The sequence below is a fragment of the Filomicrobium sp. genome, from assembly GCF_025698805.1.
Lineage (GTDB): Bacteria > Pseudomonadota > Alphaproteobacteria > Rhizobiales > Hyphomicrobiaceae > Filomicrobium > Filomicrobium insigne.
In genome coordinates this window covers 115,343-173,013 of record NZ_JAILWT010000006.1, presented here as the reverse complement: position 1 = coordinate 173,013, position 57,671 = coordinate 115,343, and the positions used below count along the sequence as shown (strand labels likewise).

54 protein-coding genes (2 of these 54 running past the window's edge) are annotated in these 57,671 nt (G+C 56.2%); 21 read left to right on the top strand and 33 right to left on the bottom strand.

The window, feature by feature from the left end; genetic code table 11:
- The 5 genes from K5845_RS15940 to K5845_RS15920 form a co-directional block, all read right to left on the bottom strand.
- Nucleotides 1-147, bottom strand: partial view of an STAS domain-containing protein gene (locus tag K5845_RS15940; RefSeq protein WP_046478413.1) — the start only. Its footprint begins 198 nt before the window's first position; the window shows 147 of its 345 coding nt (coding positions 1-147); its start codon is at nucleotides 145-147; its stop codon lies off the left edge, out of view.
- 751 nt (nucleotides 148-898) lie between these two features.
- Nucleotides 899-2,506 (bottom strand): GMC family oxidoreductase, encoded by a 1,608-nt coding sequence (locus K5845_RS15935; RefSeq protein ID WP_046478412.1) that lies wholly within the window; start codon nucleotides 2,504-2,506, stop codon nucleotides 899-901.
- Between the two features lie 83 nt (nucleotides 2,507-2,589).
- Nucleotides 2,590-3,873: a TRAP transporter large permease gene (locus K5845_RS15930; protein WP_287959462.1), complete on the bottom strand. Its 1,284-nt coding sequence runs from the start codon at nucleotides 3,871-3,873 to the stop codon at nucleotides 2,590-2,592.
- Nucleotides 3,874-3,886: 13 nt separating this feature from the next.
- On the bottom strand, nucleotides 3,887-4,417 hold the full coding sequence (locus tag K5845_RS15925) for a TRAP transporter small permease (protein WP_046478410.1): 531 nt from the start codon (nucleotides 4,415-4,417) through the stop codon (nucleotides 3,887-3,889).
- A gap of 89 nt (nucleotides 4,418-4,506) precedes the next feature.
- A complete protein-coding gene (locus K5845_RS15920; RefSeq protein WP_046478409.1) occupies nucleotides 4,507-5,727 on the bottom strand; it encodes a TRAP transporter substrate-binding protein in 1,221 nt (406 codons plus the stop codon).
- A 420-nt stretch (nucleotides 5,728-6,147) separates the two neighbouring features.
- Between K5845_RS15920 and K5845_RS15915 the strand changes: the two genes are divergently transcribed.
- Nucleotides 6,148-6,903 carry an IclR family transcriptional regulator gene (locus K5845_RS15915; RefSeq protein ID WP_160298722.1) on the top strand — a complete coding sequence of 252 codons (756 nt, stop codon included), beginning with the start codon at nucleotides 6,148-6,150 and terminating at the stop codon, nucleotides 6,901-6,903.
- A gap of 21 nt (nucleotides 6,904-6,924) precedes the next feature.
- On the opposite strand, the gene K5845_RS15910 is transcribed toward K5845_RS15915, so the two are convergent.
- A complete protein-coding gene (locus tag K5845_RS15910; protein WP_090230040.1) occupies nucleotides 6,925-7,650 on the bottom strand; it encodes a sulfite exporter TauE/SafE family protein in 726 nt (241 codons plus the stop codon).
- 379 nt (nucleotides 7,651-8,029) lie between these two features.
- Between K5845_RS15910 and K5845_RS15905 the strand changes: the two genes are divergently transcribed.
- From K5845_RS15905 to K5845_RS15895, 3 genes are all read left to right on the top strand, one after another.
- Nucleotides 8,030-10,363 (top strand): TonB-dependent siderophore receptor, encoded by a 2,334-nt coding sequence (locus K5845_RS15905; RefSeq protein ID WP_287959461.1) that lies wholly within the window; start codon nucleotides 8,030-8,032, stop codon nucleotides 10,361-10,363.
- A 26-nt stretch (nucleotides 10,364-10,389) separates the two neighbouring features.
- Nucleotides 10,390-11,709, top strand: coding sequence for a PepSY-associated TM helix domain-containing protein (locus tag K5845_RS15900; RefSeq protein ID WP_287959460.1), 1,320 nt, complete (start codon nucleotides 10,390-10,392; stop codon nucleotides 11,707-11,709).
- 247 nt (nucleotides 11,710-11,956) lie between these two features.
- Nucleotides 11,957-12,289 carry a c-type cytochrome gene (locus K5845_RS15895; protein ID WP_139165372.1) on the top strand — a complete coding sequence of 111 codons (333 nt, stop codon included), beginning with the start codon at nucleotides 11,957-11,959 and terminating at the stop codon, nucleotides 12,287-12,289.
- A gap of 133 nt (nucleotides 12,290-12,422) precedes the next feature.
- Here K5845_RS15895 and K5845_RS15890 read toward each other — a convergent pair whose 3' ends face one another.
- A complete protein-coding gene (locus tag K5845_RS15890) occupies nucleotides 12,423-13,727 on the bottom strand; it encodes an FCSD flavin-binding domain-containing protein (RefSeq protein WP_046478404.1) in 1,305 nt (434 codons plus the stop codon).
- Between the two features lie 724 nt (nucleotides 13,728-14,451).
- On the opposite strand from K5845_RS15890, the gene K5845_RS15885 reads away from it, so the two are divergent.
- Nucleotides 14,452-15,123: a GntR family transcriptional regulator gene (locus K5845_RS15885; RefSeq protein WP_090230030.1), complete on the top strand. Its 672-nt coding sequence runs from the start codon at nucleotides 14,452-14,454 to the stop codon at nucleotides 15,121-15,123.
- 44 nt (nucleotides 15,124-15,167) lie between these two features.
- On the opposite strand, the gene K5845_RS15880 is transcribed toward K5845_RS15885, so the two are convergent.
- Nucleotides 15,168-15,977, bottom strand: coding sequence for an IclR family transcriptional regulator (locus K5845_RS15880; RefSeq protein WP_082101165.1), 810 nt, complete (start codon nucleotides 15,975-15,977; stop codon nucleotides 15,168-15,170).
- Between the two features lie 485 nt (nucleotides 15,978-16,462).
- Between K5845_RS15880 and K5845_RS15875 the strand changes: the two genes are divergently transcribed.
- From K5845_RS15875 to K5845_RS15835, 9 genes are all read left to right on the top strand, one after another.
- Nucleotides 16,463-17,467: a tripartite tricarboxylate transporter substrate binding protein gene (locus K5845_RS15875; protein WP_046478403.1), complete on the top strand. Its 1,005-nt coding sequence runs from the start codon at nucleotides 16,463-16,465 to the stop codon at nucleotides 17,465-17,467.
- Nucleotides 17,468-17,680: 213 nt separating this feature from the next.
- Nucleotides 17,681-18,220: a tripartite tricarboxylate transporter TctB family protein gene (locus K5845_RS15870; protein ID WP_046478402.1), complete on the top strand. Its 540-nt coding sequence runs from the start codon at nucleotides 17,681-17,683 to the stop codon at nucleotides 18,218-18,220.
- 11 nt (nucleotides 18,221-18,231) lie between these two features.
- A complete protein-coding gene (locus tag K5845_RS15865) occupies nucleotides 18,232-19,755 on the top strand; it encodes a tripartite tricarboxylate transporter permease (protein WP_046478401.1) in 1,524 nt (507 codons plus the stop codon).
- Between the two features lie 154 nt (nucleotides 19,756-19,909).
- Nucleotides 19,910-21,361, top strand: coding sequence for an acylating sulfoacetaldehyde dehydrogenase (gene sauS / locus K5845_RS15860; RefSeq protein ID WP_287959459.1), 1,452 nt, complete (start codon nucleotides 19,910-19,912; stop codon nucleotides 21,359-21,361).
- A gap of 22 nt (nucleotides 21,362-21,383) precedes the next feature.
- Entirely contained in the window at nucleotides 21,384-22,511 is a 1,128-nt protein-coding gene (locus tag K5845_RS15855; protein WP_046478400.1) for a succinate--CoA ligase subunit beta, read from the top strand.
- A gap of 12 nt (nucleotides 22,512-22,523) precedes the next feature.
- Nucleotides 22,524-23,399: a succinate--CoA ligase subunit alpha gene (sucD, locus tag K5845_RS15850; protein WP_046478399.1), complete on the top strand. Its 876-nt coding sequence runs from the start codon at nucleotides 22,524-22,526 to the stop codon at nucleotides 23,397-23,399.
- A 73-nt stretch (nucleotides 23,400-23,472) separates the two neighbouring features.
- Entirely contained in the window at nucleotides 23,473-25,260 is a 1,788-nt protein-coding gene (xsc, locus tag K5845_RS15845; protein WP_046478398.1) for a sulfoacetaldehyde acetyltransferase, read from the top strand.
- Nucleotides 25,261-25,308: 48 nt separating this feature from the next.
- Nucleotides 25,309-26,307 carry a phosphate acyltransferase gene (locus tag K5845_RS15840; RefSeq protein ID WP_287959458.1) on the top strand — a complete coding sequence of 333 codons (999 nt, stop codon included), beginning with the start codon at nucleotides 25,309-25,311 and terminating at the stop codon, nucleotides 26,305-26,307.
- 242 nt (nucleotides 26,308-26,549) lie between these two features.
- Nucleotides 26,550-27,059: a cytochrome P460 family protein gene (locus tag K5845_RS15835; protein ID WP_287959457.1), complete on the top strand. Its 510-nt coding sequence runs from the start codon at nucleotides 26,550-26,552 to the stop codon at nucleotides 27,057-27,059.
- Between the two features lie 31 nt (nucleotides 27,060-27,090).
- On the opposite strand, the gene K5845_RS15830 is transcribed toward K5845_RS15835, so the two are convergent.
- From K5845_RS15830 to K5845_RS15775, 12 genes are all read right to left on the bottom strand, one after another.
- Nucleotides 27,091-28,059, bottom strand: coding sequence for a YncE family protein (locus K5845_RS15830; RefSeq protein ID WP_287959456.1), 969 nt, complete (start codon nucleotides 28,057-28,059; stop codon nucleotides 27,091-27,093).
- A 2-nt stretch (nucleotides 28,060-28,061) separates the two neighbouring features.
- Nucleotides 28,062-28,601, bottom strand: coding sequence for an SRPBCC family protein (locus K5845_RS15825; RefSeq protein ID WP_348270689.1), 540 nt, complete (start codon nucleotides 28,599-28,601; stop codon nucleotides 28,062-28,064).
- Between the two features lie 16 nt (nucleotides 28,602-28,617).
- Complete coding sequence (locus K5845_RS15820; protein WP_287959488.1) at nucleotides 28,618-29,601, bottom strand: vWA domain-containing protein; 984 nt, start codon at nucleotides 29,599-29,601, stop codon at nucleotides 28,618-28,620.
- A gap of 5 nt (nucleotides 29,602-29,606) precedes the next feature.
- Nucleotides 29,607-30,239, bottom strand: a complete 633-nt coding sequence (locus K5845_RS15815) for a hypothetical protein (protein ID WP_287959455.1) — start codon at nucleotides 30,237-30,239, stop codon at nucleotides 29,607-29,609.
- A gap of 66 nt (nucleotides 30,240-30,305) precedes the next feature.
- On the bottom strand, nucleotides 30,306-31,313 hold the full coding sequence (locus K5845_RS15810) for a vWA domain-containing protein (protein WP_287959454.1): 1,008 nt from the start codon (nucleotides 31,311-31,313) through the stop codon (nucleotides 30,306-30,308).
- On the bottom strand, nucleotides 31,310-32,236 hold the full coding sequence (locus tag K5845_RS15805) for a nonribosomal peptide synthetase MxaA (protein WP_287959453.1): 927 nt from the start codon (nucleotides 32,234-32,236) through the stop codon (nucleotides 31,310-31,312). The genes K5845_RS15810 and K5845_RS15805 overlap by 4 nt, the downstream gene beginning before the upstream one ends.
- Nucleotides 32,233-33,120 carry a DUF58 domain-containing protein gene (locus K5845_RS15800; RefSeq protein ID WP_287959452.1) on the bottom strand — a complete coding sequence of 296 codons (888 nt, stop codon included), beginning with the start codon at nucleotides 33,118-33,120 and terminating at the stop codon, nucleotides 32,233-32,235. Before K5845_RS15800 ends, K5845_RS15805 begins: the two co-directional genes overlap by 4 nt.
- Nucleotides 33,117-34,193, bottom strand: a complete 1,077-nt coding sequence (locus tag K5845_RS15795) for an AAA family ATPase (RefSeq protein ID WP_082101168.1) — start codon at nucleotides 34,191-34,193, stop codon at nucleotides 33,117-33,119. Before K5845_RS15795 ends, K5845_RS15800 begins: the two co-directional genes overlap by 4 nt.
- A gap of 196 nt (nucleotides 34,194-34,389) precedes the next feature.
- Nucleotides 34,390-34,674 carry a methanol dehydrogenase [cytochrome c] subunit gene (locus K5845_RS15790; protein WP_046480360.1) on the bottom strand — a complete coding sequence of 95 codons (285 nt, stop codon included), beginning with the start codon at nucleotides 34,672-34,674 and terminating at the stop codon, nucleotides 34,390-34,392.
- 118 nt (nucleotides 34,675-34,792) lie between these two features.
- Complete coding sequence (gene moxG / locus K5845_RS15785) at nucleotides 34,793-35,389, bottom strand: cytochrome c(L), periplasmic (protein WP_046478395.1); 597 nt, start codon at nucleotides 35,387-35,389, stop codon at nucleotides 34,793-34,795.
- Between the two features lie 108 nt (nucleotides 35,390-35,497).
- Nucleotides 35,498-36,388, bottom strand: coding sequence for a methanol oxidation system protein MoxJ (moxJ, locus tag K5845_RS15780; protein WP_090230005.1), 891 nt, complete (start codon nucleotides 36,386-36,388; stop codon nucleotides 35,498-35,500).
- 222 nt (nucleotides 36,389-36,610) lie between these two features.
- Nucleotides 36,611-38,491 carry a methanol/ethanol family PQQ-dependent dehydrogenase gene (locus K5845_RS15775; RefSeq protein WP_046478393.1) on the bottom strand — a complete coding sequence of 627 codons (1,881 nt, stop codon included), beginning with the start codon at nucleotides 38,489-38,491 and terminating at the stop codon, nucleotides 36,611-36,613.
- Between the two features lie 433 nt (nucleotides 38,492-38,924).
- Here K5845_RS15775 and K5845_RS15770 point away from each other — a divergent pair, with 433 nt between their 5' ends.
- From K5845_RS15770 to K5845_RS15760, 3 genes are read left to right on the top strand one after another with little or no spacing between them, the layout of a single operon-like run.
- Complete coding sequence (locus K5845_RS15770) at nucleotides 38,925-39,476, top strand: flagellar basal body L-ring protein FlgH (RefSeq protein ID WP_052743995.1); 552 nt, start codon at nucleotides 38,925-38,927, stop codon at nucleotides 39,474-39,476.
- Nucleotides 39,473-40,987 (top strand): histidine kinase, encoded by a 1,515-nt coding sequence (locus K5845_RS15765; protein ID WP_287959451.1) that lies wholly within the window; start codon nucleotides 39,473-39,475, stop codon nucleotides 40,985-40,987. The genes K5845_RS15770 and K5845_RS15765 overlap by 4 nt, the downstream gene beginning before the upstream one ends.
- Nucleotides 40,984-41,634 (top strand): response regulator transcription factor, encoded by a 651-nt coding sequence (locus K5845_RS15760; RefSeq protein ID WP_046478391.1) that lies wholly within the window; start codon nucleotides 40,984-40,986, stop codon nucleotides 41,632-41,634. Before K5845_RS15765 ends, K5845_RS15760 begins: the two co-directional genes overlap by 4 nt.
- 75 nt (nucleotides 41,635-41,709) lie before the next feature.
- Here K5845_RS15760 and pqqA read toward each other — a convergent pair whose 3' ends face one another.
- Nucleotides 41,710-41,799, bottom strand: coding sequence for a pyrroloquinoline quinone precursor peptide PqqA (gene pqqA, locus K5845_RS15755; protein WP_046476472.1), 90 nt, complete (start codon nucleotides 41,797-41,799; stop codon nucleotides 41,710-41,712).
- 83 nt (nucleotides 41,800-41,882) lie between these two features.
- Between pqqA and K5845_RS15750 the strand changes: the two genes are divergently transcribed.
- Nucleotides 41,883-42,266 (top strand): hypothetical protein, encoded by a 384-nt coding sequence (locus K5845_RS15750; protein WP_287959450.1) that lies wholly within the window; start codon nucleotides 41,883-41,885, stop codon nucleotides 42,264-42,266.
- Nucleotides 42,267-42,293: 27 nt separating this feature from the next.
- Here the strand turns inward: K5845_RS15750 and K5845_RS15745 are convergent, their stop codons facing one another.
- The 3 genes from K5845_RS15745 to K5845_RS15735 form a co-directional block, all read right to left on the bottom strand.
- A complete protein-coding gene (locus K5845_RS15745) occupies nucleotides 42,294-42,923 on the bottom strand; it encodes a hypothetical protein (protein ID WP_046478390.1) in 630 nt (209 codons plus the stop codon).
- 102 nt (nucleotides 42,924-43,025) lie between these two features.
- Nucleotides 43,026-43,700 carry a 5-formyltetrahydrofolate cyclo-ligase gene (locus K5845_RS15740; RefSeq protein WP_287959449.1) on the bottom strand — a complete coding sequence of 225 codons (675 nt, stop codon included), beginning with the start codon at nucleotides 43,698-43,700 and terminating at the stop codon, nucleotides 43,026-43,028.
- Nucleotides 43,701-43,748: 48 nt separating this feature from the next.
- Nucleotides 43,749-44,072: a TehB family protein gene (locus K5845_RS15735; RefSeq protein ID WP_244512468.1), complete on the bottom strand. Its 324-nt coding sequence runs from the start codon at nucleotides 44,070-44,072 to the stop codon at nucleotides 43,749-43,751.
- 89 nt (nucleotides 44,073-44,161) lie between these two features.
- On the opposite strand from K5845_RS15735, the gene K5845_RS15730 reads away from it, so the two are divergent.
- The gene (locus K5845_RS15730; RefSeq protein ID WP_046478388.1) at nucleotides 44,162-44,632 is read left to right on the top strand and encodes an RrF2 family transcriptional regulator; all 471 of its coding nucleotides are present in this window, start codon (nucleotides 44,162-44,164) and stop codon (nucleotides 44,630-44,632) included.
- Nucleotides 44,633-44,647: 15 nt separating this feature from the next.
- Nucleotides 44,648-44,998, top strand: a complete 351-nt coding sequence (locus K5845_RS15725; protein WP_287959448.1) for a DUF488 domain-containing protein — start codon at nucleotides 44,648-44,650, stop codon at nucleotides 44,996-44,998.
- Here the strand turns inward: K5845_RS15725 and K5845_RS15720 are convergent.
- The gene (locus K5845_RS15720; RefSeq protein WP_160298723.1) at nucleotides 44,995-45,846 is read right to left on the bottom strand and encodes a pentapeptide repeat-containing protein; all 852 of its coding nucleotides are present in this window, start codon (nucleotides 45,844-45,846) and stop codon (nucleotides 44,995-44,997) included. The genes K5845_RS15725 and K5845_RS15720 overlap by 4 nt on opposite strands.
- Nucleotides 45,847-46,058: 212 nt before the next feature.
- Here K5845_RS15720 and K5845_RS15715 point away from each other — a divergent pair, with 212 nt between their 5' ends.
- Nucleotides 46,059-46,883 (top strand): IclR family transcriptional regulator, encoded by an 825-nt coding sequence (locus tag K5845_RS15715; protein ID WP_287959447.1) that lies wholly within the window; start codon nucleotides 46,059-46,061, stop codon nucleotides 46,881-46,883.
- 8 nt (nucleotides 46,884-46,891) lie between these two features.
- Here K5845_RS15715 and K5845_RS15710 read toward each other — a convergent pair whose 3' ends face one another.
- From K5845_RS15710 to K5845_RS15675, 8 genes are all read right to left on the bottom strand, one after another.
- A complete protein-coding gene (locus tag K5845_RS15710) occupies nucleotides 46,892-48,388 on the bottom strand; it encodes a sugar ABC transporter ATP-binding protein (RefSeq protein ID WP_046478385.1) in 1,497 nt (498 codons plus the stop codon).
- The gene (locus K5845_RS15705; RefSeq protein WP_287959446.1) at nucleotides 48,385-49,413 is read right to left on the bottom strand and encodes an ABC transporter permease; all 1,029 of its coding nucleotides are present in this window, start codon (nucleotides 49,411-49,413) and stop codon (nucleotides 48,385-48,387) included. Before K5845_RS15705 ends, K5845_RS15710 begins: the two co-directional genes overlap by 4 nt.
- 101 nt (nucleotides 49,414-49,514) lie before the next feature.
- Entirely contained in the window at nucleotides 49,515-50,540 is a 1,026-nt protein-coding gene (locus K5845_RS15700) for a sugar ABC transporter substrate-binding protein (RefSeq protein WP_287959445.1), read from the bottom strand.
- Nucleotides 50,541-50,594: 54 nt separating this feature from the next.
- Entirely contained in the window at nucleotides 50,595-51,587 is a 993-nt protein-coding gene (locus tag K5845_RS15695) for an ABC transporter permease (RefSeq protein WP_287959444.1), read from the bottom strand.
- A 197-nt stretch (nucleotides 51,588-51,784) separates the two neighbouring features.
- Nucleotides 51,785-53,863 carry an SGNH/GDSL hydrolase family protein gene (locus tag K5845_RS15690; RefSeq protein ID WP_287959443.1) on the bottom strand — a complete coding sequence of 693 codons (2,079 nt, stop codon included), beginning with the start codon at nucleotides 53,861-53,863 and terminating at the stop codon, nucleotides 51,785-51,787.
- 29 nt (nucleotides 53,864-53,892) lie between these two features.
- On the bottom strand, nucleotides 53,893-55,677 hold the full coding sequence (locus K5845_RS15685) for a carbamoyltransferase family protein (RefSeq protein WP_287959442.1): 1,785 nt from the start codon (nucleotides 55,675-55,677) through the stop codon (nucleotides 53,893-53,895).
- A gap of 46 nt (nucleotides 55,678-55,723) precedes the next feature.
- Nucleotides 55,724-56,620 carry a DMT family transporter gene (locus K5845_RS15680; protein WP_287959441.1) on the bottom strand — a complete coding sequence of 299 codons (897 nt, stop codon included), beginning with the start codon at nucleotides 56,618-56,620 and terminating at the stop codon, nucleotides 55,724-55,726.
- A 72-nt stretch (nucleotides 56,621-56,692) separates the two neighbouring features.
- Nucleotides 56,693-57,671, bottom strand: the 3' portion of a protein-coding gene (locus K5845_RS15675) for a nucleotidyl transferase family protein (RefSeq protein WP_287959440.1). 263 nt of this gene lie beyond the right edge of the window; 979 of the gene's 1,242 nt are visible here — the last part of the coding sequence; its start codon lies off the right edge, out of view; the stop codon is at nucleotides 56,693-56,695.

The following is a 57,671-nucleotide window of genomic DNA, read 5'->3' as shown; positions in this document are numbered from 1 at the left end:
GACATCGACACTTGTCAATTCGCTGAGGTCGACTTCCACTGTGTCAAACTTCTCAAGCGCCTGAACGAGTTTCGCACAAGTGTCTTTGGCGTCCTGTAAGCCAAGACCACCAGCAAGCGCGATTTTGGCGCGCCGTTTCCGAGCCATATCCTGCCCCCCCATTTATCACCGGCCACAAATTCTGAACCGATATCCGGACGCCCCCACGCCCGCTAATACACAAAGCTTCAAACCAAAAACTTTGTGCGCAACGCCCCACATCAAAAGCTGTCTAAAATTACATCCATGGTGACGTCATTACTCAGTAGTAATGCCGAAAAAATATTAAATCATTTATTACTCGGCGACCGATTTTGAAAAAAATGTTGCCACACCTAAATCAAACAAAGGATTGAAAATCGCACTAAAAAAAATGCACAGATTCATCTGCAACAAAAATTCAACAAGTCGAGTTTGAGAGTTCCAACGAGAAAAATGCGGAAGTCTTCAATTAAAAAATCAACCCACAGAAATGGAAAATAATTTCGCCGTGTGTTTGGCGAAACCATAGGTTCGATTGATCGCATCAATTGATGGAGAGGATGCACAAACGTCGATTAAAGAGGAAGTCGGCGCTGGATCGTCGAAACGGAAAACTCTCACACGCAAGAAGAATAATAAAGCGCGGCTATCAACACCGACGGATGTGGCTTCTCAGAACTTTAGCGCGTCCACTTCAACACCCGCACGCCCTGTTAGGGCGCGTCACGGGCTGCACATTAAAATCAAGATGCCCAAGCCTATTAATTCGCATAGGCGAGATGACGGTCTTAGGGTCGGCCCAAAAGGCAAACACATAAACGGCCGCGCAGCTTTCGCCGCACGACCGTCATGCATCCCCGAACACTCAAAGGAAAACCTAGGCCGCGGCATCCTCGGCAATCATGTCGCTTGCCTTTTCACCGATCATGATCGCAGGAGCGTTGGTATTGCCGGACACGATCCGCGGCATGATCGAGCAATCTGCGATCCTGAGACCGCGTACGCCACGCACCCGCAGCCGCGGATCAACAACCGCACGATCATCAGGCCCCATGCGGCAGGTTCCCGTGGGGTGATAAATCGTCGTTGCAGTATTGCGCGCCCATTCAAGGATGTCCTCGTCGCTCGCCACATCCGGCCCCGGACGGAACCTCGATGCAATCTTTCCGGCGAGCGGTTGCTCCTCTGCAATCCGCATCGCAATACGGATGCCGTCGACAATCGTCCGCTGATCCGTACCTGTGGCAAGGTAGTTCGGATAGATCTTCGGATATTGCAGCGGATCTGGACCGCCGATCCGAATCTCGCCCTTGCTCTCGGGGCGCAGTTGGCAAACCGATGCCGTAAATGCTGAAAACGGATGCACGCCTTCGCCGGGACTATCTGCAGACCACGGCTGAATGTGAAACTGGATATCAGGCGTTGCAACAGCGTCGTTTGTCCGCATGAACCCGGTCGCAAGGCTTGCCGCCATCGTCATCGGACCAGCCCGGAACATGATGTACTTGAGCCCAATCCGCGCCTGGTTGAACAGACTACGCACCTCATCATTCAAGGTCGGTTCGTTGCACTTGTAAACCAATCGTGCCTGCAAGTGATCTTGCAGATTCTTGCCCACTTCAGGCTGATCGACCACTGGTGAGATGCCATGCTCCGCAAGTTCCTTTCCTGGCCCGATTCCGGAGTACATAAGAATCTGCGGAGAACCGATCGCACCTGCGCTAAGGATCACCTCTCGCTTGGCGCGCACCAAGCATTCAGAACCATGATGAGAAAGCACGACCCCAGCTGCACGTCCCTCTTCGATCAGAAGGCGCTTTGTCTGCGCGTGCGTAAAGATCTGCAGGTTCTTACGGTGCTTGATCGGATGCAGATAGCCGACAGCCGTACTGCAGCGACGTCCCTTCCGAGCTGTTAGCTGAAAATAGCCAACACCCTCTTGCGAAGCTCCGTTGTAGTCAGGATTGAACGGATATCCCGCGTTCTGCGCAGCAGCCACCCATGCATCACAGATAGGACGGCTCAACCGCATATTCGAGACAGCAAGCGGACCACCGACACCGTGGAAATCGTCCTCACCACGTTCTTGATCCTCTGCGCGCTTGAAGTAGGGCAACACGTCATCCCAACCCCAACCGACGTTCCCCATCTGACGCCAGCCGTCGTAGTCTTCTTTCTGGCCACGCACATAGAGCAAGCCATTCAGTGAGCTTGAACCGCCGAGCACTTTTCCGCGCGGCCACTCCAGCCGACGGCCGTTCAGTCCCTTGTCCGGCTCGGTCTGGTAGCACCAATCGACACTCGGGTTATGCATTGTCTTGAAATAGCCGACCGGCACGTGGATCCAGGGGTTCCAATCGCGACCGCCCGCTTCGAGGATCGCAACGCTTACCGATGGATTGCTGCTGAGCCGATTGGCGATAACGCAGCCCGCCGACCCAGCGCCGACGATCACATAATCGAATTCACCCCAAGACTTAGGCATGCTCTCTCCCTGCCCCGGCTCTCGCCGGGGTTCGGACCATATTCAATTGATACTTCGTCAGTGCCGTCTCGCTGCGCCCGCCCTTACATGAATTGCGTAAGCCACAGCGAGAGCACAGGAAATGCCGCTACGAGCGCCCAGACAAGAACCAGGGCGACGAAGTAGGGCACCACGAACCGGACAAGTTGCAGGTACGGCAGAGACGTCACGCTAGACGCCACATAGAGATTGAGTCCGTACGGTGGCGTAATGAAACCGATAGACGCGCCGACGAGGAAGATCACCGCGAAATGCACGGGATCCACGCCGACGTGCGCGGCAAGCGGCGCGAGCACTGGTGCCAGAATGACGGTAACCGGAAGGCTCTCTAGGATCGTACCGGTAATCAACACGATGGCCATGCAGACTGCCAGCGTCACTGCGTAACCACCACCGAAACTCATGACGAAATCACGGATCGCCTGCTCTGCGCCCATAAGCGAGAACATCTGCTGCATCACGATTGAAATCGCGATTAAGGGAGCGAGCAGACCGGTAATCTGGCCTGAACTCATCAGGATCGAGGGCACCTGACGTAGCTTGATTTCGCGCGTTACGAACGTACCGGCCACGAAGCAGTATCCCACCGTCATCGCAGCAGCTTCCGTTGGCGAGAAAATGCCGGAGTAAATTCCGAACAGAACGATGAAGATCGCCAAGAAGCCAAGATAGGCTTTAGCGCCCGCTATGAGCGTTTTCTTCAGCGAAAAGGCAAATGTCATTCCCCATCCGTTTCGCCACGCCATGTAGAGCGCAACCATCTGCATCGCGATGACCATCAGGATGCCCGGCAACAGGCCCGCGATAAACAACGTGCCGATGGGCAGGTTCATAATGAACCCGTAAACGATGAAGATAACACTCGGTGGAATGATGATGCCGACCACGCCTCCTGCCGCGATCGTCGCGGCTGCAAAACGCTTGTCGTAGTTCTCATCAACCAGCTGCGGATACATGATCTTGCCGATCGTCGCGGTCGTCGCAGCGTTGGAGCCGGAGATAGCAGCAAAGAGGCCGCAAGCGCCAAGCGTAGAAATAGCCATACCGCCTGACAGCCAGCTTAGTGCTGCGCGCGAAAAATCCGTTAGCCGACGGGCGATACCCGCAGCACTGATCATGTCACCCGTCAGGATAAACAGCGGCAAAGCCAACAAGCCGAAGAAGTTGATGCCTTCGAACAGTGTCGTCGGGATATTTGAAAGTGTGAAACCAATGGCATTGCTTGCCATCACGATCCACAGCCCAAGCACCAGAAAGACCGGAACGCCGATCAGGAACAGTACAGTTCCCCCGATCGAGGCAAGGATTACAAGTGTTGTCGTATCCATCGTTTCCCCGCCCTTAGTTGCTGCCAATGGAGGCGGTAAACGTGAACGGCTCACTACGCCGAAAACGTCCGATATCCTCGATGATATTTTGGAGTGATCTCAGAACGAGCATCCCCCAACCCACCGGAATGGCGAGATAGAACCACCACTGCATCACATCGTCGGTGCCCGGAACGATCGCGTAGTTGTCGCGAAGCAGCTGAACAAGATCGATCGAATAGTAGATCACCATCGTGCCAAAGCCGATCCAGAGAATGTGATCGAGCAACGTGCATAGAAATTGAAGCACGTAAGGCATTGAAGCCCGCAGCTCGGTAAAAGCGAGATGGCTGCGCCGCCGAACGTTATAAGCCGCCCCGATCCACGTGATCCAAACGAACAGATAAACGGGAATCGTTGTCGACCATGGCGCCTGCTGATTGAAGGCAAAGCGCTGAATAACTTCGACGAAAATGATCGAAGTCATGGTGCCGTAGGCGAGAATGATGAGATATCGCTCAAGATTGGCGTCAAGCCACTTGAACGGCTTCACAATCACGGACATGGCGTCTTATTCCGCTGGGTTAGGTAGGATAAAGTCGGCACAGCACAACAGTGGCTACCAATGTGCTGTGCCATTGCGACTTTGAGGGCTTATGCCTTCCACCAGCGCTGCGGAGGCACGTTCACCGGGCTCGTATCCTCTGGGATTTCGCGAGCGATGTCGTAGATCGTCTTGTAGACGTCCTGTCCGCCGGACCAGCCGTTCAACCGTTCACGCCATTGCTCCCAAGGCTCCGGCTTGAACTCAGGCGAGCACATCTGCTCGGTCCTCTTCAGCTCTTCCTTCGAAAGCACGGCGACCTTGACGCCGTACTCATTGAACAACGTTCCCGGACGCGGCGGGTTCGTTGCACCCACGATGTCGACCAGGGCCGCTTCGTGACAGCCTTGGACGTGCACCTGCGCGGTGTAAGACGATTCCATGATGGCATCCTGCAGATGCGGCTCGAGCTTGTTGAAGACGGGAGCGCTCATGGCCGTGTGCTCCGTCCCGCAGAAGAAGCGGAGATCAACCGCCTGCCCGAGAACTGGCGTCATGTTGGCATAGGCCGCAGCACCCATCCAAGTTTCCGCGCCGTCGATCAGCCCCTGGCGCAAACCATCGAGCGTTTCTTCCCAAGCGATCGGAACGGGATTGAGGTTCAAAAGCTGCATCGCGATACGGCCAAGCTGTGTGCCGGTAACGCGGTTCTTCGTGCCAGCGAGATCTTCAATCTTGGTAACGACCGGCTTATCAGCCCACTTCTTGCCGAGCATCAGACCACGAAGTTCGCAGTGCGTAAAAAGGAACTTGATCTTGTGGCGAGCTTCTAGCGGCTCACGAAAGACCTTGTTGCTCTTCGGGCTGTAAAAGAAGTGATACTGCGAAGCCCGTGTAGGGAACATGTAGGCAAAGTCGAGAACGTTGTAGTACGGCGCGTTGCCTGCGGAGTTCTGAGTCGACGCCGAAAAGATCTGTACAATGTCCTGCTGCGTCTTCTGCACGCAATCGAGCTGACCGCAGATCTGGTTAGAACCCAGGAACTCGACACGAATTTCACCGTCGGTGCGATCCTCGAGATCCTTTGCAAAAAATAACTGCCCCGATTTTTGAATATTCAGGTTGTTCTCGTTAAAGCCCGACGCACCGAATTTCAGCGTGTGCTTCGCCGGTTTCCGCTTCTTAGCAGTTTCTTCCGCTGCCCGCGCCAAGCTGCTGGCAGTGACGACACCCGACATCCCTGCCAGAGCAAAGAGCGTTGAGGTCCATCCGTATTGGAACGCTATGCGGCCGAGGTCCCGTCGGCTCAATCCCTTTGCCTTAAGCTCCATGTGCGTTCTCCCAAAATACCGTTTTTTATGTTCCGGCAGGTGGACTCAGCCACAGCCGTAGACATCATCTTCACCAGAACCAATTATCGTCATTTGAGACGATACATATCATTTGAGCTGCTTTATAGTGTCGACGCAATACAAATTCCGTGCTGCATCGCAGCATCCCACATTCAAATTCGCGGAAAATGGAACGGCCTACGACTAAGGGCGCAGGAATTAAACGGACTAGGAAACAAGTGATGTAGACATCCAGACCTTGATGTAGGCAGAGAAAAGCAAATCAATGGACGTGCGCTCCTAGGCGCGAGCATCAAAAAAAACTTTGAAAGAAAATCAGCGGAAATGCCCCTAGCAAAAGCAAAACTTGGACCCTCGCGCACACGGCCAAAGGCTGAGGAACGGGAAACGAGCTCGGTAATGCTGCGCGCCATGAGCGTCATATCGGCTGTCGCAGAAAACGAAGGAACTCTCTCGGTCGCAGAGATCGCAGCCAAGATCGGCTTACCCAAGCCAACTGTACACCGCATGTGCCAGCAGCTCGAAGCAGCGGGCTATTTGCTGAGAGATATCGACAGCCGGCACTACGGTGTGGGCCATCGCCTTTGGCACCTCGGCCTTGAAGTCGTAAACGCCGGCATGAAACCGGAACGCCGCGCCATCCTTCAGAAGCTCGTCAACGAGATCGGCGAAACCTGCAATCTCTCCATGCGCATCCACGATCAATCCATCTACATTGACCGTGTCGAATCACGCTGGCCGCTTCGCATGCATCTAGAGCCAGGTTCGATGGTGCCGCTCCATTGCACAGCCAGCGGCAAACTTTTCCTCTCCGATATGAACCGGGCCCGACGGCAGAAATTGCTCTCGGTTACACAGCTGCCCACGCACACACCGCGCACCATAACGGACCTGGACGCGATGGAGCGAGAGATCGAATTGATCCGCAAACGCGGCTACAGCATCGACGACGAGGAGTTTCTTGAAGGGCTCGTCGCGCTGGCTGTCCCGGTGCGCAACAAGCAGGGACGCGTTGTCGCCGGCATAGCGTGTCACGGCCCGACAGCGCGGCTGACGCTCGACCAAATCCTCTCATTCCTCCCGTCGTTGAGAAACGCCGCTGCAGATTTGGAAGACACGCTGCCCACCGACGACGCGGACAAGGATGACGTCTAGCTGACGGGTCAGCTACACCTGTCACATCGACAGATATATCCCATAGAGTCCCGCGAGCAGCAGAATACCCAGCGCCACGCGCCGATAGGTGAGTTCGTTGGAAGACCGGAACATGCGACTGCCGAGCCAGGTGGCAAGCAAAAAGCCGGGCATCAACGCCACGGCCGTGAAGAGAACATCTCGCGTAATCAACCCGCGCAAACTCATCAGGGCTATAAGAGCCACAAGCGTAAGCGCAAAGTATCCAGTGAAGTTCGCACGATTGACCCGAGCTGGCGCGTCACTCGACAGAAGATAGACCATGACCGGAGGATTTCCGAGGCTCGTCACCGCCATCAAAAATCCAGAGAGCCCCCCCACGGCAACACTCAGCATCGTGGGACGGCGCCCTTCATAGCGCCAACCACTCATTAAGAGCAGCGCCGACAACGAGACCAGAAGCGCAACGCCAAACTGGATACTAGCTCGGTCGAGACTAACGAGAAACCATCCTCCCAACGGCATGAGCGCCGCGGCTGCTAATCCCATCGGCGAGATCATGCGCCACTGAATGTCGTTGCGTACTGACGGCAACAACTGTGCTGTCGCGACAATCTCAATGAGGATGATGATGCCAACTGTTTGGACCGGTCCAAACAGATGGACAAAGAACGGCGCCATAAACATGCCGGAACCGACGCCAGCAAACCCACGCAATAAACCTGCCGCCACAGCAATCCCAACGGCAGCGATCAACTCTTGTGTCATCTTCCCCTCGCAGCAAGGCAGCGGACATTGCACCTCCCGCGCCGCAGCAGCAAGCGGATAAAAACTCAGTCACCGTTAGGAGGGGTAATTGTCCGCCCACAGAGTATCCGCCGACAGCTGAGCGAGCGGAATTTTCAAAGGCACGAAGCATCGATTGAAAAATACCATGTGCCCGTTTGACAACATGATCACGGAGAACTCAATAACAAAAAAATTAGAAGCTTTGCATTGCTGATTCTATACTTATTGAGTTAAGAATCACGCCCACCAATGCGAACTCTGCGCGCGGCCCAGGAACTCTGCCTCCGCCAATCACGTGCGCAGTAGAAGTCGTACGCGATTTTCAGAGTTTTGAAAACCAGGGCGGTTAGCACAAGCAATGGCGAGAATTTTAGAGGCGACATCAATAGCAGGCGCAATGGTCGTAGTCGTTCTGGCCCAACAAGCACCGGTCCTGGCCCAACAAGCCGATCCCCCTTTATCGACGACTGAACAAAATAGCGATGAGCAGCCAATTTCGCCAGCAATGACGTTGCCCGAAGTGGAGGTCATCACCTCGCCGGAACCGACGCCTAAACAGACAAAGAAGACAGCACAGAAATCAACGGCCCCGGCGCAAGCGCCCCCACAGCCCGTCGCGGCAACGGCACCAAGCGGCCCCGCGGAAGGAACAGTTCAGCCCCAAACGGCAACGAGTCCGGTCCAAGGCTACGTCGCGGCCCAAAGCGCCACTGGCACCAAAACGGACACACCCCTCCGCGAAGTCCCGCAATCGATTTCAGTTGTCGGCGCCGAGCAGATCCGCGACCAAGGCGCACAATCCGTACAGGATGCATTGCGCTACGTCCCCGGCGTCGTTGCTGACGCTTACGGTTTCGACAGCCGCACAGACAGCGCGTTAATTCGTGGAACGGAGGCCGCCGAATACCTCGATGGCCTACGCCGGACGTTTAGCTATTACACCTTCAACTACCGCATCGATCCCTATTTCATGGAGCGCATCGAGGTACTGCGTGGCCCTGCCTCGGTGCTCTACGGTCAAGCTCCGGTTGGCGGTATCATAAACGGCGTCACCAAGCGCCCGCAGAACGAGCAAGGCGGCGAGATCACAGCGGAGTACGGCACGTTCGACTTCAAGCAAGTGAAGTTCGATATGACGGGGCCCGTGACCTCGGACGGCAAATGGTCCTACCGCCTGACCGGTCTTGCGCGTGATGCCGATACGCAGGTGAACTACGTCGAGGATGATCGTTACGCCATTGCGCCGTCGATCACGTATCGTCCGACGAACGACACCAGCATCACCTTACTTGGCCATTTCCAGAAGGACGAGACAGGTTCCAGCTCACAGTTCTTCCCCTTCGTGGGCACTCTCTACCCAAATGTCAACGGTCGCACGATCCCGCGCGAAAACTTCGCGGGCGAGCCTGGGGACCATTACAAGACGGATGTCGCTTCAGGCACATTGCTCTTCGAACACAAATTCAACTCAGTGTTCAAGCTCAGTCATGCGTCACGCTATGCGGACATACATAACGACTATGACAGCACTTACGCTGCGTGGTGGAATGGCTATCAGGACCCGAACCAAGAAACGCTGCAACGCCTGAAATGGAAGTCGGTCACCGACACGCAGATCTTCAACCAAGACACCAATCTTGAAGCCAAGTTCTCGACCGGCACTCTTTCGCACAAGGTGCTGGGCGGCATTGATTTCGCGAATTTCCATGCCAGCCAAGGCACAGCCTCCGCAAACGATAATGGCAAATTCAACGTCTATAACCCCGTCTATGGTCAGGGACAGTGGGACTGGACGGACTGCAATAACGCCAATCAGACAAGCTCCTCCCCTCCAAACCTGGAAATATGCTCCTTCGCTGACCAACGGGTCACTCAGACGGGGCTATACCTGCAAGACCAAATACGGTTAGGGAACTGGATCGCGGTCCTGGGCCTTCGCAAGGATTGGGTTGAAAACAAAGCGGAGGGCAGCGCGGCTCAGAAGGACGACGCAGTAACCTACCGCGCTGGCCTTATGTATGAGTTCGCCTCGGGCTTCACACCCTACTTCAGCTACGGGGAATCCTTCGTTCCCGAAGTCGGCACGGACAGCAGCGGTAATACCTTCGATCCACGGGAGGGCCGCATGTACGAACTCGGCTTCAAGTATCAGCCGCCCGGCACAAACTTCGTCATCAACAGCGCCATCTACGACATCGCCGAAAACAATCGCATCGTGTACCACGATCCAGGTTTTTACGGCCAACAGATCGGCGAGGTGGCAATCAAGGGCTTCGAGATCGAGCTAGCCGGAAAAGTCACCGAAAACCTGAAGATCGTTGGCGGCTATTCCTATACGCAGGCCCAATACAACGATGGCACCGAGATTGACGGCAATCAGATCGAATCCATCCCCAAGCATCTGGCATCCTTGTGGGGCATTTGGGAGTTCGATCAACCCTACCTCAAAGGCTGGTCGGTCGGCGCTGGCGTCCGGTACATCGGCAAGTCCTGGGATGATCACGCCACGATAGAGGTCCCTGACGTTGCGCTGTTCGACGCGATGATCGCCTACGAAGAAGACCACTGGCGCTGGTCCATCAATGCCAAGAACCTCGAGGATAAGGAATACGTTTCGACGTGCCTTAATCGCGGTGATTGCTGGTACGGCAACGCGCGCACCATCACCACCGGACTAACCTACAAGTTCTGATCACTAAGGTTTTTTAAAAGAAAAATATGCGCAACGCATTCGTCATCATTCACCGGTGGGCAGGGCTCTTTATCGCGGTGTTCCTGTTGATCGCAGGGCTCACCGGCGCGCTGATTTCATGGGACCATGAGCTTGACGAGGCGCTCAACCCGCATCTCTTCCACGCCAAGAGCACCGGTGGCCCATCAATTGATCCGCTAGCCCTCGCCAAAAAAATCGAAGAAGCCGATCCGAGGGTAAGAGCCACCTTCTTCCCCCTTGCGATCGAGGAAGGTCACAACTTCGAGGCCTTTGTGCAGCCGCGCGTCGATCCCAAAACGGGTGAGCTTTATTCAGTAGACTACAACCAGGTATTCCTGGATCCCGTGACCGGCGAGGTCGCGGGCAAACGCTTCTGGGGCGCAATCTCGCTCGACTCAGAGAACATCCTGCCGTTCCTCTACAAGCTGCATTACTCGATGCACATCCCGGATATGTGGAACATCGAGATCGGCATGTGGTTCATGGGGCTGGTCGGCATCGTCTGGCTGTTTGATTGTTTCGTCGGCTTCCATCTCACGCTGCCACGTCGGCGTCGCGGCAGTGCCGCCGCAGCCGTAGCGACCGGAGCCAAGCATGCCGAAAGTCCTCAGGCCGGTACTAGCCAATCTTGGTGGCAACGCTGGAAACCAGCGTGGAAAATCAAGCGGGGAGCCAGCACCTACCGGCTCAACCTCGACCTGCACCGCGCCTTCGGGCTGTGGTTGTGGCTGATGCTATTCATCCTCGCCTTCACGTCGATCTCAATGAATCTCAACGATGAAGTCGTACGGCCGATCCTCAGCACCGTTTCGACACTCACGCCCGATGCCTTCGACGACGTGGCGGGAACTCCGTTGAACAAGCCGATCGAGCCTAAGCTGAACTTCGCCGAAGCCATCAAAGCAGCTGGGCGCGAAATGCAACGCCAAGGCTGGAACGAGCCCCCCGGCAGCGTGTTCTACGGCACCCAGCACGGGCTTTACGCGGTGAGCTTTTACCGCCCAGAAGACGACCACAACACGATGGCGATGAAGATGCTGTTTGTCGACGCCTCAGACGGATCCTTCAAGGGCGGCCGCATCCCGTGGGAGGGTACAGCCGCCGACATCTTCATGCAGCTGCAGTTCCCATTACACTCGGGCCGCATCGCCGGGATTCCGGGGCGTGTGTTCCTGTCGTTCATGGGGCTAGTTGTGGCGCTGCTGTCCATCACCGGCATCGTCATCTGGTTCAAGAAGCGCGCCGCCCGCCAGAGCGCCACGGCCTCAAGGACACGCGACCGCGGCTACGGATCATCGGCGCCCAACAACATCCCTGCGGAGTAAAGGCGGCAAAAGGCGTGGCGCAGCGAATCTACCGGTTGACGCATCCCGTCAAAGAGCGCCGCGCAATCGCATAATTCAGCGGCAATAGCCCCCTTCTGACACAGCAAGATCTCCGACACGCTTCCGCTGCGGCGCCTGTCCTGAAATGCTCAAAATTATATTCGCATATTACTATGTGTCGCGTATGTTTGGGCAACAAGATGATCAGCCAATCCGATCGCGACGGGAATGGGAGAAGACGAGATCAATGCGCTTACTTTGCCTTGCCACGACCATGGCCGTCCTAGGTGTGACAGCTACAGAATATGCAGCCCGAGCTCAAACAGCCACAAATCCGGAATTGATGGCTTACGGAGAATACCTGGCTGGAGAATGCACGACCTGCCATCAGACAAAGAGCAGTTCGGATGGAATCCCGGCCATAACGGGCCTCGATACCGATCACTTTGTTTCAGCACTCGAAGCCTACAAAAGCGGATCACGCACCAACACCACAATGATCTCAGTCGCGCGCTCGCTCGACGCAGAACAGATAAGGGCCCTCGCGGTTTATTTTGGCTCGCTCAATCCGAACAAATAACTACGACCAGAACCACCTGTACACCACACGTCAAAAAGGCCGAACGCTTATCCGAAGCGTTCGGCCTTTTTCATGAATTTGGTCTCATGAAAAGCTGCCGATCTCCTAATCCGGAAGATCCGCAACTCCGGCTTCAAGCCGGTTTCGCAAAGATGTCCGACACAATGCCCGAGTACCATCCGAAGCTTTCGGTGAAGGTTTCCTCGCGCAAGCCTACCGGCTCTCCCGGCTTCGAGACAAAGCTGTCCTTCGCAACGAGCGCCGGCTTACCCTCCTTCTCACCCGGAGTGTAGTTGGCTCCGACCTTGATGCCGTCCTTCGGCGCAATAGCCGACCAACATGTGTTGCGGAAACGCGGCGGGAACTTCTTCTTCTCGGCAAGTTCTGCCAGAATGTCAGCCGCAACGACTTTGGCCTGGCTGTTTGCAGAAAACGCCGACTTGGGCATCTCTGTCGCCACGGAAGCATCACCCAGCACGTAGACGTTTTCCACCTTCGTGGAAGACATGTTCTCCGGATTGGTGGGGCACCAATCTCCTTCGGCACACCCTGCGCGATGCGCGATCAAGCCCGCGCGTTGCGCTGGCACAATGTTGGCGACATCGGCCTTCTCCTTGCGCCCACTGGCAGTCTCGATCTCACCCGTTTTGGGATCGACACGCGTCAAAGCATAAGAATCAATCTCGTCAGTGAGATTCACTTCGATGATATCCGCGTAGTGAGCCTTGAACCCTTCCATGAAGGCTCCCTGTTTGGAAAACTTCGTTTTCGGATCAAACAGGATGAGCTTTGATTTCGGCTTCGCCGTCTTCAGGTAGTGCGCGATCATGCACATACGCTCGTAAGGCCCAGGCGGGCAGCGATAAGGGTTAGGTGGAGCCGCAAGAACAACGAGGCCCCCGTCATCCATGGCTTCAAGTTTCGCCTTGAGAAGCTTTGTCTGCGCACCGGCTTGCCACGCATGCGGCATGAGCTCGGCAGCTTCCTTCGAATAGCCCGGAACGGAATCGTATTTGAGCTCGATGCCAGGTGACAGCACCAAACGATCGTAGGGCAATTGCGTGCCGCCCTTCAGCTTCACAACCTTCGCAGCTGTATCCACGTCCTCGGCCCAGTCGTGAACGACTTTGACGCCAAGATCTGAGATGTTCTTATAGTCATGGGTAATGTCGTCAAAAGAAACGAGACCACCGAGATACAAGTTCGAGAAGAAGCAAGTCGTGAACGCCGGATTAGCCTCGACCAACGTCACATCGAGATTCGGAGCGGCAGCTTTGATCTTGTTAGCCACCGTTGCGCCACCGGCGCCACCGCCGACGACAACAACCTTGGCACTCCCCTGAGCAATGGCTGCCCGGCCGAATGTTAAGGTTCCAACCGCAGCAACACCTGCCGCACCAGCCATATAGCCAAGCTGCCTGCGCGTGATCTTTTTCATCCTAAGCCCTACTCCCTTTCTGCGTGCTTCCACACGACAGATTTTCCAATCGGCTGAAGCTGCCAAGCCCCCGCAAAGCTTGTTGACCTCACCCCCTAAAGTCCTCCCGCAACCCCATACTCCCGACTACGCTTGTTTGACTGACATGCGCGCGAAGCCCATGTTTCCAACCCGCGATGAACTAACGTTCACCACATCATCCAGCGATTTTGAGAAAGGTAACGATATCCCCCCTGATTCAGTTATATCTGATCAGTTCCACCCAGCCATCATGTTCAACCCCGCCGGCATTTATTGTCGACGACATCTAGAATGTGGGAGCAGGGACGTATCGTCCATGTATGGCCACGCCTCGTGAAACATCACGCAACGATGGCGTTTTGTAGGCTTACCGACTATTTCCAAAAGGATGATCAAAAACGTCTGATCTACGAACGACTTAGATAAATCCGAAGGGATGGAAAGATAAAGTTGCACATCATCCCAATCCAGACGCACTCTTCGATCGAAGGCCTATAAACACAAACTTGAGGCGAAACCCAGCACGCACACAAGCCCATCCTTGCCCATCGGAGACTCGGGCACGTATGATAAGCGTGCGTAAGCACAGCGATCGCTGGCGATTTGGTACAAAGCCCACAGATCTGGCTCAATCAAATCGCGCCGTCTGAATAGCTACGCACCGAGTAAGACAATCAATACCTGCGCAATCACGGATTCACTGATGAATGAAACGTTGGCACTTGACGTCTCAGAGGAAACGCGAGCCCAGCAGGCATATCGTGTGATCGAAGAAATGATCGTCACCCTGAGGCTACCTCCCGGGTGCCGCATTTCGGAAAACTCGATCAGCAACAAGCTCGGCCTGGGCCGCACGCCAGTTCGCGAGGCGATGCAGCGGCTTGCCCGTGAGGGCAGCCTCACAATCATGCCGCGCGCTGGCGCGATCGTCTCCGAAATCGATATCACGGACCAGTTCAAGCTGATCGAGGTACGTCGCGAGTTGGAGCGCGTGATCGCAGCACGGGCTGCACGGTTGGCTGGTCAGGCGGAAAAAACACAATTCATCAGCCTTGCCGAACGGTTTGATCATGCGTCCCACGAAAACGACGAGATGATCTTCATCGCCGCAGACCGTGAGTTCAATCACCTGGTCGTCGCAACGGCGGACAATAAGTACGCGGCCGCCGCAATGGCGCCAATTCAGGCACAAACACGCCGGTTCTGGTTCCTCAACTTCAACAAGTTCGGAGACTTGAAAAAAGTGAGCGCGATGCATGCCGATATAGCGCGCGCCATCGCCGCCAACGACGCGGATGGGGCCCGCGCCGCATCCGATGCCCTGATCGACTATGTCGAAGAGTACACAATGAAGACCCTGCAGGCCCTGATCTGACGCCGCAGGCGTGATCGCTCGAGTAGCAGCTGCGCCGAAAAAACTTACCGGGTCCAGACTGCCGCAAGCTTTTTGGCGGCGCGCTGGAGAGTTGGCACATATTTCACAGCAGTCTTCGCCGTGAGACGCGATTCAGGGCCGTGCAATGCAAGTGCCGCCAGCGCGGTGCCGTGTTCATCCAAGATTGGCACGGCGACGCCGACGATGCCGATGTTCTGCTCCTTGTCATTCAACGCATAACCCAACTCGCGCACGCTGGCCAAATGCTGCTCCAGTTTGGCGTAATTAGTGATTGTGTTGGGCGTGAACGACTCTAGCTTTCGGGATTGAAGAAGCGTTTTGCGAACTCCGGGCTCAAGGTAGGCAAGCATGACCTTACCGCCTGATGTGCTATGCGCTCGCACGCGCGATCCCGCAACAAGATGCACGCGAAGTGACCACTCGCATTCAATGCGTTCCAGATAGACAAAATCCCAGCCATCGAGCGCGCCGACGTTGCAGGTCTCGCCGGTTTCGTCAACGAGGGCGGACAAAATTGCCCGGACCGGCGCCGTCTGATTACGTGAGCGCAACGTAGCGAATGCCAAATGAGACAAACGCGGACCCACAGTATAACGATCTCGCGAAGCATCACGAACAATGAGCCGGTTATCCGTCAATTGCTGGAGCAGCCTGTGAATCGTCTGGCGTGGCATGCCAAGACGCAACGTTAACTCTGGCAAGCTGACCGGCTGCGGATGGTCCACGATTGCCTCAATAACAAGCATAGATTTTTCAAGCGCGGACAGCCGATCTGAACTGTCACCCTCACCCGCCGACTTAGAGGCTAGAGATTTTTCGTTTTGTTTTTTCATTCTCCAGTGCGTCTCCACGTCCGCAAGGTAACAATCTGCGCGTCTGCGCTAAAGCCAGCTGAAAGAAAGTCAGAACTTCCGCAACGAACTGTAGTGAGATGTCCGTATGCCGATAACCGACGCTCGGGCGCAGAGCAATCCGACATTTCAAATTCCAGAATTAGTCACGCATATTGCTCGAGCCTGTTTTCAAAGGGTCGAATCACACTTTTCAATTGCCGCAGTGCAGCATTTGTTTTTGCTCTGCCGCATTACCTTTGTTTTTTCTTGGCATACTCGATAGAGCGTTGACACGAGCCCCTACGATACGCAAAGCTGGACGCAGTGTCTCACATTTTTGAGACGCTGACGAGGCTCGGCAGGCGCACACGACAAGGAAAAATTCAATCGCATCACGGCCCGAGCCGTTCTTAACAACGATGAATTTAACGGAACAACGAGCCAGGCTACAATGGTTCGAATTCCACGGAGAGGAGACACTCAAGATGCTAAGACGATCCTTGCGCGAGGCGGCCTGCGCCTCGACCCTTGCGCTATTGGTACTCGGCGGCGTAGCGACGCAAGCCGCGGCCGATGAAAAATACCCGTCCCGGCCGATTGATATGATTGTTACCTTCGGTCCCGGCGGCGGCGCGGACTTGATGGGTCGTAAATTTGCGCAGCTCGCAGAACCCATTCTCGGCGTTCCTCTGCCTGTCGCCAACGTATCCGGCGCTTCCGGCAACGCTGGCCTCACCCGCCTGCTCACGGACTCGAGTGATGGATACAGCGCAGCGACACTTATCGCACTTTCGGTCTCTGCATGGGCAGCCGGAATCGGGAATCACAACCCGGATGAGTTTGCCTATGTCGGCATGATGCAGAGCTCGCCCTCGATGTTGTTCGTCCGTAAGGACAGCCCGTTCAAATCCTACAAGGACCTCGCTGAATTCGCGAAAGCCAACCCAGGCAAGTTGCGGTGCGCAACGTCGGGTTACGGCACGATGGACGACATCACGCTAAAGTACCTAGCCACCAAGGGCGTGAAGATCGTGAACGTACCGTTTGGTAAGCCCGCCGAGCGCTATGCTTCTGCCGTCGGCGGTCATACGGACATGATCTACGAAGAACCCGGCGACGTCGCGCAGTTCCTCAAATCCGGCGACCTGCGTCCGCTCATTGTGTTTGACGAAAAGAGCCACGAGTCGTTCCCCGATATCGAAACGTCGAAAGAAAACGGCCTCGAAATCAACGACCTTCCAAATTTTAGAACCATCGCTGTTTCGTCCAAGACTCCCGCTGATCGCGTTGCAGTGCTGAACGAAGCTGCAAACAAAATCCTCGCTTCGCCAGAATGGAAAGAATTCTGCGAAGGAACTTACACCTGCACCAAGCCTCTTTCTCCTGAAGAGACCAAGGAAACCGTTGCGAAGTTCTACCAAACGGTAAAATCCTATCTGGAGCGCTTCCCCACGACCGCCGAAGAAAAGAGCGCGTCGAAGAAAAAGTGATGATGATTGGACTACCCGGCGTCGCGTTATCGCGACGCCGGCTTTCGTTTTTAAGACCTCGCACGGCAAAATATGCCTGCACCGTCTGCTGACTACGATGCGCCCGACTAACCAGCGCTGATCACTTTGGCACTGGACTGGTTACGGTATAGCCGCGCACTTCCTGCTGAGACGCGCCGCCCACCCGACGACGCACACCGAGATCGATAAAAGATGACATCTTCAAAACGCCTGATCCGTACAGCGTTCCCTCTGTCGATGCTGCTGGCCTGCGCATTCTTGTGGACGCACATCGCCTCAAACCCCGCCATGCTTAACGTTCCTAATGCCGTCGGCCCTGGCGGGTGGCCCAAAGCCATGTTGGCCGGCTTGGCATTTTTCTCCCTGCTTGCGTTCCTTGTCGAATTAAACAACTGGCGCATCAGTGCGCGCGACGGGAACGACACAACACAAAACGGCGAAAAGGCAAATAACGGCTCAGCCGTTATGGCCATCGCCGGAGTCGGGGTGATCCTGATTTACGGCTTTGCAATCCCTTACCTGGGCTTCGCACTGGCCACATTCCTCTTTATCGTGACCTGGTGCCTCATGGGCCAGATCCGGTCGCCCATAACCATCAGCCTTGTCAGCATCATCGGTACAATCGTCCTTCTCTACATGTTCGTTGCCCTGGCCAAGATGCCTCTCAACCGCGGCGTCGAACCCTTTAATCAATGGACGATTTCGCTCTATCGCGTGCTGCGCATCTACTGAGAGGCTAACCAATGGATCTCCTTTCTCTTTTCTTGACCGGTCTGCATGGAGCCCTCCAGCCCCATAACTTCCTGATCCTCATAACGGGCTTGATGATGGGCACCATCGCAGGCGCGTTACCAGGCATCTCTTTCGTCAACGCCATGGCGATGGCTCTGCCTTTTACCTATGTGATGGAACCGGTCACGGCGATGTGCTTCCTCGGGGGCATCTACGCAGGCGGCGTATTCGGCGGATCGATCTCTTCGATCCTCATCAACATTCCCGGTACACCCGCATCACTCCCCGCGTGCTGGGACGGCTATCCTATGACGGTCAAAGGCCTTTCGACGCGTGCGTTACGCATCGCGATTACGGCCTCTGCTACTGGTGGCCTCCTGTCGGCAATCTTGCTCGCCGTCGGATCCCCGCCCTTCGCTGCCTTTGCATTACGGTTCGACCAACCGGAATTTTTTGCGGCAACCATCCTCGGTCTCGCCAGCGTCGTGGCAATTGCAAAGGACATGCCGGTCCTCAGCGCCCTTTCTATGTTCATCGGGCTGGTGATCGGTTGCGTCGGCATTGATCCTCATCATGGCCTTAGCCGCTTCACCTTTGGAATCCCGCAAATTGAAAGCGGGATCAACTTCACGGTCGTGATGATCGGTCTTTTCGCCATTGGCGAGGTCGTCGACCTGTTGGCAAAAAACGTAAACCTGAAGAGCTCGTTCGCACCCAAACCAGGCAAACAGATCACCTGGCGTGAACTCTGGCAGTACAAGGGATCAATGCTGCGTGGCTCAGGTCTGGGTTGCATGGTCGGCATGATCCCAGGCGCAGGCGCCACCGTCGGCGCGGTTCTTGCCTACGGTGTGGAACGTCAGGCCTCGGGTCGCGGCGCCGAGTTCGGTACGGGCGTCGAACAGGCGCTTGCTGCTCCAGAGGCCGCTAAAAACGCCACGACCGGCGCAGCCATGATCCCACTACTGACGCTCGGCATCCCAGGCAGCGCAGCAACCGCGATTATGTTGGCTGCGATGCTCATCCACGGCATTAATCCGGGGCCGTTGCTGTTCCGCATGGATCCATCATTGGTCTATACGATCTTCGTTAGCATGATCATCGCCAACTTCCTGATGATCATAGCTGCCGTCGTCGTCGCCCGCGGCTTCTCTACGTTGATGAAGGTTCCCCCCGCCATCCTCGGGGCCTTTATCATCGTATTGTCCGTCGTCGGGGCCTACGGCGTCCGCAACAATATTTTCGACGTCTACGTATGCCTGATTTTCGGCGTCCTAGGCTTCATCATGAAGCGCGCAAACTTCCCGACGGCTCCGCTCGTTCTGGGCGTAATTCTCGGCCCGTTGGCAGAGCGCTACTTCCTGACGTCGCTTGCAAACTACGAAGATAATTTCTGGATCTTCGTCGAGCGCCCGATCAGCGGAACTATCCTCGCGTTGGCCGCCGCGTTCGTGCTCTGGTCGTTGTATCCGGCCATCTCATCCCGTTTCAAACGTACGAGCGAGATAAACGCTCAAACTACGCAATCGAATTAACCGGCAACATGCCGGCAAACACGGCCGTCGAAGGCGAATTTCGCCTTCGACGCACCTTGACTCGCGACATTCGTCATGACACAAAAACAAGACGCAATGTCCCATTTTTTGAACGCGGCAACTTCGCCGAATTCACTTCGCGCTGGAGACAACGATGACATCTGAAGCATCGACACTAGAAGTATCGGGAGACAAAACCGCTCAGACCAACCTTTCTCCAAAGGAGATTGTTGCGGAGCTTGTGCGCCGAGCGCGCGCCGCGATGGAGGCTTACGAGAACCACGATCCGGAACGCGTAGACGACGCTGTCCGCGCCCTAGCGTGGTCGATCTATAAGCCCGAAAACGCGAAGTTTCTGGCTGAGATGGCCGTGGAAGATACGGGCTTGGGCAACGTACCCTCCAAGATCATCAAGAACACGCGCAAAACATTCGGGACATTGCGCGACCTGCTTCGGGCCAAAACGGTCGGCGTGATCGAAGAAAATCCAGAACGCGGCATGGTGAAGTATGGCAAGCCAGTCGGCGTCGTTGCCGCTGTTTGCCCCTCGACCAATCCAGCTGCCACGCCCGTCAACAAAGCCATGATGGCGATCAAGGGCGGCAACGCCGTGATCATTGCTCCCTCACCTTCGGGACAGATCACGACAGCCAAGACCGTCGAATTCATGCGCGCCGAGCTGAAGAAGTCCGGCCATCCAGAAGATCTGGTTCAACTCCTCCCTGCCCCCGTCTCGAAGGAGACGACGCAGGAACTCATGAACCAGGTAGACTTGGCAGTCGTCACGGGCTCTCAGAATAACGTCAAGCGGGCCATGCAGTCGGGCACGGTTGCGATCGGCGTCGGCGCCGGCAACGTTCCGGTCATCATCGACTCCACCGCAGACCTCGACGATGCCGCTGAGAAAATCTGCGCATCCAAGATCTTCGACAACTCCACATCATGCTCATCGGAAAACTCGGTCATCATCCTTGATGACATCTACGAGGATGCGATCGCCGCGTTGACCCGGGCCGGGGGCTGGCGCTGCACGAGAAAAGAACGCGACAAGGTTTCTGAAAAGCTATGGATCGATGGCAAGCTCAACCGCCACGTCATCGCGAGGGACCCTGACGTCACCGCGAAGGCCCTTGGCCTGGCTCCAGAGGCTGAACAGTCAAAGTTCTTCATGGTCGAAGAAGACCATATCGACGGCAAGCATACCTTTGCAGATGAGAAGCTTTCGCTGGTCCTCACGGTCTATCGCGCCAAGGACTTTGCCGATGCGAAGCGCATCGTGCACGACGTATTGGAAGTGACCGGCAAGGGCCACTCTGCCGGTATCCATACGAAAAATCTCGACCACGCACGCGAACTGGCGGCGGATACCGATGTCGTGCGCATTCTCGTCAATCAGGCACACACATTTGGAAATGGTGGCGGCTTCAACAACGCCCTGCCGTTCACGCTGTCGATGGGTGGCGGCACCTGGGCCGGCAACACCATCACCGAGAACCTCAACTACCGCCATTTCATCAACATCACCCACCTGGTGACGACCATTCCAGAGGACAAGCCGTCAGAGGAGGAGCTGTTCGGCCCCTACTGGCAGCGCTACGGCAAATAAATAAGAAAGAAGGCCGCAAACAATGAACTTCGAAGAACACGCAGCAAAACCGCTGCTGGCTAACCACGGCATCGCCGTGCCTGCCAGCCGTCTTGCAAAAACTCCAGACGAAGCTGCTGCAGCGGCTTCCGAAATTGGTCCGTGCGTCGTCAAGGCCCAGGTTCCGACAGGCAAGCGCGGTAAGGCTGGCGGCATTAAGCTTGCAGCAAACGCCGACGAGGCCAGAACTCATGCCTCGAACATTATCGGCATGACCATCGGCGGGTGGCCCGTCGAAAAGGTCATGATCGAAGCTCAGACGCCAATCGCGCGAGAACTCTATGCTGCGATCGTGAACGACTCCGCCTCCAAAGGCCCCATGCTGCTCTTCTCTCCAATGGGCGGCATGGACGTGGAAGAAGCCGCAGAGGCTGATCCCAACGCGATGCGGCACGTGGTCATTCCGATCGCCGAGGGATTGAGCGAAGCCGCGGCGCGGCAGGCCGTTTCGGGGCTGGACCTGAATGCCGTCGAGGACGACCTGGTCTCAACACTGTTAAAGCTCTATGAGGCCTATCGCGCACTTGACGCAGAGCTTCTCGAAATCAATCCACTGGTGATCACGAAAGATAATCGCGTCATTGCGCTCGATTGTAAGCTCACGGTGGATGACAGTGCTGCGCCGCGCCAACAAGAAATCATCGGTCTGGCCGCCCCTGAGAAATACACCACGCTTGAGGCTGCAGCCGCAGCCGAGGGCCTGAAATACATCGAGCTCGGTGGCTCGGTCGGTGTGCTCGCGAACGGCGCAGGCCTGACGATGACGACGATGGATGCCATTGCGCACTATGGTGGCTCGCCCGCAAACTTCCTTGAGATCGGCGGCGAAGCTTACACGAAGGCAAAAACGGCGCTTTCGATCCTTCTCGAAAACAAGAATATGAAAAGCCTGCTCGTCAATTTCTGCGGCGCATTCGCCCGCACTGACGTCATGGCAGAAGGCGTTGTTTCCGCGTGGTTGGAACTTAAGCCTGACGTTCCGATCTTCTTCACAATTCACGGTACCGGAGAAGATGAAGCCGTAGCACTGGTGAAGGACCGGCTTGGCATCGAACCTTTCGATCTTATGGACGATGCCGTCAAAGCTGCTGTCGCAGCGGCTGCGAACTGACGAGGTGCTGAAATGATCCCACGTAAATCTCATACAATCCTGGTGCAGGGTATTACCGGTAAGCAGGGAACCTTCTGGACCAAGGCGATGCAGGACTACGGCTCTAACGTGGTCGGTGGCGTTAACCCGAAGAAGGCCGGCACCGAGCACCTCGGTGTTCCCGTCTATGCGACAGCCCGCGACGCGGCAAAGGAACGCCCCTTCGACATCTCCGTAATGTTCATTCCGCCAATGCTTGCCAAATCGGCAGCGATCGACGCGTGCGAAGCTGGAACAAAACTGCTTGTCTGCCTCACTGAGCACATCCCTGCGCACGACGTCATGGAAATGCACGTCGCCGCAAAAGCCAATGGAACTCAGATAGTTGGACCGAATACTGCGGGCCTCGTCACGCCAGGCGAATGCTTCGTAGGTATAATGCCCGCATTCAACGAACGTGTCTTCCAACCGGGACGCGTTGGTGTTATTTCGCGCTCCGGTAGCCTCGGAACGCTCGTCAGCTTGAACCTAACGCAGGCCGGCATGGGGCAGTCCGTTTTCTACGGCGTCGGGGGCGACCCGATGATCGGAACGAACTCTGCTCAGGCTCTGCGTATTCTCGATGCGGACGAGAAAACCGATGCAATCGTCTTATGCGGCGAAATTGGTGGCTCCGCTGAAGAAGAAGCTGCCGAATATGCAAGCACAATGAAGAAGCCCGTCGTTGCATTCATCGCGGGTCGCCAATCACCACCAGGAAAGAAGATGGGCCACGCCGGTGCCATCGTTGCCGGGGGCAAGGGTGATTATCCATCCAAACGCGCCGCTTTGGAAAAGGCCGGCGTGGCGGTCGCAGACACGCCAAGCGCGCTCCCCGCGCTCTTGTCGCGTCACTTCGCAGCGGCCTAACACATACAAACGTTTGTCACATCAACCGGGCAATCCGGTGCAACTCGTCAACTGTAGGACAAGGACCATCACCGTGAAAATGACCACCGAAGAAGCCTTCGTGAAAGTGCTGCAGATGCACGGCATCCAGCACGCGTTTGGCATCATCGGTTCCGCGATGATGCCGGTTTCCGATCTATTCCCTCGGGCCGGCATTACGTTTTGGGACTGCGCACACGAAAGCAACGCCGGCATCATGGCTGACGGTTACACCCGCGCAACGGGCAAGATGGCCATGGCCATCGCCCAGAACGGTCCGGGCGTAACGGGATTTGTCACGGCGATTAAGACGGCATACTGGAACCACACACCGATGCTGCTGGTCACGCCGCAGGCGGCCAACAAAACCATCGGCCAAGGTGGCTTCCAGGAAGTCGAACAGATGGCTCTGTTCCGTGACATGGTTTGCTATCAGGAAGAAGTCCGCGATGCCTCTCGCGTTGCGGAAGTTCTGAACCGCGTCATCAGCAAGGCTTGGCGTGGTTCGGCACCGGCACAGATCAACGTGCCGCGTGATTTCTGGACCCAGGTCGTCGACATCGAACTGCCGCAGATCGTGAAGATTGAACGCACGGGCGGTGCAGACAATTCAATCGCCGAAGCAGCAAAGCTTCTCTCCGAAGCGAAGTTCCCCGTCATTCTCTCCGGCGCAGGTGTTGTCCTGGCCGGCGCGATCGACGCATGCAAGACGCTTGCGGAACGCCTCGACGCTCCAGTCTGCAGCAACTACCAGCACAACGACAGCTTCCCCGGTTCGCATCCACTGGCTTGCGGTCCGCTCGGCTACAACGGCTCGAAGGCCGCGATGGAGCTGATCGCAAAAGCGGACGTCGTTCTGGCCCTCGGCACGCGCCTCAATCCTTTCTCCACGCTGCCGGGCTACGGCATCGACTACTGGCCAAAGTCGGCCAAGATCATTCAGGTCGATATCAATGCCGATCGCATTGGCCTGACCAAGAAGGTCACGGTGGGCATCTGCGGCGACGCCAAGAAAGTTGCCGAGCAGATCCTCGAGAAGATGGATGCGTCCGCCGGTAACGCTGGCCGCGAAGAGCGCAAGGCGCTCATCCACCAGACCAAGTCGGCATGGCTGCAGACGTTGTCGAGCATGGACCATGAAGACGATGATCCCGGCACGCACTGGAACGAAGAAGCTCGCAAGCGCGAACCCGAGCACATGTCACCACGCATGGCTTGGCGTGCCATTCAGTCTGCGCTTCCTGCGGATGCGATCGTGTCGTCGGACATCGGCAACAACTGCGCAATCGGCAACGCGTACCCGACGTTTGAAGAGCCGAGAAAGTATCTCGCACCGGGCCTGTTCGGTCCTTGCGGTTACGGCTTCCCGGCGATCCTCGGCGCGAAGATCGGCTGCCCGGATGTTCCTGTGATCGGCTTTGCTGGCGATGGAGCATTTGGCATCTCGATGAACGAGATGACAGCCTGCAGTCGCGAAGATTGGCCAGCCATCACCATGGTAATCTTCCGCAACTACCAATGGGGTGCTGAGAAGCGCAACACCACGCTCTGGTTCGACAACAACTTCGTCGGAACCGAGCTCAGCCGTGAGTGCAGCTATGCACGCATCGCCGATGCTTGCGGGCTCAAGGGTGTTACGGTGAAGACGATGGAAGAACTCTCAGCGGCGCTTAAGGAAGCCGTGCGCGAGCAGATGGAAAATAAGGTGACCACGTTCATCGAAATTCTGCTCAACCAGGAACTTGGCGAACCATTCCGTCGCGATGCGATGAAGAAGCCTGTGAAGGTCGCTGGCATCGAGCCGGGCGACATGCAGTCTGAACAAGTTCTCGCGTCTCTATAAAACACGTCACTAGAAAAGGCTGCGCCGCGACGCACGAGAGGGAAGCAAATGACAACTTCGGAATCGAAGGCCCCCGATCGCGGCCAGCACCATTTTCTTGACATCACACCAAGATGCCCGCGCGAACTCCTCGCGCGGGCTCAACAGATGGGCAAGGCCCGCACAGCCGTGATTTGTGCCGATGCCGCATTGCCGATGATGTCCTTAGAAGGCGCCGTGCGCGCCGGGATATGCGAGCCGATCCTCATCGGCAATCGCGCGCGCATCGAAGCAGAAGCCGCCAAACTTTCCTGGGACATCACCCCATACGAAATCATTGAGGCCGACAGCGAGCAGGACGCTGCGCTTGCCGGCATGCAGCTCGTTCGCGACGGGCGCGCAGATATCGTGATGAAGGGCCAGATTCACACCGACGTTATGATGAAAGCGGTGCTGAATAAGCAGACGGGTATTCGCCGCGACAGCCGCCTCGTACACGTCTTCCACATGACGCCACCACACAGCGACCACCCGATCATTCTGTCGGACGGCGCTGTCAACGTCGCGCCAGATCTTGAGACACGCAAATTGGCTCTTCGAGCCGTCGTCGATGTTGCACATGCGGTCGGCATCGCGAAACCAAAGGTCGCTCTGCTTTCAGCAACCGAAGAACCAATTCCATCGGTGCCTTCAGCACAAGAAGCCCGTGAGCTTAGAGACTGGGCGCGCGAAAACATTTCGGACGCGGCTTTCAGTGGTCCGCTCGCGCTCGACCTCATTTTGTCCAAGACTGCGGCCCAAGCGAAGAACCTCCAAAACGACGAAGTCGCAGGTGCTGCCGACGCAATCGTCGTTCCCGATCTCGTCTCCGGCAACGTACTCTTTAAAGCGCTGGTCTATTTCCGTTCGGCTTGTGCCGCTGGCGTGGTCCTAGGCGGTCTGGTTCCGATCGTTCTGACGAGCCGCGCAGATCCACCGGAAGCGCGCTTGGCCTCTTTAGCCTTGGCATCACTTCTCGCCCCCCCGCGCGCTAAGCCTCAAAAAGAACAGGCGACAGCGGCGGTCTAGAAAACTCACATTTCGTAACAGGATCGACGTTGCACCAGTGTGTTGCACGGGCGGAGCGAACGCACACCTGCATGCATGACCAGTTAAAAGATGTATATTTGATATTGCTTTAACCTTGCCCCCGAAATAACATGCATCATCAATGCATGTTTGCCGGCCAAGCAACTTGGCTACACAGGTCCTGCGGAGGGTCCGCCCGAATGCCGGCAAGACCAGTCGCGGGCGCGATAAGGGAGGAAAGCATGTCGAAGAAATTACTTGGCATGGCGATCGCGGCAATAATCACGACAACCGCAGCCAGCGCGAACGAACAGCGCATTGCGTTCCCCAAAGACTATGCCAGCGATTTCAAAAACTACCTGAGTCTCGACCGCGTACAGAACCCGGATCAGATCATACGACTATTCGCGAACGACCGAGCGCTCAGTGCAGCAAAGGAAGATGGGGTGCTTCCCTCAGGCTCAATTCTGGTTGGTGAAATCTACGCCGCTAAGAAGGACGCGCAGGGCAACATAATCACGAGCTCACTAGGACGCCGTATCAAGGACAAATTGTTAGCTGTAGCAGTCATGGAAAAAAGGACGGGATGGGGTTCAGCCTTCCCTGAAGAGTTGAAAAACGGAGACTGGGACTTCGCCATATTCTCCCCCGATGGCAAGCGCCTAAACAAGGATCTCAACAGCTGTCGGGGATGTCATGCCCCCTTAAAAGATACGCAGCACATCTTCTCATTAGAGCACCTCACAAAATAGGCTAGGCGCGTTTTGGAGCAGCACATCACCGCTAGGGATTGAAGCGAATTAAAGCCAATCCTCGCGGGCCTTTGCCTGTTTTAATCCGTGCAATCTCGCGCGCAGCATCGAGATCGATGACGGAGACATCATCCGAAAACCAATTCGCGATGAACGCTTTGCGTCCATCGTCCGCGACGGCAACACCCTCCGGATAATCTCCGATGCGCACGACGTGTTGCAGTTCAAATCCATCGCGCGCAAAAATCGAAGCCGTGCCTGACTGCTGATTGGCAACCACAATGCGCGCGCCATTTGGAGGCAAACCAATACCGTAAGGAAGTTTGCCGGTCTCCAGATCGCGCAACTTGGCCGGAACGTCCGTGTCGATCACGCTAAGGGTGGAGGCCTGCACGTTCGCAACGTAGGCCTGAGTTTCATCTGAACTAAGCGCAATGGCAAAGGGCGCGCGGCCCACATCAACTGTAGCAGAGACTTGAAGCGTCGACAGATCGATGACGCTCACACTATCGCTCTCACGATTAGCAACGTACGCGAACTGAGCACCCGCAACGATTCCCGCTGGCGACTGCCCCACCGGAATGCGCACAATCTCAGTTCCGGATACCGCATCAATCACGTGAACACAGTGCAAATTCCAATCGCTGATAAGCAGACGATCATCGGCATCCACAACGATGCCGAAAGGCGTCCCCTTCACCTCAAACGTCTTCTCAACAGTGAGGCGATCGGCATCAAGAACCGTCACCTCACTCCGTTCCGGATGCGTGATGAAGATCCGGCGCATCTTGGCTGACGCCGCAATAGCTGCGGGCGCCGTTGCCACGGATATCGTGTCTGTAACCGCCATCGCCTCAACATCGATAACGCTGATTGAGGAACCGGCCTGGTTGACCACAAAGAGCCGTTCAGAAGACGAAGCGACCGAAGGAAAAGACACCAGTAGGCTAACCACAAAAAGAAGGCCCGTTCGCCACCACGTCACAACGCTGCAGCGCATGATCATTTGCCTGCGGCGACTTTAGCTTTCAAACCCTCGAGCCCCTCGCGGAAAAACGTCTCCATGGCTTTCACGGCAGCTTGATCATTCAGGTTCTCGGGAGGAAAATTACTCGTGTCCGCCCGATAAAATCGTCCGAGCCAAACGACTTCGCTACCGCCGCCATCGCCTGGCTTTACCGACAAGGTCGCCGAGTAAAAGCTTACCGGCAACGCTTCGATATTTTCCTTGGAAAGACGATATCCGTAGGACATCTCTTCGGCATTGTACTCATCCAGTCCATCGACAATGACGCCACCGGACTTAAGGGTCAGAGTACGCTCGGCACCCGGTTTATTGCCCCCAGTGGCCTCTGCTGTTTCGACGCCAGGATGCCAATTAGCTAATCCTCCGAAATCGCTGACGACAGCCCAGACGTCCGCGGGCGAACTCTTCAAAACAATCTTTTCTTCGACCTTCTGCGGGGTGGGACCGTGAGCCGATGCGGCCAACGGCCCTAAACACGTCAGGGCACCCAGCAACAGCAAGGACCATCGCATCATTGATCTTCTCTCCGATTTAAATTGGAACACGGGGCATCACATCGCGCTGACGCCATCGGCGCACGCGATCGAGAGCAGGGAGCAACGCGCTGATCAGCAGAAGCAGAATTAAAGCGGCACTCGCAGGGTAGGGACGAATATCCGCAGCGGCTTTGACAGGCCGTGAGCGGCTGACAGCCTGAAGTGACGAGACCAAGTCACGGGTCTCGGCGAGATTGGCATATCCAAGCCCGGTCTGTTCCGCGAGCGTTTCAAGGTAGGCTTCCCGCACCGACGAGAGATGTTCATCACCAGCCGTAGTCGCACCACCCCACGGAGCATTGCGAGGATGATATCCCGGCCGGGAAGAAGCGTCCTTAGGTGGAAGACCAACACGGTTTTCATGAGGAACGTCTTCGCGGCCCCATGTGCCAATCTCCCGACCATCAAAATCAAACTTCGGGATTGGCGATTTCTCGCGCCCGCCAACGCCTACGATCAATCCGCTAACGGTGCCAGGCTCACCATCGAATACCGGGCCTCCAGAGGCGGGCAGCGGCGGGGCCTCTTGCCCATCTGTAAAGAACGCAAGATTGGCATCGACACTGCTGGCAATCTCAACTGCTTTGTAAAGACCACGAGACACGTGACTGTCAGCCGCCCACGCCATCCGCCAATCCAGTTGTCGCACGGAGCCATCGAGCGCCGCGTAGTTCGCACACACCTCGGCAGGTTCAAACAGCAGGAAAGACGAGCGTTCCGTAAAAACCCCCAGCCCTAAACGCGAGCCGCAAGGCAGACTCGTCAACAAGCGCCGGACGGCGGCCTGCGACGCTTCAAGACGGCTTCCGGCGCGCCCGTCTACGTTCATATCGCGCGTATTCATACTGCCGGTGATGTCGAACACAGCCACAACATCGAGAACCGGTCTAACAAGCTCAACACGCGGAACAAAAAGCGCCGCAAGCGCTAGTAGCCAAGCCGCACCTGTCAGCCAGAACCGGATATCCCGAAGCGCCATCTTGATCACGGTAGGCCTCTTGGAATTCCGGGAAGGTCCGTCCAAACGCGCTTGGATTCACCTTCGGCGTCCTCGTCTTCACTGAAATCCGGCTGCGGAAAATCACGCACGAGCCGCATAGCAACATCCAGATTGTATTTGTAATCCCAATTCTCTGGCCGAACGCCGAGAGCCTTCCGGTAGTCATCCTTGGCGAGCCGCACGAGAGGGATCGCATGATCAAGGTCCCGCTTTTCAATCGCATGAAAGGCGAGACGAATGCGGGCATTCGCCAGATTGTAGAGTGCATCTGCTTGAGCGGCTGGCTTCATATGCGGTACGGCTTCATCAAGAAGACTTTGCGCTTCATCCAGCCGATCCCGGAATAGGAGAAAATGGAGGCGCGCCATCACAACCTCCGAAGACGCGTAAACGGGATCGACAGCGACATCCTCTCCCGCCACCAAAGCTCTCACCGTTGCATTGCTAGCGCGCTTTTCGAGGTAGCGTCCCCCCGCATACGTGAATGCAATGCTACTGGCAGCCAGCACCGCTATGATGATGATGCCTCTGGACGATAGAAATCGCGGCCGCTCATCGGAAAGACGCTCTGTACGCCCAGCACTCGCAGAGTCACTTAGCGTTGTTGCGCGCATCATGCAGTTCCTCGGAATTGACCAATCACCAAGATCACAGGGCGCAACCACCGACGCGTCTTAAGCATCTCAAACATTCGCCCCCTTCCAAGTTCGCGCGATACCCACTTCGCAAAGCTTGGCCAAAAGCAAAATCGCGAGGCACACCGCAGCGATCGCGTAAGTCCAATGCGCGAGGTCCGTTTGAGGAACACGCTCGACATAACGGATAGGTTCGCGCTCGAGCTTATCGATCTCCGCAATGGCATCAGCGACGGATTGCGGGTTATCCGCCTCAAAGGCTCGGTAGGGTGCGCCAAGCGTCAGGAAGAATTTGTGCAGGTGCCGCTCGGGCAGTGCTTGCGGAGTATCCTCTTCTCCCTGCCGAGGTTCTTCGTAGATCCCTCGACTGCCTTCCGTGCGCAGATAGAGCCAATAAAGATTGATCCGTCGTTTACTGAAGCCCTGCCGCAAAAGTTCCTGAACTTTACGGTCGATAACCGCAGCGCCATCGGACACAAGCACGATGGCACGCGAAGCTGCAGCCGGATCAGCCTCATGTGTTGCCAATGACAAAGCCAAACCCCGGCCGACATCTGTGAACGCAAGCCCAGGACGATCGATTGCACGAATGGCGGCGAGGACGGCTTCCTTGTGATCCGTAATCGGAAGCACAAGGAACGGCGCCGTGGAAAACGCCGCGACCCCGAACCGGTCATGCGCACGCTTCTGAATAAAATCTTCGAGCAGAACCCGCGCCGCCGTGGACTTCGACATTTCGTCCCCAGTCGGCTGACGGCCAGCAAACGTCTGATCCATGCTACTTGACCGATCGATCAAGAGAACAATATGCGCTCCAGTCCCAACGCGTTCGATACTCGTCCCGCGAACATGGAGCCCCGCCAATCCCAAAACCAAACCGAGAAGGCTCAAACTTAGGAGCGCACGAAGCCCCCAGTCGACCGCGGTTGAAAGCCAATCTGGATCCATAAAATCAAGCGACGCATAATCGTGAGTACGCTGGCTGAGCCAAACCAGAGGCACCAATGCCAATGGCAGCGCCAACAGAAACAGAGGGTGAGCAAAGGTCAGGTTCATGCCACCGCCCTCTCGCACTCGCTCATAGACGTGGCAAAGGTCGCTAGATCCGAGAGTGGTAGCTCAGCGCGACTCCCCAACATATCGTCCGCGAAAAACGCCCGCCGGGACGTCTGAAAAAAACGCTCGATATCAGGTCGCAAAGACTCAAATTCCGGACGCGCAACCAAAAAACTATCGAGGTCCTCCGCCAGCACGCGTCGTTGCGAGGCTTCATCAAACGCGCGGTGCAAAGCAAGAAGTGCGAGCCTATAGTTGGCCGACTGCGCCGCCTTTGCTGCTTCTCGACGCACGGTACGCATCGCCTGAGTGAAGGGCCTGCGACGACGACGGTGAAATGGCCACAGGGCCAGATGATGGGCAAGCAACAACAGGGCAACGACTGCGGTCACCCCGGCAATCGCCATACTGGTGCGTTCAAGAGTCGTGGAACTTAAAGAGACCGGAGCATCAGCACGCAACAACTTGGCCGGACCACCCTCTCCGTTTTTCTCCGGCATGATTTCACGGAGAGGCGATGAAATAAACGACCAGGACGGAACAACTGCCTGCGTGCTCTCCCTCTCGGGTCGAAGGACCCGAAACCTGATCGCGGGAATTTCCAGCTTACGCGGCTCGAGCGGTGCATAGAATGTTTGGTATGCGAGCCGTATCCGATAATGCTTCCGCACGCCTCGAACATACTCATCAACGTCAACCGACTTCAATTCTAGCCAGTAATTGAGCGGCCCTGGTCGCGGAATGCTCGCAGGATCAATCTTGGCGTCGTCGGCCACTGCCACGTCGGCATCTCGCGTGAGCACATCCCCGATGAAATAGCCAACGGAACGTGGCTCGACAACATGAACGGTAGGCGTGTCAGCGTGCGCCACACCGTTCCCCAAAACTAAAAACAAGGCCCCTGCAAGAACACGAAGGATCATATGCCACCCCCTGCGAAGTAGGTGGCCAAGCGATCCCAATCGATCACATCTGTGATCTCAAAAGGCTCTCGGCCATGACGGCTTGCGATTGCACGCAAACGCCCACGACGGTCTGCATCCACGCGACACCAACGCGTCTTAAGCGACGGGCGCATCGCAACAAGTCGCCGACGCCCTGTCTCAACATCCCGAAGCGCCAAAAGTCCCCAATTCGGCAATCCTTCAACTTCAGCGGAGTCGCGCAAAAGAATTGGAACCACGTCGTGAGGGCTAAGCGCAGCGAAAACATCCCCCATTTCTTGAGAGGACATCTGGAAATCTGAAATCAGGATGACCAGCTTGCGACGGCCCGCAATCAATTCAGATGCCCGGATCAATCCCTCAACGCCCCGGCGGTTAGGTGTAAGCCCGCGCAGTTCTGCCGCGAACTCAACCTCGCCCGCCCGCGCGCGCGTGGCGCGTTGAAAGAGTTCGCCGTGCACGTCGCTGTCACAAGCAATAATTCCGAACGCATCACCAATGCGACGGGCAGAGGCTGCAAGAACCGATACGAGATCCGCAGCAAGAGAAATCTTGCTCGTATGCCCGACGACACCCATCGAGCCCGTAACATCTACCAACGCATACGCGGTAATCGCGCTGTTCTGCTCAAAGCGGCGAACTCGCAACGCCTCCAGCGGATCGCGGGCACTCGCACGCAAATCGATGCGACGCGGATCTGGGTTATCCAACAACGACACGTGGTCTTTGAATAGTCCGCCTGTCCCACCTTGGCGTGATCGGTGAGCGCCGGCACGCACAGCGCTACTCCGCCAAGCCAAGCGGAAAGGTATATCAACGGCAGGAGGCATCGCTCCGACTGAATTCCCGCGATCGTTGATCATGCGCCATCCGAAGGGGCCGCAACTGTTTCAAAAAGGGCGTCACAGAGCTCTCTGACAAGGGCATCCCGGCGCAACTCGTAGACTGGATCGAGGAAGATCCGATGCGCCATCGTCTCCACAAAGACATCGCGAAGATCCTCCGGAACAACCATCGAGCGTCCAGCAAGCCACGCCGCAACACGTGCAGCGCGCAGCAGATAACTGACACCGCGAGGGCTCGCGCCCCCTTGAACAAAGCGCGCCATGTCGACACCGGGTATCGAAATTCCCGCTGTCTGCGGATAACGAACGGCTTGCCAAAGATCGAGCACATAGCGCTCCAGGGCTGCACTCGTATGCACGCTATGTTGGATGGCCTTCGCAACAGCACCAAGTTGTACGTGATCCAGAATTGCCTCTGGAACCGTTGCAACCAACGCGTCCGCATCATGATATTTGGAATCAAACGCGAGCTGCCTGCGTGTCTCTAAATCCTGCGGCGCTTCGATACCAATCTCCATAAGAAACCGGTCCCGTGCGGCTGCAGGCAACTCGAATGTTTCCTCGCGTTCAATACGGTTGCGATCGGCAAAAACCTGAAGATGCGGCAATGGGTATTCGCGATTGAATGCGGTGACGCTGCGCTCTGCCATCAAGCGGAGTAGAAGCGAGTGCACCTGCGGACGGGCGCGATTGATCTCATTGAAAAAGAAGACCGCAAGATCTGATCCGTGACGCAGCACGGGACCAGGTTCAACTCTCGGGCGCCCGTCTTCAGCAAGGTAGGTGTGATAGACAAAGTCCGCGGGCATAAGATCGATAGTGCCTTCGATGCGTTCGTACGCACCCCCCATTCCTCGGGCCGCCGCGCGTAGAAGCGTCGTCTTTCCGACGCCGACATCGCCTTCAAGCAGAACGTGACCACGTGCAAACACCGCGATGGTCATCAAATGCAATGCGCGCTTTTGCCCAGCAATCACCTGGCCAAGTTCGCGCTCAAAGGACCGAGCACGCTCGCGCCAGTGCGCCAAGTCCACTGTTGCAAACTCCGAAGGAGATGGCGCTGCCGGCCGGCCTATGCGTTCAACTGACATTCCTGCTCCTGGAGTAACACGCGGCCACTCCGGTCACAGCTCATCATATCCTCCACGAGAACCCTAGGAGAGCACTGAAGAGCCGGTCACCGGCGCAAAAGGAGGGGCGCGACTTGGCCGCGCCCCATTTCACCTCGGGAGGAAGCAGAGCGGTTTTGCAAGCGTAGCACTGCACCGAGGCGTCAAACCAAGCTCACTATTGGATCTTGGAAACGTCGTAGACCCATTTTCCGGTCTTCTTAAAATTCTCCACGCGCTTGGCGTTCCGCTCTTCCATCGAAGCAATCGATGCCGACTGCTTGTTCAGCTCCTTGGGATCATGCTTGGGGTCATACTTGGAGCCGGCCACCTTTTCAGGATAGCCAGGCTTAGGCTCCCAGCAGTTGCCAGGGGCTTTGCATTTCGTTCCATCATAGGCCATTGCGCCTCCAGCAACGGAAAGCAGAGCAGCAGCGGCGATGACCGAAATCAATGTCTTCATTTTCGTTTCCTCCATGGGTCTTCAGGTCTTGCCAGTTCACCCGGCGGCCATGCGGCCACCGCTTCAATCCGCCAACTCGCAAAGGAAATTCCACCTACTTCGGACGGAAAGGATGAGCTCATTGCGCGGAAACTTTGCAGGCATCCAGAGCCGCAGTCTTTTGCTCCTCTGACGCCGAACTATTTTCTTCTGCGGATTTGTCAGGCTTGAATGGCGTGAAATTTTTCTTTTGCTCGTCAGTAAGCCAATCGGCCTCGGCCACATCACCAGTATAGAGATGACGAATCCAAGCCATCATCAGCAGCATTTCATCCAACTGCAGGTGGCTTCCATGCGGCCCCATCATGCCTTGCGCACCACCAAAGATTGTTTCGAACAATCCCTTGTCGGTTTTGTTTTTGGGATAGGTCCAATAGCTATCGTTCAAGCCCGGACCAACTTTGCCTTCGGCATAGTGACCGTGGCATCCCGAGCAAGCGACCAGATAAGCTTCTTCACCCTTTGGCAGACATTCCTTCACTTCCGTGTAGGGGTTGATTCCAGTCTGCAAGAATTGACGAACAGCCTCCGTATCGCGCCCCTCGGGCAGCGAGTCATCGAGATTGAGAACTTCACCGGTAATCGTGTGCCGGAATGTTACCTGGCCCGAAGCCACACCGAGACCAAACACAAACACTGCGCTGGCAGCCGCAGTCATGATCAGTGATTTTTTCATTACTGTTGGTCGCTTCTCTACCTTTATATCGCGTTGCGATTCACATCTGTTGGAGCGAGCAATCACGGAGTGCACGGCAATCGCAGCACGCACTCCAAGACCTGCGCGCTAGCTTCTCGATGACGTTTCAACGAGCGGGATCCCTTCTTCTGTCAGGATCTCTCTGATCTGCGGACGAGCCTTTTCGATCGCGAGATTTATGGCATCGAGCAATGCCGCATCTTCTTTGCGAACGGCGATCGACTGACTGAAGTGATGTGGAACTTTCTCGCCATCAACGCGAACGTTGTTGTCTGGGATGACAACCATCTTGAGCTTAGGATTCGCTTTGACGTACCGCGCCACCTCAGGGGCAAAGGCAACGGCAAGATCAGACGTGCCGTCGGCGACTTCCCCAATGAGCCGTTTTGGATCAATGCGGGTGTATTGGTTGCGACGGCTTTTGAAGTTCGTCAGCGAGTTCATGTAGTTGAAATGTACGTTGAAGAGATCAAGCTTTGTCAGCATGACCTGTGCGGGAGAACCGGGCACAAAACCGATCTTGTCCGCCTTGACAAGGTCAGGGCTTTCCCAACTGGTAATGTTGAGATCGGACTCGACGCGCTCAACGAAAACATAGGGCGCGCGATAATAGGGCTCGGACGTCGCGACCCGTTCGTCCCCGGTGTCGACCCCCATCACCACATCACACACGTGCATATTGAGCTTGTCGCGAACGAGGTAGATAGCCGGTTTGTTATGCCAGACGAACAACGGTGTCCGGCCCATCGCCTCAGCAATCGCTTTGGCTATCTTGTTTTCAAATCCACGCTCATCGCGCGTGGAATAAGGGTGCTCATTAGCTGCCGCGCAAACTCTAAGTATCGAGGGGTCCGGCGCGATATCTTGTGACGCCGTGTTCGCGGCCTTGACGGGGAAACCAGCGCCGACAGCCACTGCCAATGCGAGCGCACCGGGCAACCAGCACTCGACGCGCGAAAAGGATTTGGTACGGAACATGGACTGCTTCCTCTTTGTCTTGTGACCGCGTCGTTGATGTTCTTCTCCGTCTGCGTGCGAAGCCGCCCAAGGGTGCCAAAATCACACGGCGGTAGGACCAGCGGAGTTATTGGAGCAAGGGAAGCCGGAGGAGCACTCGGGAGATCGCGACCACCGGCTTCCTACGTCCACGAAGTCCCGACTACCGGAGATCCGGCAGCCGGGATCGAGACTGATGTAGGGTTAGCCCTTGCCACCCTTCCACTCGCCGACGGTCACGTCGTCATAAGGTCCCTTGCCATCGAGCGAGAAGACCGCGACACCGCCACCCATCTGCGTGTAGTTTTGAAGGTTCTTGAAGGCACCGACAGCACCCAGACCGGCAGTCGGATCCTGAAGATCGAACACCAGACCAACGCCCGGCCAACCACCGACGCCATACATGATGGAAACGAACTGCGTGCCGTTGTGCTCGAACGTCATCGGATGGCCAATCGACCCCGAAGGCAGCTTGGCTTTCCAAAGCAGCTCACCGGAGCGGCTATCACGAGCCTTCAGGAAGCCGTCGAGCGTACCGTAGAACACGAGGTTCCCAGCCGTCGACATGGTGCCGCCCCAAACGGAGAAGCGTTCCATTTTCTCCCATTTGTACTCACCGGTGATGGCGTTATAGGCCTTGATCTGGCCGAGGCCTTCATAACCCTGGCGATCACCCTTCGGGCCCGGATACATCCACAGGGTCGCACCGACGAAGAACTGACCGGCACGATAGGGAAGCATGAAGGGCTCCCAGTCCATGCAGATGTGGTTGATGCCCATGAAGAAGAGCTGCTTCTCTGGATCATAGCTGTCGTGACCCTGGTTGTGATAACCCATGGCCGACGGACAGATATCGGTCGCCTTGTGATCCATTCGCGTGGAGAACTCAGGATCACGAACCGGCAAGCCAGTCTTCAGGTCGACTGTCTTTACCCAGTTGACCGTATCATCAAGCTTGTTCGCCGAGATCAGCGTGCCGTCCTCGCGATCAAGCGTATAGACAATGCCGTTCCGGTCGGGGTGGGTCAGAAGCTTGCGCATCTTACCCGACTTGTCCTTCTGCTCAGAAAGCATCATGACGTTGACGCCGGCGTAATCCCACTCGTCGTGTGGGGTCTTCTGATAGCCGAACTTGGCCATACCCGTATCGGCATCCCGACCCCAAATGGTCATAGTCCACTTGTTGTCGCCGGGACGCATGGTCTCGTTCCACGGAGCTGGGTTACCCGAGCCGTAGTAGAAGAGCTCCAGGTCAGGATCGTACGCATACCAGCCCCAGTTCGTGCCGCCGCCGATCTTCCAGGCGTCACCTTCCCAGGTGCCGGTGCCGAGCCCCTTCTGACCATAGTGTGGATTGGCCTTGTTAAAGTTGTCACCAATCCCGACATCGCCATCCGGACCCGTCGCGTACTTGCGCCACTTTTGCTCGCCGGTCTTAACGTCATAAGCCGTCACGTAGCCTCGAACGCCGAGCTCGGCACCGGACGATCCGACAAGAACCAAATCCTTGATGACGTAAGGAGCGATCGTCAGCGTCGAACCAACTTTGATGTCCGAGTTTTCAATCTTCCAGCGCTCTTCTCCGGTCTTGGCGTCAAGCGCAACAACGTGACCATCGAGCTGCGTCTTCAAGATCAGCGGCTTCACATCACCGTCACCAGGCCAGTAGGCCAAACCGCGGTTCACGAGGTCGCAACACGCAACAGAACGCGCAGCGGGGTCTTGCTTCGGCTTGTGCTGCCAGATGATGCGGCCGGGGTCATTCAGATCAAGCGCAAAGGTATTATTCGGAAAAGACGTGTGCACGTACATAACCCCGTCAACGACGAGCGGGGTGCCTTCATGCCCGTGCAGAAGACCGGTCGAAAACGACCAAGCTTGGCGCAATTGTTTAACGTTGTCGGTATTGATCTGAGTGTTCGGGCTATAATTATTCGCGTGATACGTCTTGCCCGTCATAATCCAGTTGTCGTTGCTCTTTGAGAGCTCGACGAGCTTGTCGTTCGCGGTTGCGCCCGACACCCCGAGTGCCAACGCCGCAAGTGACGCAGACACTAACAGGGACGTTCTCCAGGATTTTTTCATTTATGGAAACCTCACGTTTCGTTCCCTAGACCAAGGCAATCACGCTCCCCAGCCTCCGACATCGCCGGAATACTGATGTGCAGAGCTGCCTTTGATGCGCGGTACAGGCGAGGACCGGAGTGGACATGCTCCGCCCGAAACCGATGCGGCAGATTCCACTTCCTGGAGCCGTTCTTTTTCGACACCGCGAAGTCGTATCCAACACGCAGCGCTACGCTAGAGCCGGCCCTAGCGCCCGTCTTTAGTCCGACTACCAGAACTGGCCGGGAAGAAGTGGCAACAAGGACTGCCTTTCCTCACCCCTCACAAAATCGTAACGATGTAACAGCTGAGGCCAGCCCCAAAACCGCTAAATACAAGGGAATGGCAATCCTGCCTTATCGGGCACGGAGCTCTGCGTAGCCTTGGCGATTCACCCGAATGAGGCTCAGCCGTGCGCCACAACGCTACCCACTTTGGTCATCGCCACCGCCCTGCCGTTAAGCGGGTTATGGCAGTCGCGTGCATCCTGACAAGCGCAGCCCTCGGCGCATGCTCTGACGATCCCGCCGAGACCATTGCCCAACACCCGGCAGCGCAAGAGGACCCGGAGAAACCTCTGACGCAGGACCATTGGCTAGAAGCGAATGAAGGAACCAAACCGGAAGTGTGGCTTGCCAGCAGAATTGACGGTCAGAGCGCAACGCCGGGGAGCCCGGCGGTTGAACGCATTGCATCCCTTCTCAACACCGCTGCCGGGCAGTTTCGTGAATCACCAAGAATGATCGCCAATCGCGCCGTCCAACTCGAAGGCATGCTAGCGGAAATCGGTGCACCGGAACCAGCCATCGAGATCATCGAAGAACTCTCGCGAATTGTCGGCGAGAATACGCATGACGAAGGCTTTGGCTCTCTTTGCCAACACTATTTCAACCTGCGCACCGCAAACCACAATCGCGATCAAGCACTCGCTGATCTCAAATCGAGATATGGAGCGCAACAATGATCCTCACCGCTTCCGAAAGCGAATCCAAAGGCGGCGCGGAACTCCTGCCCAGCCTTATCAAACGCCTGCAAAATCTTTGGTACCGTCGACCGGTTCGCACTCAGATCCTCATCGCCTTCCTGGCCGTCACCGTCGTCACGTCGCTGTTTGCATGCTTTCTAAAAGTTCTGGACGCCGGAAACCGTACCCGCATCGAGATGCGCGCTTCCATGGATCTAGCGGAGAGTTTCGTGCGGGAAACGGCACGCTCTCTTTTGAACGAAACAGAGGCACGGAATCTGCTTCAAACTCTTGAGGCTCAACTCAAACATCTTCGCCACGTCCGAATAGAAGTGGTCAGAGCCAACGGAGAAAGGGGCCCGAGCAAAAACCGCCCGCCTCAGGAACCTTCGAACGAAAGAGAACCAGCTTCGGTACCGCGATGGTTCATTGAAATGGTTCGTCCACCGGCAAATAGATTCAACGTTCCGATAAGGGTAGAAAATCAGCCCATCGCAACCGTTCTGATCCAAGGCGAGCCTTCCGATGAAATCGCAGAAGTATGGAACGACTACCGCACGATGCTGCTACTCTGGATCGGCACAAATCTGCTTATGTTGAGTGCCCTATACGTCGTGCTCGGCCGCATCCTAGATCCCCTGGTCGGATTGGCCGGCGCAATGAAACGTTTGGAGCACGGTCACAGCGCAGTGCGCGTCGAACCTCCCAAAGTCCGCGAGCTGCGCCTGATCGCCGACCACTTCAATCAACTCGCCGCAGCGTTGGACGCCGTAAATGCCGAAAACTCCCGCCTTTGTCGGGATCTCATCACCGTCCAGGAGGAAGAACGCCGACAAATCGCAAGCGAACTTCACGACGAAGTCGGCCCCTGCCTGTTCGGGATAATGGTCAATGCCTCATCGATCGAGCAGTACGCTCAACCACTTCCTGAAAAAATATCTTCCGAAATCGCTAGCAGAATCAGTGAAATACGGACGATCAGTGACCGGCTCAAATCCATAAATAGGCGGCTACTGAAAAAGCTCCGACCGATCGCTTTGGGCCGCATAACGCTCAAAGAGCTCATAACAAAACTCTCTACCGAATTTGAGCTTCGTCACCCCAATATCAGGTTCAGCACGATCACAAACGATCTGCAATTGAGCTACGGTGAATCTATAGATCTCACCATTTACCGCTGTATACAGGAGGGCATAACAAACGCGCTGCGTCACGCTAATCCCAAGAATATCGTTGTCCAATTGGCTCATGAAACCATTACCGGCCCAGACGGCGAAGCCGCATATTCTCAGATTAGCCTCAACATTCGCGACGACGGAGAAGGGATCCGGGACCCTGCACCCAACGGGTTCGGATTAGCCACGATGCGTGAGCGAGTGCGCGCCCTAAACGGCACATTCTCACTTAGCGGCAATTGGCCCTCAGGCACCGCCATAGATATTACCGTTCCTGCGGGGCGCTCGACCGGCGAAAAAAGACTAGCTGCAGAATTTTTTGGAAACCGCGCATGACAAAAGTTCTCGTGATCGACGACCATCCCATCGTGCTTCAGGGTTGCAAGCGTGTGCTGCAGGACGCCCGCGTAGAGTTCGTCATTCAAGCGGCAAGCCTATCAGACGGCTTCCGCCAATATCGCGCCCAAAAGCCTGACGTTATCGTCGTCGATCTCGCTGTGAACACAGGCGCTCTCGATGGATTGAACTTCATACGCAGACTACGCATCCACGATAAGAAAACACCCATACTGGTTTTCAGTATGCACAGCGACCCGGTAATTGTGAGCCGGGCACTGGAAGTCGGCGCCAACGGCTTTCTCTTGAAAGACACATGCTCCGACGAATTCATAAAAGCGTTTCAGCGCGTACGGGACGGCGGCACTTACCTCAGCCATGAACTCGCATCGGAAGTCGCCTTCATCAGCGCGAGAGGATCAAATAACCCATTGAATACAATAACGATTAGAGAGTTGCAGACACTCTCTTTGATAGCTGAAGGCAAACCCTACAACATCATCGCGGAAGAACTGAACGTCAGCTACAAAACGATCGCGAACACAGCCGCGCAGATCAAAAACAAGCTTGGCGTACGGACACTGCCGGAACTGATGCGCATAGCCATTCAACATTTGCCCGCAACGTCGATCAAACGACATCTCTAACGTTCTGGCATGCACATAAAAAAGCGTGACGGCCGCAAGCGGCCGTCACGCCAGACTTATCCAAAATTGGAACGCTTAGATAACGTCGATCTCAGCTGGGAGATAGCTCGTAACTTCGAGACCAACTTCCTGCTCGCGAACCTGAGGTTTATTCCAAACCTTCATTTCTCGTTTCCTCCAAAAGTTTCACACAAACCGTTATGCTTCCCAATTATTTTTATGGACACATCGGAGAATGAGCGCAAGTCATGTTTTCTGATCGCATCGATTTGAGAAATAAAGTGACAAAACGAAATTTCTCTCAAGGCGCAATCCTTGCTGCGGCCACATTAATTTTAGGAGCTTCAATCGCAACGCCGCTGCGCGCTGCTTCTATTTGCGCATCCGTTATTGAGAGCGGATGGGCAATCGCATCCACGGAGTCCGAAGCGAAGAAGCGCGCAATCCTGTGGTGGTCATCACGCGCCGGCGCAAAAGGACCTGGCTATGAAAATTGGGATCGGGCCCAGCGCAAACGAACGCACTGCGAAGCCTATAAAGGCAAGACCCGGTGCAAGGTCACGGCGGCCCCGTGCCTGCCTGAAGGACGTCTTCCAGATTTAAAACCGGGAGAAAAACACCTGGAACTCTAAGGCCCGACACGCATACGACAAGCAAACTTACCGCGTCGCAGGCACATCGATCTTCAGGTCCTCTCTCAATTGAAAGGTACCGTCGAAAAGCCGCTCATTCGGAGCATCGGGCTTGGTCACGATGTTCCGCACAGGCAGTCCCGTCTCCTTGTCAACGTAAAGCATTTGAACGTTACCCGGCACGGCTTCAGCGCCCGTTTTTGCCGCGACGGGAGGTAACTCCGTGCGGTACGCCACGTACTCGCCCCCCTCGAAAGTTTTCTCACCAAGACATTCATAAGCAGCATTCGCGCTTTTGTTTCCCGAAAGGGACTGGCGCATTTGCCCAGAAACCTCTTTCGCGAATTTGTCCGGCACCTTCGCCCAACCTTGTCCTTGATTTGACCAGGCTTCCGATCCAATTACGATCAGTTCAACGGTCCCAGCCGAAGTTCCCGTCTCGACTGTTTGATGCATACGATCCGGCGGCACATAATCAACCGACATGCTGAGCGAACCTTGATCGTTCACAATCTTCGTCATCATACGGAAAGCAGCTGCCTGCCTGAGCTTTGCAAACGCCGCATCAACCTCTGCGCTACAGTCTGCATGGGCACTGCGTGCAGCACCCAAAATTGAAAGAGCCAGAACCCCGCAAAAAACAAGACGACGATGCACGTTCGGCCACTCCTGCCTAAACATTGGGAGGGCGAGGCTTCGCACACGCGCCGAGGCGTGTCATGGCACAAACTATTGCCGAGTTTTCCCGTTCGAACGCAGTTAGCGTCGGATCGCCTCTCGCTCTGTCACGACAACGTCCATCGCAACGTCATAGGTCTGCGGATATATGGTCGGAATTTCCATGGCACTGTATCCGACACCGACAGTTAGCGGATGGTTCGTGGCGCATGCCAACGTCCGATCAAAGTAGCCACCGCCATAACCCAGCCGGTAACAAGCTCTATCAAACCCAACGACAGGAGCGATAATCACATCCGGCGTCACAGCCGCCGCACGGTGCGACGGAACAGGGATGTTCCATATGCCCTTCTCGAGCGGTTCGCCTTTTCGCCAGAGGCGGAAGATCAGCGGAGCTCCCTTCTGTTCCACGACAGGTAAAGCTCCGGTGCCCCCGCGCATCTCCAGAGCTTCCAACCAAATGCGCAAGTTCGGCTCCCCACGCATCGGCCAGTAAGCGCTGACCACCTTTCCCTCCACGCCGCCTATAATTTCGTCGAGCCGCGATACGATGGCGTCTGCATGCGCCGTACGCTCGACAACCGGCATCGCAAGCCGCGCATCTATGAGCCGAAGACGCTCGCTGCGTCTCCAGCGTGAGACGTCCTGCTGCTGTTGCACATCAAGCCCCATGTAGGCCGGGTCTATTTCATGCATGAGACAAGGTGGAGATGCGTAGCTACCGCCTTCATCGCGATCATCATCTCTCCCGGACATACGACGCTCCTGGCCAATTTCGACGTGCCTTTGCTTCACGACGGATGCTTACACCTCGATCCCGCCGACATGAGGTGAACCGTCTTGAGATGAAGCGCTATAGAACTCGACATAAAATCGGACAGCACCTAACGGCTCCACCTCGTGCGCCTCTTCCGGACGAACGATGCCTGTCACACCTGGTGAAAGGATCTGCTCGGAAAGCGGCTCTAAACACCGGTAGCGCAAACGCCCTTCGACGACATGGATCACCGCCCAAACACCAGCCTTGGTCCTGTGTGTTTTGCGTAAACCGTTCGGCAAAGTGTCCTGGTCGAAAACCGGCGTTTTCCGGTAAGCGACCAGCCCCTCGGGCAACTGCTCGTCAATCACTTTTGCCACCAGAATAAAACATGCATTTGAAATACCACTTTATGGTGGCATAATCGACGGCGCAACGAGTTATTCGGGAGGCCCGACGGATGCGCCTTACGATGTATACGGACTACGGACTGCAGACGCTGACGCGCTTAGCTGCTGAGCCAGAAAGAGTTTTTTCTATCGACGAGATCGCCAAAGAGTTCGCGGCCTCACGCAATCATCTCGTTAAAGTCATACGGGATCTGGCCCAATGCGGCGTTCTTGAAGCTCAACATGGCAGCACAGCACGCGGATTTCGCCTCGCACGTGATCCTAAAATGATTACGCTCGGAGAAATCGTCCGACTTCTAGAGTCGCGCAAAGCAACACTCGAGTGCCTCAGAGCGGAAGAAGCGACCTGTCCACCCTCCGAAAGATGCCGACTTAGCAAAAAGCTAAACGCCGCCCGCGAAGCCTTTCTGCGAGAACTCGACACCACGACGCTCTTCGACTGCGCATTGGTCCCGAGAAACCGAACCCAAGACAAACACACCGCGGAAACAAGACACGGCGCAACTTCAGATTGCGTGTGAGAGGATCGTTGTGCGATGGGCATCCACCTAAAGCGCGCCTACGATCCACCCTCATCCGGTGATGGCATACGCATTCTGGTCGATCGCATCTGGCCGCGTGGGGTTACCAAGGAACAAGCCGCATTCGACCTTTGGGCCAAAGACCTTGCTCCCTCCGCGGAACTCCGCAAATGGTTCGGGCACGCGCCCCAACGTTGGGAGGAATTCCAACGGCTCTATCGCATTGAACTTGAACAGCACGAAGCCGAGCTTGACGATCTGCGCAAACAAGCTGCCGCCCAAAGGGTGACGCTCGTTTTCGGCGCTAAGGATCGCAAACACAATCAAGCCGTCGTGCTCAAACAAGTTATAGAAAATCAAACTTAGCGATCCATCGGACCTTCGTCCTGACGCGAAAGCCCCGTAGCCCCTTCCAAATCAGCATCCGTCAAGTCTGCCCCCGCGAGGTTGGCACCCGCAAGATCCGCACCTCTCAGATCAGCGCGCGAAAGGTCTGCATCGGAAAGATTCGCACCACGCAGATTCGCATTCCGAAACTTCGCAAATGTCAGCGTGAGCCCCGCCATATTGGCATTCACTAGCTTAGCCCCCGTGAAGTTAACATGCGCCAGACCATGGGTAGGCGTGCCACCCAAACCACGTTCTGAAGCCGGCGCAAAGTCTGCCCCCGTAAGGTCTGCACGACTGAAATCAGCTCCGCCAAGTCGCGCTGTAATCCGAACACCACGAAGATCAGCATCGCGAAATAACGGCAAGTCCTGCGCAACAAAACGAAGGTCGGGCGCCACACTCGGCCTCAGGATCGATGCGTTTTGTAAAGCCGCTTTTGTAAAGTCGGTACGCACGAGAACGGTGCGGTCAAGCACAGCCCCCGTCAGATCAGCGCCTGCAAGATTGGCTGCAGTCAAATCCGCGCCAAATAAATTGGCGCGCGACAGATCTGCCCCTTTAAAATCTAGCCCTGAGAGATCAAGCCCACGCAGGTCGCTGCCCGACAAATCTACCCGCTCTCCCGCCTGAGCCAGAAAGAGAGTACGGGCCACATCTCGGACCGTCTTCTTGGACACTGTCTCCGCTGACGCCACAGTCCACAAGAGACAAACTGTCGAAGCCGTAAGAACGGCCCACCGCACCCAACGCATTACGTTGCGAAAAACCCGGTAGAAGACATAGCTTACCGCATTGGCTCCAGCGGAATTCGGATGCAATGTCATAGTTGTCCTCATGCGTTGACGCGTCCTGAGAAGCAGCAACAGGTCGGGTTTGAAACCCACGAAGCAAACTAGCCGAATATCGAACATGCTTTCCATAAGATATCAATGAACACACATATTTAGTAGCATAATCAATCGAAATAGAGCCAATTATTGAACGCCACTGCAGGTGTTCAATAATTGAACACAGCGCGAACATTCAGGAAAGACCGATGTCCAACGGTCACAGCTCGTCACGAACCGTCCATGCTTCCGATCTACCCGCCGGCAGCCTGAACAGAGCCGTCACATTGCTTGAGGCGATCGCACAGGGTCCGCAAGAGGGATGCGAGCTGAGTGATCTCGTTGCTCGGACGTCTCTACCCCGCCCCACCGTTTATCGCGTATTGGAAATGCTGATGACCGTAGGCTGGGTATCCCGTGATCCCGAAACCCGCCGCTTCAACCTCGGCGCCGATCTCGCTGCGCTTGGCTTTTCGGCAATTAGCCGCCATCCACTGGAACGCACCGCAGCGACCACCCTCAGCGCCTTAGCGGAAAAGCTCTCGCAGGTCGTCTATCTTAGCGTCCGCTCCGGCTTGGACTTCGTCTGCGTTGGCCGCTACGAAGGCCCATCACAGATACAGGTTGGACGAGGTTGGGCGGGCATGCGCGGCCCATTCGGCATGACACCCGCCTGTATGGGCATGTTTGCCCGAATGAACCCTGACGAGGTCCGCGACATCATCAAGCTCAGCATGCCGCGGTACCGCCGCATCGATGGCTTCGATGAAAAGGGTTTCCGCAAATCGCTCGCCGACTCGATGGACGCGGGCTACGGGATCTACGGCAATATTGTCCTCGACCGATCGACAAGCGGCATGGGCGCCGCCATTTGCGATCCGTCGGGCCACCCCGTCGCAGGTATCGGCACAACATTCATTACCGGGTGGCTCGACGACGCCCAACTCAAGCAATGCGCTAAAGCCTTAATGACCGCAGCAACGGACATCAAACACCGAATGTTTCTAGCAGAGCTGCCTTCACCGAAACGCTAAGCCCTCCATCAATGCACGGCGGCATGCATGATGAGGTCCTCACTTGCATCCGCACGATCAAACGAAGCAGTAATTCGTCCATCGCGCATGACGAGCACCCTGTCTGATAGGCGAAGAATCTCCGGCAGATAGGACGATATCACGAGTACCGCCTTACCATCTTCGGCGACCTCTCGGATGACATCGTGAATTTGCGGAATCGCACCGACATCAACACCGCGTGTTGGCTCATCAAAAATAATCACTTCAGGGTCTTGCGCGAGGGCCTTCGCAATCACGACCTTCTGCTGATTGCCACCCGAATAGACTGAGACCACCGCATCGCCATGAAGCGTTCGGATCGCTAATCGCGCGCGCCAATAATCAGCCAGACGCTTCCGGATAGCCCGCGAGTAGATCCGCAGCCACCCCCTGCGTCGGGCCTGAGCCGCAAGGTAGATATTGTCATCTGTTGTCATCGTTTCGAACAGACCGTCCAACTTGCGATCTTCGGTGACGTAAACGATCCCTGCCGCAATGGCATCTCGGGGCGTGTTAAAGGTCACAGCCTCTCCACGGAGCCGAATAGACCAGTTGCAATCATTCTGAGGACGGGAAAGGCCCGCGATGAACTTCGCCAAGTCAGACCGTCCAGCACCGACCAGCCCGGCGAGCCCAACCACCTCGCCAGATTTCAAAGAAAGAGAAATACGAGGACCATCAACACCGCTGCCGACAGAGTCCACGGCGAGAAGCTCCAGGCCTCCCACGCCACAGTGTCCCAGTTCCGTCGAGCGTTCATCAAGATCACGCCCAACCATCAGCTGAACCAACAGTTGGCGATCAAAACTTTGAGCTGGTCCACAAACGACCCGCCTTCCATCCCGCAGCACGGTAATGCGATCAGAAATCGTCAAAGCCTCTTCCAATGCATGCGTGATAAAAACGACAGCCTTGCCGCGTCGGCGCAGAGCTTCCAGCAAATTGAAAAACTTATCCCGTTCTGCTGGTGAGAGTGACGCTGTTGGCTCATCGAAAATAAGGACACGCGCATTAAGATGCACAGCCCGCGCAATCTCGACCATTTGCCTTTCCGCAGGGCCGATATCCTGAACCAGGGCGGTTGGCTCCACATCGAAGTCAAGCGACTTGAGAGCTTGTCGTGCAGCGCGCTCAGCCGTCCCAAATGAATTCAACCAGGGTTCGTGGCCCAGCAGGATATTCTGAGCAACAGTCAGGGATGGAATAAGGCTGGTCTCCTGATAGACCATCGCCACGCCAGCACGGAGACCGTCGGCGGGTGAGTGAAACGCACATACCTGTTGATCGATAAGCAGAGAACCCGACGTTAAAGGAACGGCGCCTGCCATCACTTTTGCGAGGGTCGATTTGCCCGCGCCATTCTCACCGATGAGCGCATGGATCTCGCCACCCTTCACCTCAAAATCAACACTGTCCAGGGCAACTGAGCCAGCAAAACTTTTGGTCCCCTTGCGAACACTCAAACACGTTGCGGCATCGGTCATGAAGCGCCCCGTTGGTCTGATACAGGCGACCTGACAGATCGCGAACGCGCACGACGCCGCGACCACTGAATGTGGATGCCGACAGCCCCCAACAGCGTCACACCGATCAACGCTGAAGAAGCCCCGCCGGGCATGTTCATACGCAACAGACCACTCATCAGCAGAAACAAGATCGCAGAACCGATCATGACGCGTCCAACCGAACCGCCACCACCGGACAAGCTTACGCCACCCAGCACCACCGCGGTTAAGGCGGTCACTTCCCAGCCAAGACCTGTGTCTGAACCCGCGCTACTTTGCCGGGCCGCATAGAACAACCCAGCCAGAGCAGCGATCAATCCACTAAGCACATAAGCCAGAAGCGTAACGCGCCGCGTATTTATTCCAGCATGACGCGCAGCCTTGCGATCAGCTCCCGTGGCCATAATGTGCAACCCCGGACGAAGGCGCGTAAGGAACAGATGGAGTGCCAGAGCCACAACGAGCAGGATCACCATGTTGCTTGGAACACCCAAAAAATATCCGGCCCCAAGCCAGTACCAACCCTCTGTGTCACGCCAGGCATTCGCGAGCTCGATCGTGTAGGCGTTGGTGACGAAATCCAGCCCAGCGCGCAAAATCAACAACATCGCGAGTGTCGTCAGGAAAGCTCTGGTCTTAAGATAAGCAATCAGGACACCGTTGATCGCGCCTATAACGGCACCGACAGACAGCACACCCAAAACCGCAACTGGCAAAGGCCACATCTCAATCCGGAAAAGGTAGAGAGCCGTAAAATTAGCCAGGGCAAATATGGCGCCCACAGACAAATCGATCCCGCCGGCAAAGACAACGATCCCCAGAGCCAACGCGACCAGGCAAGGCTCTGCATAATCGCGCATCAATTGCTGCAAGTTGGAACCGCTCAGGTAGTTCGGCACAAGCAGCGCGAAAGCCGCAAACAGACCACACATCACAAGCAGGGGCACGGCCGCATCGAGGCTGTCGCCAAAGCGGCGCCTGAATACGGGATAGCGCGAAAGCAAACCTCTCTCCCTCTCCGAAAAAGCTCGGCCAGCCACCCTGAGGGATGGCGACCGAGCAAGAGCACCTCGGAGGAAAGAGGCACTGCGATCTTCAGCCTGCGTCATTGCGTCAACGAAAGGTCGTAGCAGTAATGACGCTCAGCCGGGCCCGTGACCCAAAAGTTGTTGGAGAGAAGCGTCAAACGCTTTGCTCCCGGCTTTTCACCGCTTTGCAACAGCGTCAGCACCGCATCGGCAATCTGCATCCCCTGGATATCGGCCCGATAGGACAGCACCTTATAAAAGAGGCCCTGCTCGACCATCTCACAGTCCGAACGTGGACCATCGCTCGACGCATAAACCTTCACTTTGCCCTGCAGACCCGCCGCCTTCACAGCCTGGGCCGCACCTTGCTGCATGATCCCCCAATGTCCGTAAGTCGCGCAGAGATCAGGGTGCTGTCTCAGCACCGTCGCCGTTATCTCGTTCGCCTTGTTGGCATCCCAATTGGCCGCCTGCGTCGAAACAACTTTGATCGACTTATCCGCAGCAAAAACCTCCATCGCTCCCTTGAGCTGATCAAGGCTCCCCGCTGACGTCGCTTCGCCTTGCACGATCGCGACCTTGCCGGAACTCTTGCCCCCCCCGCATTGAGCTACGATGTCCTTCGCGATCAGCCGCCCCGAGTCAACATTGTCGACCCCCACATAGGCATCGGAGGGTTGGTTCGACATCATGTTGACCTGGATGACGTAGATGCCGTTCTCCATTGCCCGCTTCAACTCTCTCGCCAGCAATGAAACGTTGATATTCTGGACGATCAGAACGTCGGGCTTTTCATTGATGAGCGACGTCACAGCTTGCAGCTGCGCATTGCTGTCAAAGTTCGGATCGCGGACGATGAATTTGATGCCGTACTTGTCGAAGTGCGACTGCATGACGGCCGTCCAGATCTGATCGATAGGTGTCCCCATCGTGATCGGCACCCAGGCGACTGTCTTACCCTTCACCGCCTTATCAAAATCAATTCGAAGCTGAGACCGTGGATCGGTCTGGGCGTGAGACGCTCCGTCCATGAAGCCCCACGTCACCACCAACGCGGAAACCAGCCCAATCGCCCAGCGCTTCCCGGATATAAAATCGACCATTATCACCCAACCTCCCTTTGAAATTTTGTTGTACGCACCGCGACACGACGCGGCTCAGATGCTGTGACGCTCCGCCTCCTCGTCATGCGGCCTCAACTGGCTGTCCAGCACGATGGCGGCCAACAGCAAGCTTCCTTTGATGACTGTTTGGACCTGAGAATTGACGTCGAGGATGGACATGCCGTTGAGCAGCACGCCGACAAAAGCCGTCCCCGCAAGCACACTGGCGACGCCACCGCGTGCACCCGACAAGCTCACACCCCCGGCAACAGCAACTAGGACGACGTCGAAAATGAATGTCGACTTGGCCGTTCCCAGATCGACCATCGCCGTGGATGCGACCATGACGAGACCACCCAGATAGCCAATCACAGCAGCCATCACGAATGTCATCATGCGCAGCCGACGAACCGGCAACCCAGAGAGACGTGCGGTAGCTGGATTGTCCCCCACCGCGTAGACGAAACGCCCAACGACTAAGTGCGCCAGAAACAGATGCATCACGACAGCTGAGACAGCAAATATGAGCGCAGGAACAGGAACACCGGCCCAATTTGTCCCAAGCACGAGAAACGCGCCGTCGCCGGGCGGCAAATTTATGATGGTCGACGGCATGAGCGTCGACCGGGCCGCGCCCATGAAGAGCAACGCGCTCGCAAGCGTTGCGAACAATGATGGGATGCCGAGATAGGCAACGAACCATCCGTTAGCGAGCCCCATGCCGATTGCTGCGAAAAGCCCCACCAGGAGCGCAATCGAAACAGGAAATCCGCCGTTGATCATGATGGCGGCAACGCCTGCGGAAACGAGCGCGACAGCAATCTGCGACAGGTCGATCCCCCCGCCGATAATGACGACAGACATACCAAGCGCCAACACCCCGATAATCGCGATGCTGCGCAGGAGCGCCATTGCGTTCCCCCACGTCGCGAACCCAGGAATTGCAGCCGCGAACACCAACGCCAACGCAACCGCTAGCCCAGCGACGACAAGTTCCTGACTGAAACGTCCGGCCACGGAGCACAGCATTGAATTCATCGCGATCATTTATCGGACATATCCCAACGAGCGAAGATGCGCCAATATCTAGATACTAATAGGTAGCACCAAGAAATCTACCAACGATCCAAAATCACTTCAATTAGGACGCAGAGAAAAGTTGTCCGAATAATGGACAATAAAAAATGAACGTAAATCTTGCGCTGCCGCACAGACTGTCACGCCCGGTCCGTGCGGCAACAAAATCAGGTGGCAGCAGAAATCCTCAACTCATGGAGATGCCCGAAATGGGTGCGCGTGTCGAGTTGCTGCCCCGTTTCAAAGCGAACCTTAAGGCTTGGACGCAGATCAGCACGCGGCACATTCGGCCAGATTAACCTCAGCGAATTGAGCCCCTGCTTAACCCGTGAACTGTCCAACACGATGCGCTGATCACACCACTGATCCTGAACCGAAACCCGGCCGACCTGAGCACCATTCAGTTTGACAATGATATCGCCCGACTGACGCGCGCCTGGGACACGAGAGACAATTGAGAGCTCCAGCTTCTGCGACCGAGCACTAAAGAACGGAAAGGCGCTCTCCAACTCGTAAGCCGCCTTGAAGGCACGCCGATACCAACGGTTACCATCCATTAACGGCAACCAATGCGCATCGAGAAGGTCAAGCTCGTCAATCTCTCCGAGCACAAAGTCCGGGTCCGACGAGATGTTACCGAGCGAGGGGAACGCAGCGACAATCGATTTCAAGAGGTCATGCTCCCGGATCAGCCCTCGGCCGATCAGGCCGTATCCCATGAGGTAGGTCGAAGCGATTTGATTTTTGACGAGCTCACCGAAGGACGAGAGCAGCAACGGTGGAACGCCATGTCGGAACGCATCATAGACGAGCGGAATGCTGATCTCTCCGATCGGCGGATAACACGACGCCGCACGCTTGAAATGAAAGCTACAGATTTCGGTACCCTGTCCCCAGTGCGCATTGTGAATGCCCGCCAAGAGATGCGCCCAACCTTCCTGCTCCGGTGACGGAGAAGGTCCGGCCTCAACAAGTCGCTGCAAATCCGCGGTGCTATGGAAGAGAGCCTGAACGACCGCTTGCGCCGTTCCCGCCATCGCAACGCGAATACCCTCAGCATTCAGATGACAATAGTCGAGGAACTGCCCGCGCCCGGGAACACTGTTCCCAAAGTGCTGATGGTAGACATGAGGCAGATCGACCACGAGAGCACCGACCTCCCGCCCAACCTTCCGGATCACTTCCGCGACGACAGAGAAAATGCCCGGCAACACCCGCGTCTCATCGACAATGTCACGACTACGCCGCAGAGCTGCCGAGGCTTCACGCGTCTTCCCCTGCTTTAATTGAACGTGAGCAAGCAGCTCGAGACTGGCGGAGCAAGTCCCGCCATCAAGATTGATGGCCTCTTGCACGCGATCTTCCGCCTCACGGAAATCACCAGCATCGGCCGCCTCTCGGGCCTCAGAGAACACGTCCACCCAGGCCACCGTATCCAGCTCAGACATTAGCGGAACATCAAGGGTTCCGATCGGGCAACTCAGCCAATCCGCAACGTTGATCTCTGGCAGAACGAGGATCAGCGGTACGCCCATGTCATGCGCAGCCTTCGCCAACTCTCTGACTGTGTGCTCAGCAATTTCTGCGGCGCGACGCTGTTGCCGCGCCATCAGGACAGAAAGCCCCCCATCTTCAGCCAGCAATCCGCCATCCTGCACAAAGGCGTCCGTGGATGCTCTAGATAACGAACCGGCACGCCAGTTATTCCCAGCAAAAACAACGATAGCGTCGGGTTGCAACGCAGCGGCAGCTCGCGTCATCTCTACGAGCCACCATGGCCCGCAATTACTCTGGGCGAGATCGACGACCTCGACACTCGGCCCGACGGCGGCGAGCTGCTTTTCAAGAACCTGCGCGGGGCCATATTGCGGGCTGAAGAAAAAGCCGCGCGCAACCGATTCACCCAAAAACGCAACGCGTTTGCGGTTTCCTTTTTTCCGGATCCGGTCGACGTTCGCGCAAAACCGCCAAAGATCGATATGACGCCGCGACCGGACAAACTCCCCCGTCGTTGGCTCCTCTTCCCAGATACCAACCGCCCGGGCGCCAGCCTCTCCCTCGCCGCCAGAAAACCCCAGAATATCGTCCCGAAGCGAAGAGAAGGGACCGGTCCATATATCCGCCACCTCACCGACGCCTTCCACCTGCGCATCGCACAACAATTGCAGCAGAGGCAACGTCGCACGGTCCTTGATCGCCTCAGCCAGACGTGTTGCCAACTCCTTGCGCGTGATTTGCTCACCCACGGCACCAGCTCCCTGAATTGAAAATTGATTTAAAGAAATGAATAGACGTTGGCGCGACCAGCATCGGCAGCGCGCCGCTTCTTTTTGAGACGCGCGCCCATCATCTCGATGATCTCAGACCAGGCTTCCGGACGCTCGGTGCGATCAATAATGAAGTCCTCCATCACAAGCGCGTCGATGTTCGAAATCGCAAAGGTCCAGATCGCGTGGATAGGTTCGAGCACGATGGCATCCCCACGCAGATTGAAGGACGTATTGAGCAGGATCGGACAGCCCGTGAGCTTATCGAACGCAATCAGCAGATCGTGAAACCGCTTATTGGTGTGCTCGTTGACCGTTTGAACGCGCGCCGATTGATCCACATGCGTGATCGCCGGCAACGCCAGGCTCGAAACCACCCGGCACGTCTCGAGCATGAAAGGCGAAGAATGGTCGATCTCGAAATGCTCCGCCATCTTTGACTCGAGAACGGCGGGCGCAAAGGGCCGGAACGCTTCGCGCATCTTGACAAGCGCGTTAATCCGGTCGCGCATCTCCGGCCTGCGCGGGTCGGCGATGATGGAGCGAGCGCCCAACGCGCGGGGCCCAAACTCCATCCGCCCTTGGAACCACCCGATCACCTTGCCGTCCGCCAAACGCTCAGCAGTCGCTTGGATCAGCCCCTCAGGATCTTCCGAATAGTCCAACGCACACTGCTTGAGCGGACTAGGATTGACGACACGGGCGACATCCCGGGCGCTGAATTTCGGCCCCAGGTAAACGTGCTTTTGTCTCTCGCGGGATAAACGATCCTCGCCGTGACGAACACATGCCACTGCCGCCGCACCGAGCGCGCCTCCGGCATCGCTTGCCGCAGGTTGCACAAAGAGGCGCTTGAAGGGCCCCTCGCGCAGGACCTTGCCGTTTGCCACACAGTTCAGAGCGACACCGCCAGCCATACAGAGGTTTTCAGTGGAATGACGCGCGTGGAGATACGCCACCTTATCAAGCAGGATAACCTCAAGGGCACGCTGCACGCTGGCGGCCATGTCCTTATGGAATTGCGTGAGCTCTGACTCCGGCACACGCGGCGGCTCACCAAAATGCTCACACAAGCGATCCGAATACATCCGATCCCCGCCGAGAAAATCGAAGTACTCCATGTTCAGGCGGTACTGTCCGCCGTCCCAACAATCAATAAGTTGCAGAACCTTATCCAGGTATCGAGGCGAGCCATAAGGAGCAAGCCCCATCACCTTGTATTCGGCATCATTGACTTCAAAACCGAGATAGGCCGTGATCGTGCTATAAAATAGCCCAAGGGAGTGAGGAAACGAAACTTCCTCAAAGAGATCTATTTTCCGATCAACCCCGCGGCCATAGGTGGTCGTCGCCCATTCACCGACGCCATCCACCGTAAAAATGTCAGCCTCATCAAACCCAGAAAAATAAAAAGCGCTAGCAGCATGAGACAGGTGATGATCGACAAATTCGATCTCCCTGTCGTACCCCAAGCAATCTCGTATTTCGTCTTGAGCACGTCCTGGATCTATCCGAAAACGCTGTTTGGGGTTGTTGAGAATACCGGGCAGCCCAGCCCATAGCTGACGCGCAACCTTCTTGGCGGGATTTTCATAGTACGCAAGGCTTGTCACGTCCGCGATCGTGACGCCAGCCTCCCGCAGACAATAGCGGAAAGCATTGGATGGAATGCCATTATCATGCTTGATGCGGGTGAAGCGCTCCTCCTCCGCCGCCGCCACGAGATGACCGTCCTTGATCAAACAACACGCGGAGTCGTGATAGTGCGCTGAAATTCCGACAAACACAGCCATAAAAATCCCCATAAAAAAGAAAATTAACAAAAAAAGCGAAACCAGATCACTTGCCGACAAGAAAACAAAACACACGACCATCAATAGCCAAAAGTCCAACACCTACCAAAATCAACCCACAAGTTTCACGAGCACCAATAGAATCTCCCAGAAGTACAATCCCAAAAAACATAGCGCTTATCGGAACAAGAAATGTCACAAGAAGAAGATTAGTCGCGCCAGCGGTTCTCAGAAGTTTAAAATAGACAATATAAGCCAACGCGGTCGATAACACCGCCAACGCGAGAACCGAGCCTACCACTGACCAACTCGGCAGCCTCAACCCGAAAGGGTTGTCAGAGATGACAACAGCCGGAAGCAGGAGAACGGATGCCGCAACAAGCTGGCCCGCGGCGCGAACGATCGGAGGCTCTCCAAACCGCCTGATCCGGCCCACAACGGCAGCCAGCGCATAACAGATGGCCGCACCCAGGCACGCCAGATACGCCAACCCATCTGCGAGTGAAACGCCGACATGCCACCCTCCGCTCAGCAGGACGACAATTCCCGTCGTCCCCACCACAAGTCCCAACACTTTGTGAGCCGACAACCGCTCCTCTCCGGTCCAGAAGTGACCCAGTAAGAGCGTGGCGAAAGGCGCGGCCGCATTCAGGATCGAGGCAACAAAGGACGCAACCCGAAGCTGCCCCCACGCGACCAGGCAAAACGGCAGAACGTTCGTGAGCAGCCCCAATACGAAAAAACTTCTCCATGCCTCAGCCTCTCGCGGCAGGCGCAATCCCATCATGCTCAGTGCCAGCCACAGCAACGCCGCCGCCAGGGCAACGCGCAAAAACACGATGAGGAATGTCGGCAATTCATGAATGGCAATGGCAGTAAAGAAGAACGCGCTTCCCCACAGCATGGATAGCCCAACGAGCAGCCCCCACTCACGAGCACGCATCGGATTTCCCCTCTCTCGCGTAACAGGAAAAGGGTGAAAAGTACCGGTCGCGCCTAGGGTCATCGCTTCCCCTCACCGGTTTCGGAAGACGTAGCCGGACGGGAAAACAAAGTCTTCCCCGCGCCGCTTCGCCGCCAGAAATTTCTCGACCGTGACTGACGTCAAGCCGATTGCTCCGGCTCGAATTGCCGTAGCCGACACGACGCCAGTACGGACAATCGGACAAGGGTAGATCCAGCCGCTGCTATCAAAGATATTGCGGACCCACATGCCACCGGGATCACTGCCATGCAAACCATGTACAGGTTGGCCCTTGCGCAGTGCCTTGATATGGCGAAGCACACCTGCAAAGCCCGCTTTTTCATAAAGATCCGGCAGGTTGAGAACTTCGACACGCCCATCCAGGCCCGCGTCGCTTATTGCAGCCTTCAAAAGCTCCAACCGCAATTCATAGTCATAAAACCAGTTGCCGGTCGGGAAGTAGTTCTTGCCCGGATCCGCAAAATACGAAGCACGGTATTCCCTAACGCCAGCACGTTCACAAACTGCAATTTCTCCACGCGCCAGAGCCACACGATGCAGCTTCGGAATCGTCGTGGCATGCACGTAAATCTTGTTCAGCCGACGGTCCGCCAGAAGGTTGCTCAAAAGCGCCAAATGCATCTTGTGGACCGGGTTGAAGGAACCGAAAAACACCCCGATCCCTCGTCTCGGAAAAAGGCGGGACCTCAGGTCAGAAAGAAGCCCTCTTGCCGTATCCAGGCCAAAGAGCACTCCAAGAAACACCGTCAGAACCCATAAGCTCCAATGCCCTTCGGCCGTGACGACAAGCCAAATGATTGCTGAGATTGCCAGGATGCTGTTGCTGATCCGATCGCCATAACCACGATAAGCAAACGTGACAGCAACCGCGTGCAACCCGGCAGCTCCAGCCGTCAACGCGAATGCAACACTCCATCCTGCCCATGCGTCACCGCGAGCTGCATGAGCAATCGCGAGCACGCTAAAGACGATCGGGACATGGAACAGGAATCGCACCAGCCGCGCTGGC

What these genes read in the sequence shown, in the direction of transcription:
- K5845_RS15890 (WP_046478404.1), bottom strand. Translation starts at nt 13,727, where the DNA reads ATGAAAAAGATCACGCGCAGGCAGCTTGGCTATATGGCTGGTGCGGCA.
- K5845_RS15815 (WP_287959455.1), bottom strand. Translation starts at nt 30,239, where the DNA reads ATGATGCGCGCAACAACGCTAAGTGACTCTGCGAGTGCTGGGCGTACA.
- K5845_RS15870 (WP_046478402.1), top strand. Translation starts at nt 17,681, where the DNA reads ATGACATCTTCAAAACGCCTGATCCGTACAGCGTTCCCTCTGTCGATG.
- K5845_RS15775 (WP_046478393.1), bottom strand. Translation starts at nt 38,491, where the DNA reads ATGAAAAAATCCTGGAGAACGTCCCTGTTAGTGTCTGCGTCACTTGCG.
- K5845_RS15760 (WP_046478391.1), top strand. Translation starts at nt 40,984, where the DNA reads ATGACAAAAGTTCTCGTGATCGACGACCATCCCATCGTGCTTCAGGGT.
- K5845_RS15805 (WP_287959453.1), bottom strand. Translation starts at nt 32,236, where the DNA reads ATGATCCTTCGTGTTCTTGCAGGGGCCTTGTTTTTAGTTTTGGGGAAC.
- K5845_RS15865 (WP_046478401.1), top strand. Translation starts at nt 18,232, where the DNA reads ATGGATCTCCTTTCTCTTTTCTTGACCGGTCTGCATGGAGCCCTCCAG.
- K5845_RS15920 (WP_046478409.1), bottom strand. Translation starts at nt 5,727, where the DNA reads ATGGAGCTTAAGGCAAAGGGATTGAGCCGACGGGACCTCGGCCGCATA.
- K5845_RS15825 (WP_348270689.1), bottom strand. Translation starts at nt 28,601, where the DNA reads ATGATGCGATGGTCCTTGCTGTTGCTGGGTGCCCTGACGTGTTTAGGG.
- K5845_RS15795 (WP_082101168.1), bottom strand. Translation starts at nt 34,193, where the DNA reads ATGTCAGTTGAACGCATAGGCCGGCCGGCAGCGCCATCTCCTTCGGAG.
- K5845_RS15710 (WP_046478385.1), bottom strand. Translation starts at nt 48,388, where the DNA reads ATGACCGATGCCGCAACGTGTTTGAGTGTTCGCAAGGGGACCAAAAGT.
- K5845_RS15885 (WP_090230030.1), top strand. Translation starts at nt 14,452, where the DNA reads ATGAATGAAACGTTGGCACTTGACGTCTCAGAGGAAACGCGAGCCCAG.
- K5845_RS15700 (WP_287959445.1), bottom strand. Translation starts at nt 50,540, where the DNA reads ATGGTCGATTTTATATCCGGGAAGCGCTGGGCGATTGGGCTGGTTTCC.
- moxG (WP_046478395.1), bottom strand. Translation starts at nt 35,389, where the DNA reads ATGAAAAAATCACTGATCATGACTGCGGCTGCCAGCGCAGTGTTTGTG.
- K5845_RS15925 (WP_046478410.1), bottom strand. Translation starts at nt 4,417, where the DNA reads ATGTCCGTGATTGTGAAGCCGTTCAAGTGGCTTGACGCCAATCTTGAG.
- K5845_RS15905 (WP_287959461.1), top strand. Translation starts at nt 8,030, where the DNA reads ATGGCGAGAATTTTAGAGGCGACATCAATAGCAGGCGCAATGGTCGTA.
- K5845_RS15765 (WP_287959451.1), top strand. Translation starts at nt 39,473, where the DNA reads ATGATCCTCACCGCTTCCGAAAGCGAATCCAAAGGCGGCGCGGAACTC.
- K5845_RS15900 (WP_287959460.1), top strand. Translation starts at nt 10,390, where the DNA reads ATGCGCAACGCATTCGTCATCATTCACCGGTGGGCAGGGCTCTTTATC.
- K5845_RS15695 (WP_287959444.1), bottom strand. Translation starts at nt 51,587, where the DNA reads ATGATCGCGATGAATTCAATGCTGTGCTCCGTGGCCGGACGTTTCAGT.
- K5845_RS15930 (WP_287959462.1), bottom strand. Translation starts at nt 3,873, where the DNA reads ATGGATACGACAACACTTGTAATCCTTGCCTCGATCGGGGGAACTGTA.
- K5845_RS15830 (WP_287959456.1), bottom strand. Translation starts at nt 28,059, where the DNA reads ATGCGCTGCAGCGTTGTGACGTGGTGGCGAACGGGCCTTCTTTTTGTG.
- K5845_RS15800 (WP_287959452.1), bottom strand. Translation starts at nt 33,120, where the DNA reads ATGATCAACGATCGCGGGAATTCAGTCGGAGCGATGCCTCCTGCCGTT.
- K5845_RS15935 (WP_046478412.1), bottom strand. Translation starts at nt 2,506, where the DNA reads ATGCCTAAGTCTTGGGGTGAATTCGATTATGTGATCGTCGGCGCTGGG.
- K5845_RS15810 (WP_287959454.1), bottom strand. Translation starts at nt 31,313, where the DNA reads ATGAACCTGACCTTTGCTCACCCTCTGTTTCTGTTGGCGCTGCCATTG.
- K5845_RS15685 (WP_287959442.1), bottom strand. Translation starts at nt 55,677, where the DNA reads ATGGCTGTGTTTGTCGGAATTTCAGCGCACTATCACGACTCCGCGTGT.
- K5845_RS15720 (WP_160298723.1), bottom strand. Translation starts at nt 45,846, where the DNA reads ATGACATTGCATCCGAATTCCGCTGGAGCCAATGCGGTAAGCTATGTC.
- K5845_RS15875 (WP_046478403.1), top strand. Translation starts at nt 16,463, where the DNA reads ATGCTAAGACGATCCTTGCGCGAGGCGGCCTGCGCCTCGACCCTTGCG.
- K5845_RS15840 (WP_287959458.1), top strand. Translation starts at nt 25,309, where the DNA reads ATGACAACTTCGGAATCGAAGGCCCCCGATCGCGGCCAGCACCATTTT.
- K5845_RS15740 (WP_287959449.1), bottom strand. Translation starts at nt 43,700, where the DNA reads ATGTCCGGGAGAGATGATGATCGCGATGAAGGCGGTAGCTACGCATCT.
- K5845_RS15680 (WP_287959441.1), bottom strand. Translation starts at nt 56,620, where the DNA reads ATGCGTGCTCGTGAGTGGGGGCTGCTCGTTGGGCTATCCATGCTGTGG.
- K5845_RS15855 (WP_046478400.1), top strand. Translation starts at nt 21,384, where the DNA reads ATGAACTTCGAAGAACACGCAGCAAAACCGCTGCTGGCTAACCACGGC.
- K5845_RS15915 (WP_160298722.1), top strand. Translation starts at nt 6,148, where the DNA reads ATGCTGCGCGCCATGAGCGTCATATCGGCTGTCGCAGAAAACGAAGGA.
- K5845_RS15910 (WP_090230040.1), bottom strand. Translation starts at nt 7,650, where the DNA reads ATGACACAAGAGTTGATCGCTGCCGTTGGGATTGCTGTGGCGGCAGGT.
- K5845_RS15750 (WP_287959450.1), top strand. Translation starts at nt 41,883, where the DNA reads ATGTTTTCTGATCGCATCGATTTGAGAAATAAAGTGACAAAACGAAAT.
- K5845_RS15725 (WP_287959448.1), top strand. Translation starts at nt 44,648, where the DNA reads ATGGGCATCCACCTAAAGCGCGCCTACGATCCACCCTCATCCGGTGAT.
- K5845_RS15790 (WP_046480360.1), bottom strand. Translation starts at nt 34,674, where the DNA reads ATGAAGACATTGATTTCGGTCATCGCCGCTGCTGCTCTGCTTTCCGTT.
- K5845_RS15730 (WP_046478388.1), top strand. Translation starts at nt 44,162, where the DNA reads ATGCGCCTTACGATGTATACGGACTACGGACTGCAGACGCTGACGCGC.
- sauS (WP_287959459.1), top strand. Translation starts at nt 19,910, where the DNA reads ATGACATCTGAAGCATCGACACTAGAAGTATCGGGAGACAAAACCGCT.
- K5845_RS15880 (WP_082101165.1), bottom strand. Translation starts at nt 15,977, where the DNA reads ATGAAAAAACAAAACGAAAAATCTCTAGCCTCTAAGTCGGCGGGTGAG.
- K5845_RS15820 (WP_287959488.1), bottom strand. Translation starts at nt 29,601, where the DNA reads ATGGCGCTTCGGGATATCCGGTTCTGGCTGACAGGTGCGGCTTGGCTA.
- sucD (WP_046478399.1), top strand. Translation starts at nt 22,524, where the DNA reads ATGATCCCACGTAAATCTCATACAATCCTGGTGCAGGGTATTACCGGT.
- K5845_RS15895 (WP_139165372.1), top strand. Translation starts at nt 11,957, where the DNA reads ATGCGCTTACTTTGCCTTGCCACGACCATGGCCGTCCTAGGTGTGACA.
- K5845_RS15835 (WP_287959457.1), top strand. Translation starts at nt 26,550, where the DNA reads ATGTCGAAGAAATTACTTGGCATGGCGATCGCGGCAATAATCACGACA.
- K5845_RS15715 (WP_287959447.1), top strand. Translation starts at nt 46,059, where the DNA reads ATGTCCAACGGTCACAGCTCGTCACGAACCGTCCATGCTTCCGATCTA.
- moxJ (WP_090230005.1), bottom strand. Translation starts at nt 36,388, where the DNA reads ATGTTCCGTACCAAATCCTTTTCGCGCGTCGAGTGCTGGTTGCCCGGT.
- pqqA (WP_046476472.1), bottom strand. Translation starts at nt 41,799, where the DNA reads ATGAAGGTTTGGAATAAACCTCAGGTTCGCGAGCAGGAAGTTGGTCTC.